The 55,761-nt window shown below is 61.6% G+C and carries 53 protein-coding genes (1 of these 53 only partly in view); 30 read left to right on the top strand and 23 right to left on the bottom strand.

Annotated features, from left to right (window positions below):
* Both amn and ACFZPT_RS17990 read left to right on the top strand, forming a co-directional pair.
* On the top strand, positions 1–1,346 hold the 3' portion of the coding sequence (gene amn / locus ACFZPT_RS17995) for an AMP nucleosidase (RefSeq protein WP_162276694.1). The gene continues 127 nt to the left of window position 1, outside the view; the window shows 1,346 of its 1,473 coding nt (coding positions 128–1,473); its start codon lies off the left edge, out of view; its stop codon occupies positions 1,344–1,346.
* A gap of 71 nt (positions 1,347–1,417) precedes the next feature.
* Positions 1,418–2,053: a pseudouridine synthase gene (locus ACFZPT_RS17990; protein ID WP_034100884.1), complete on the top strand. Its 636-nt coding sequence runs from the start codon at positions 1,418–1,420 to the stop codon at positions 2,051–2,053.
* Here the strand turns inward: ACFZPT_RS17990 and ACFZPT_RS17985 are convergent.
* Together ACFZPT_RS17985 and ACFZPT_RS17980 are read right to left on the bottom strand one after the other, a co-directional pair.
* The gene (locus tag ACFZPT_RS17985; protein WP_025999909.1) at positions 2,048–2,257 is read right to left on the bottom strand and encodes a DUF2788 domain-containing protein; all 210 of its coding nucleotides are present in this window, start codon (positions 2,255–2,257) and stop codon (positions 2,048–2,050) included. The genes ACFZPT_RS17990 and ACFZPT_RS17985 overlap by 6 nt on opposite strands.
* 175 nt (positions 2,258–2,432) lie before the next feature.
* Positions 2,433–2,912 (bottom strand): Lrp/AsnC family transcriptional regulator, encoded by a 480-nt coding sequence (locus tag ACFZPT_RS17980; RefSeq protein ID WP_003194418.1) that lies wholly within the window; start codon positions 2,910–2,912, stop codon positions 2,433–2,435.
* Positions 2,913–3,328: 416 nt separating this feature from the next.
* On the opposite strand from ACFZPT_RS17980, the gene ACFZPT_RS17975 reads away from it, so the two are divergent.
* A complete protein-coding gene (locus tag ACFZPT_RS17975) occupies positions 3,329–4,357 on the top strand; it encodes a DUF6515 family protein (RefSeq protein ID WP_034115189.1) in 1,029 nt (342 codons plus the stop codon).
* Here the strand turns inward: ACFZPT_RS17975 and ACFZPT_RS17970 are convergent.
* A complete protein-coding gene (locus ACFZPT_RS17970; RefSeq protein ID WP_034100881.1) occupies positions 4,354–5,247 on the bottom strand; it encodes a cation diffusion facilitator family transporter in 894 nt (297 codons plus the stop codon). The genes ACFZPT_RS17975 and ACFZPT_RS17970 overlap by 4 nt on opposite strands.
* Positions 5,248–5,256: 9 nt before the next feature.
* Positions 5,257–5,676: a hypothetical protein gene (locus ACFZPT_RS17965; RefSeq protein WP_034115188.1), complete on the bottom strand. Its 420-nt coding sequence runs from the start codon at positions 5,674–5,676 to the stop codon at positions 5,257–5,259.
* A gap of 110 nt (positions 5,677–5,786) precedes the next feature.
* Here ACFZPT_RS17965 and hrpB point away from each other — a divergent pair, with 110 nt between their 5' ends.
* Positions 5,787–8,297: an ATP-dependent helicase HrpB gene (gene hrpB / locus ACFZPT_RS17960; protein ID WP_034115187.1), complete on the top strand. Its 2,511-nt coding sequence runs from the start codon at positions 5,787–5,789 to the stop codon at positions 8,295–8,297.
* Between the two features lie 102 nt (positions 8,298–8,399).
* Here hrpB and ACFZPT_RS17955 read toward each other — a convergent pair whose 3' ends face one another.
* Entirely contained in the window at positions 8,400–9,488 is a 1,089-nt protein-coding gene (locus ACFZPT_RS17955) for an endonuclease/exonuclease/phosphatase family protein (RefSeq protein ID WP_379555494.1), read from the bottom strand.
* A gap of 40 nt (positions 9,489–9,528) precedes the next feature.
* Positions 9,529–10,188 carry a YciC family protein gene (locus tag ACFZPT_RS17950; RefSeq protein WP_034100950.1) on the bottom strand — a complete coding sequence of 220 codons (660 nt, stop codon included), beginning with the start codon at positions 10,186–10,188 and terminating at the stop codon, positions 9,529–9,531.
* 180 nt (positions 10,189–10,368) lie between these two features.
* Between ACFZPT_RS17950 and ACFZPT_RS17945 the strand changes: the two genes are divergently transcribed.
* The 3 genes from ACFZPT_RS17945 (at position 10,369) to ACFZPT_RS17935 (ending at position 12,345) form a co-directional block, all read left to right on the top strand.
* Complete coding sequence (locus ACFZPT_RS17945; protein ID WP_034115185.1) at positions 10,369–11,103, top strand: DUF2076 domain-containing protein; 735 nt, start codon at positions 10,369–10,371, stop codon at positions 11,101–11,103.
* Between the two features lie 128 nt (positions 11,104–11,231).
* Entirely contained in the window at positions 11,232–11,708 is a 477-nt protein-coding gene (locus tag ACFZPT_RS17940) for an NYN domain-containing protein (RefSeq protein WP_034100876.1), read from the top strand.
* Positions 11,709–11,733: 25 nt separating this feature from the next.
* Positions 11,734–12,345: a PolC-type DNA polymerase III gene (locus tag ACFZPT_RS17935; RefSeq protein ID WP_034100875.1), complete on the top strand. Its 612-nt coding sequence runs from the start codon at positions 11,734–11,736 to the stop codon at positions 12,343–12,345.
* Positions 12,346–12,533: 188 nt separating this feature from the next.
* Here ACFZPT_RS17935 and ACFZPT_RS17930 read toward each other — a convergent pair whose 3' ends face one another.
* A complete protein-coding gene (locus ACFZPT_RS17930; protein ID WP_034100874.1) occupies positions 12,534–12,995 on the bottom strand; it encodes an Lrp/AsnC family transcriptional regulator in 462 nt (153 codons plus the stop codon).
* 159 nt (positions 12,996–13,154) lie between these two features.
* Here ACFZPT_RS17930 and yedA point away from each other — a divergent pair, with 159 nt between their 5' ends.
* On the top strand, positions 13,155–14,051 hold the full coding sequence (yedA, locus tag ACFZPT_RS17925; protein WP_034100873.1) for a drug/metabolite exporter YedA: 897 nt from the start codon (positions 13,155–13,157) through the stop codon (positions 14,049–14,051).
* A gap of 47 nt (positions 14,052–14,098) precedes the next feature.
* Complete coding sequence (locus tag ACFZPT_RS17920) at positions 14,099–15,433, top strand: DEAD/DEAH box helicase (RefSeq protein WP_034100872.1); 1,335 nt, start codon at positions 14,099–14,101, stop codon at positions 15,431–15,433.
* Positions 15,434–15,555: 122 nt separating this feature from the next.
* On the opposite strand, the gene ACFZPT_RS17915 is transcribed toward ACFZPT_RS17920, so the two are convergent.
* Together ACFZPT_RS17915 and ACFZPT_RS17910 are read right to left on the bottom strand one after the other, a co-directional pair.
* Positions 15,556–16,782, bottom strand: a complete 1,227-nt coding sequence (locus tag ACFZPT_RS17915; protein WP_034100871.1) for a TIGR03862 family flavoprotein — start codon at positions 16,780–16,782, stop codon at positions 15,556–15,558.
* Between the two features lie 173 nt (positions 16,783–16,955).
* Entirely contained in the window at positions 16,956–17,876 is a 921-nt protein-coding gene (locus ACFZPT_RS17910) for a histone deacetylase (RefSeq protein WP_034115184.1), read from the bottom strand.
* A gap of 76 nt (positions 17,877–17,952) precedes the next feature.
* Here ACFZPT_RS17910 and ACFZPT_RS17905 point away from each other — a divergent pair, with 76 nt between their 5' ends.
* From ACFZPT_RS17905 to ACFZPT_RS17895, 3 genes are read left to right on the top strand one after another with little or no spacing between them, the layout of a single operon-like run.
* Entirely contained in the window at positions 17,953–18,522 is a 570-nt protein-coding gene (locus ACFZPT_RS17905; RefSeq protein ID WP_034100869.1) for a GNAT family N-acetyltransferase, read from the top strand.
* A 38-nt stretch (positions 18,523–18,560) separates the two neighbouring features.
* Positions 18,561–19,430, top strand: coding sequence for an acyl-CoA thioesterase II (tesB, locus tag ACFZPT_RS17900; protein ID WP_034100868.1), 870 nt, complete (start codon positions 18,561–18,563; stop codon positions 19,428–19,430).
* On the top strand, positions 19,427–20,026 hold the full coding sequence (locus ACFZPT_RS17895) for an HAD family hydrolase (protein WP_034115183.1): 600 nt from the start codon (positions 19,427–19,429) through the stop codon (positions 20,024–20,026). Before tesB ends, ACFZPT_RS17895 begins: the two co-directional genes overlap by 4 nt.
* A gap of 1,240 nt (positions 20,027–21,266) precedes the next feature.
* On the opposite strand, the gene ACFZPT_RS17890 is transcribed toward ACFZPT_RS17895, so the two are convergent.
* From ACFZPT_RS17890 to ACFZPT_RS17880, 3 genes are read right to left on the bottom strand one after another with little or no spacing between them, the layout of a single operon-like run.
* The gene (locus tag ACFZPT_RS17890; protein ID WP_034115182.1) at positions 21,267–22,247 is read right to left on the bottom strand and encodes a hypothetical protein; all 981 of its coding nucleotides are present in this window, start codon (positions 22,245–22,247) and stop codon (positions 21,267–21,269) included.
* Positions 22,248–23,132 (bottom strand): neutral zinc metallopeptidase, encoded by an 885-nt coding sequence (locus ACFZPT_RS17885; protein WP_034100865.1) that lies wholly within the window; start codon positions 23,130–23,132, stop codon positions 22,248–22,250.
* A 53-nt stretch (positions 23,133–23,185) separates the two neighbouring features.
* A complete protein-coding gene (locus tag ACFZPT_RS17880; RefSeq protein WP_034100864.1) occupies positions 23,186–23,602 on the bottom strand; it encodes a membrane lipoprotein lipid attachment site-containing protein in 417 nt (138 codons plus the stop codon).
* Between the two features lie 198 nt (positions 23,603–23,800).
* Between ACFZPT_RS17880 and ACFZPT_RS17875 the strand changes: the two genes are divergently transcribed.
* Positions 23,801–24,679 (top strand): DMT family transporter, encoded by an 879-nt coding sequence (locus ACFZPT_RS17875; RefSeq protein WP_034100863.1) that lies wholly within the window; start codon positions 23,801–23,803, stop codon positions 24,677–24,679.
* A gap of 1 nt (position 24,680) precedes the next feature.
* On the opposite strand, the gene ACFZPT_RS17870 is transcribed toward ACFZPT_RS17875, so the two are convergent.
* Positions 24,681–26,015: an MFS transporter gene (locus ACFZPT_RS17870; protein WP_034100862.1), complete on the bottom strand. Its 1,335-nt coding sequence runs from the start codon at positions 26,013–26,015 to the stop codon at positions 24,681–24,683.
* Between the two features lie 224 nt (positions 26,016–26,239).
* Here ACFZPT_RS17870 and quiC point away from each other — a divergent pair, with 224 nt between their 5' ends.
* Complete coding sequence (quiC, locus tag ACFZPT_RS17865) at positions 26,240–28,141, top strand: 3-dehydroshikimate dehydratase QuiC (RefSeq protein WP_034115181.1); 1,902 nt, start codon at positions 26,240–26,242, stop codon at positions 28,139–28,141.
* Positions 28,142–28,219: 78 nt separating this feature from the next.
* The gene (locus ACFZPT_RS17860) at positions 28,220–28,885 is read left to right on the top strand and encodes a TetR/AcrR family transcriptional regulator (protein ID WP_034100949.1); all 666 of its coding nucleotides are present in this window, start codon (positions 28,220–28,222) and stop codon (positions 28,883–28,885) included.
* A 133-nt stretch (positions 28,886–29,018) separates the two neighbouring features.
* Here ACFZPT_RS17860 and ACFZPT_RS17855 read toward each other — a convergent pair whose 3' ends face one another.
* From ACFZPT_RS17855 to ACFZPT_RS17840, 4 genes are all read right to left on the bottom strand, one after another.
* Positions 29,019–29,867: a shikimate dehydrogenase gene (locus tag ACFZPT_RS17855; RefSeq protein WP_034100860.1), complete on the bottom strand. Its 849-nt coding sequence runs from the start codon at positions 29,865–29,867 to the stop codon at positions 29,019–29,021.
* The gene (gene aroQ / locus ACFZPT_RS17850) at positions 29,867–30,313 is read right to left on the bottom strand and encodes a type II 3-dehydroquinate dehydratase (protein WP_034100859.1); all 447 of its coding nucleotides are present in this window, start codon (positions 30,311–30,313) and stop codon (positions 29,867–29,869) included. Before aroQ ends, ACFZPT_RS17855 begins: the two co-directional genes overlap by 1 nt.
* A gap of 184 nt (positions 30,314–30,497) precedes the next feature.
* Positions 30,498–31,577 (bottom strand): tRNA (uridine(54)-C5)-methyltransferase TrmA, encoded by a 1,080-nt coding sequence (gene trmA, locus ACFZPT_RS17845; RefSeq protein ID WP_034100858.1) that lies wholly within the window; start codon positions 31,575–31,577, stop codon positions 30,498–30,500.
* Positions 31,574–32,869 (bottom strand): NCS2 family permease, encoded by a 1,296-nt coding sequence (locus ACFZPT_RS17840; protein WP_034100857.1) that lies wholly within the window; start codon positions 32,867–32,869, stop codon positions 31,574–31,576. The genes trmA and ACFZPT_RS17840 overlap by 4 nt, the downstream gene beginning before the upstream one ends.
* 188 nt (positions 32,870–33,057) lie before the next feature.
* On the opposite strand from ACFZPT_RS17840, the gene ACFZPT_RS17835 reads away from it, so the two are divergent.
* The 4 genes from ACFZPT_RS17835 to ACFZPT_RS17820 all read left to right on the top strand — a co-directional run bounded on the left by ACFZPT_RS17835 (position 33,058) and on the right by ACFZPT_RS17820 (position 37,291).
* Entirely contained in the window at positions 33,058–33,504 is a 447-nt protein-coding gene (locus tag ACFZPT_RS17835; RefSeq protein WP_034115200.1) for a DUF4879 domain-containing protein, read from the top strand.
* Between the two features lie 96 nt (positions 33,505–33,600).
* Positions 33,601–34,125 carry a (2Fe-2S)-binding protein gene (locus tag ACFZPT_RS17830; RefSeq protein ID WP_034115179.1) on the top strand — a complete coding sequence of 175 codons (525 nt, stop codon included), beginning with the start codon at positions 33,601–33,603 and terminating at the stop codon, positions 34,123–34,125.
* On the top strand, positions 34,122–35,111 hold the full coding sequence (locus ACFZPT_RS17825; RefSeq protein WP_034115178.1) for a xanthine dehydrogenase family protein subunit M: 990 nt from the start codon (positions 34,122–34,124) through the stop codon (positions 35,109–35,111). The genes ACFZPT_RS17830 and ACFZPT_RS17825 overlap by 4 nt, the downstream gene beginning before the upstream one ends.
* On the top strand, positions 35,108–37,291 hold the full coding sequence (locus ACFZPT_RS17820; protein WP_034115177.1) for a xanthine dehydrogenase family protein molybdopterin-binding subunit: 2,184 nt from the start codon (positions 35,108–35,110) through the stop codon (positions 37,289–37,291). Before ACFZPT_RS17825 ends, ACFZPT_RS17820 begins: the two co-directional genes overlap by 4 nt.
* Before the next feature lie 430 nt (positions 37,292–37,721).
* On the opposite strand, the gene ACFZPT_RS17815 is transcribed toward ACFZPT_RS17820, so the two are convergent.
* A complete protein-coding gene (locus ACFZPT_RS17815) occupies positions 37,722–38,966 on the bottom strand; it encodes an MFS transporter (protein ID WP_034100853.1) in 1,245 nt (414 codons plus the stop codon).
* A gap of 319 nt (positions 38,967–39,285) precedes the next feature.
* On the opposite strand from ACFZPT_RS17815, the gene ACFZPT_RS17810 reads away from it, so the two are divergent.
* The 3 genes from ACFZPT_RS17810 to ACFZPT_RS17800 are packed head-to-tail and all read left to right on the top strand — an operon-like array spanning position 39,286 to position 41,914.
* Complete coding sequence (locus ACFZPT_RS17810) at positions 39,286–40,725, top strand: cytochrome ubiquinol oxidase subunit I (RefSeq protein WP_034115175.1); 1,440 nt, start codon at positions 39,286–39,288, stop codon at positions 40,723–40,725.
* Position 40,726: 1 nt separating this feature from the next.
* Complete coding sequence (gene cydB, locus ACFZPT_RS17805; protein WP_034100851.1) at positions 40,727–41,734, top strand: cytochrome d ubiquinol oxidase subunit II; 1,008 nt, start codon at positions 40,727–40,729, stop codon at positions 41,732–41,734.
* A 12-nt stretch (positions 41,735–41,746) separates the two neighbouring features.
* On the top strand, positions 41,747–41,914 hold the full coding sequence (locus ACFZPT_RS17800; RefSeq protein ID WP_080758794.1) for a DUF2474 domain-containing protein: 168 nt from the start codon (positions 41,747–41,749) through the stop codon (positions 41,912–41,914).
* Positions 41,915–41,986: 72 nt separating this feature from the next.
* On the opposite strand, the gene ACFZPT_RS17795 is transcribed toward ACFZPT_RS17800, so the two are convergent.
* Both ACFZPT_RS17795 and ACFZPT_RS17790 read right to left on the bottom strand, forming a co-directional pair.
* Positions 41,987–43,111: a methyltransferase gene (locus tag ACFZPT_RS17795; protein ID WP_034100849.1), complete on the bottom strand. Its 1,125-nt coding sequence runs from the start codon at positions 43,109–43,111 to the stop codon at positions 41,987–41,989.
* 124 nt (positions 43,112–43,235) lie between these two features.
* A complete protein-coding gene (locus tag ACFZPT_RS17790) occupies positions 43,236–43,946 on the bottom strand; it encodes a LuxR family transcriptional regulator (RefSeq protein WP_034100847.1) in 711 nt (236 codons plus the stop codon).
* A 458-nt stretch (positions 43,947–44,404) separates the two neighbouring features.
* Between ACFZPT_RS17790 and ACFZPT_RS17785 the strand changes: the two genes are divergently transcribed.
* Positions 44,405–45,181: a ferredoxin--NADP reductase gene (locus ACFZPT_RS17785; protein WP_034100845.1), complete on the top strand. Its 777-nt coding sequence runs from the start codon at positions 44,405–44,407 to the stop codon at positions 45,179–45,181.
* 46 nt (positions 45,182–45,227) lie between these two features.
* Here the strand turns inward: ACFZPT_RS17785 and mscL are convergent, their stop codons facing one another.
* Positions 45,228–45,644 (bottom strand): large-conductance mechanosensitive channel protein MscL, encoded by a 417-nt coding sequence (gene mscL, locus ACFZPT_RS17780; protein WP_034100843.1) that lies wholly within the window; start codon positions 45,642–45,644, stop codon positions 45,228–45,230.
* A gap of 287 nt (positions 45,645–45,931) precedes the next feature.
* Between mscL and katB the strand changes: the two genes are divergently transcribed.
* From katB to ACFZPT_RS17760, 4 genes are read left to right on the top strand one after another with little or no spacing between them, the layout of a single operon-like run.
* Complete coding sequence (gene katB, locus ACFZPT_RS17775) at positions 45,932–47,473, top strand: catalase KatB (RefSeq protein WP_034115174.1); 1,542 nt, start codon at positions 45,932–45,934, stop codon at positions 47,471–47,473.
* Positions 47,474–47,530: 57 nt separating this feature from the next.
* Entirely contained in the window at positions 47,531–48,070 is a 540-nt protein-coding gene (locus ACFZPT_RS17770) for an ankyrin repeat domain-containing protein (protein WP_034115173.1), read from the top strand.
* Between the two features lie 35 nt (positions 48,071–48,105).
* Positions 48,106–49,473: a DNA repair protein RadA gene (radA, locus tag ACFZPT_RS17765; protein WP_017528869.1), complete on the top strand. Its 1,368-nt coding sequence runs from the start codon at positions 48,106–48,108 to the stop codon at positions 49,471–49,473.
* Positions 49,474–49,489: 16 nt separating this feature from the next.
* Complete coding sequence (locus ACFZPT_RS17760; protein ID WP_034115172.1) at positions 49,490–50,218, top strand: hypothetical protein; 729 nt, start codon at positions 49,490–49,492, stop codon at positions 50,216–50,218.
* Between the two features lie 2 nt (positions 50,219–50,220).
* Here the strand turns inward: ACFZPT_RS17760 and ACFZPT_RS17755 are convergent, their stop codons facing one another.
* Positions 50,221–50,589 carry a PilZ domain-containing protein gene (locus ACFZPT_RS17755; protein ID WP_034100835.1) on the bottom strand — a complete coding sequence of 123 codons (369 nt, stop codon included), beginning with the start codon at positions 50,587–50,589 and terminating at the stop codon, positions 50,221–50,223.
* Positions 50,590–50,763: 174 nt separating this feature from the next.
* On the opposite strand from ACFZPT_RS17755, the gene ACFZPT_RS17750 reads away from it, so the two are divergent.
* The 3 genes from ACFZPT_RS17750 to yjiA all read left to right on the top strand — a co-directional run bounded on the left by ACFZPT_RS17750 (position 50,764) and on the right by yjiA (position 54,154).
* Positions 50,764–52,830: a carbon starvation CstA family protein gene (locus ACFZPT_RS17750; RefSeq protein ID WP_034100834.1), complete on the top strand. Its 2,067-nt coding sequence runs from the start codon at positions 50,764–50,766 to the stop codon at positions 52,828–52,830.
* A gap of 15 nt (positions 52,831–52,845) precedes the next feature.
* Complete coding sequence (locus tag ACFZPT_RS17745; protein WP_003194308.1) at positions 52,846–53,043, top strand: YbdD/YjiX family protein; 198 nt, start codon at positions 52,846–52,848, stop codon at positions 53,041–53,043.
* Positions 53,044–53,194: 151 nt separating this feature from the next.
* On the top strand, positions 53,195–54,154 hold the full coding sequence (gene yjiA, locus ACFZPT_RS17740) for a GTPase (RefSeq protein WP_034115171.1): 960 nt from the start codon (positions 53,195–53,197) through the stop codon (positions 54,152–54,154).
* 113 nt (positions 54,155–54,267) lie between these two features.
* Here yjiA and glyA read toward each other — a convergent pair whose 3' ends face one another.
* A complete protein-coding gene (gene glyA / locus ACFZPT_RS17735; protein ID WP_034115170.1) occupies positions 54,268–55,521 on the bottom strand; it encodes a serine hydroxymethyltransferase in 1,254 nt (417 codons plus the stop codon).
* Between the last annotated feature and the right edge of the window lie 240 nt (positions 55,522–55,761).

Genomic DNA, 55,761 nt, shown 5'->3' with positions numbered 1-55,761 from the left:
GCGTCGAACCCGACGCCGAGCAACGCGCGCTGTTCCGCTACCCCGAGCTGCGCCTGACCTACCACTGCCACGGCGAAGTCCCACAGACCACCCGCGCCTATGCCAAGGTGCAACTGCCGGGCACCTACAGCGTGACCGTCACCCATCCTGCGGCGTTCCGTAAGTACCTGCTGGAGCAACTGGTGCCGTTGATGCACGACTTCACCGTGACGGTGGAAGTGGGCGTCAGCCAACAGAATATTCCTTACCCGTATGTGGTCGAGCAGGGCGATGAACTCGCCGGCTCCGGCGTGACTGCTGCCACCCTGGCCCGCGTATTCCCGAGCACCGACCTGTCGGCCGCCACCGACGGCATCGCCGATGGTCTGTATGACTGGGAAAACACCAACCCACTGCCCCTGGCGCTGTTCGATGCGGCCCGCGTGGACTTTTCCCTGCGCCGCCTGGTGCATTACACCGGCAGCGACTGGCGCCACGTACAACCCTGGATTCTGCTGACCAACTATCACCGCTATGTCGACCAGTTCATCCTGCATGGCCTGGAACAATTGCGCAGCGACCCACGTTTTATCCGCATGGTGCTGCCGGGCAACGTGGTGATCGACAAGAGCATGGATCACGGCGAAGCCTCGGCCATTGCCGCCGGCGTGGTCTGGCACCGCTACCAGATGCCGGCCTATCACTTGCAGGCCAGCGATGGTCACGGTGTGACCCTGGTCAATATCGGCGTGGGCCCGTCCAACGCCAAGAACATCACCGATCACCTGGCCGTACTGCGTCCGCATTGCTGGCTGATGATTGGCCACTGCGGCGGCCTGCGCCAATCCCAGACCATCGGTGACTACGTCCTGGCTCACGCTTATATGCGTCGCGATGGCATCCTCGACCGTGTGGTGCCGCCGAATATCCCGATCCCGGCCCTGGCCGAAGTGCAACTGGCGCTCCAGCAAGCGGCGGCCCACGTTACCGGTGAAAAAGGCGAACAGCTGAAAAAACGCCTGCGCACCGGCACCGTGCTGACTTACGACGATCGCAACTGGGAGCTGCGCTGGGCCCAGGAGCGACCGCTGATCAACCTGTCCCGCGCCGTGGCCGTGGACATGGAAAGCGGCACCATCGCCGCCCAGGGCTATCGCTTGCGGGTGCCGTACGGCACGTTGCTGTGTGTATCGGATAAACCGCTGCACAGTGAAATCAAATTGCCTGGTTCGGCCAACGCGTTCTATGAGCGCGCAGTGAGCCAGCACTTGAAGATTGGCATCGAAGCGGTGGACCTGCTGCGCAACGAACTCAACTCGCTGCACTCGCGCAAACTGCGCAGCTTCGACGAGCCGCCGTTCCGCTAAGCGGTTGGGATGGTCATTTAACGGTCAGGCCACTAGCATTGTCGGTCCTGACCGTTAGATGTTGTTCTGCCATGTCTCGTCCCACCCGTCCCGATTCGCGCCGCCCTGGCGTGAAACCTCCGTATTCCGCTGCGCGTCGCGTTGCCAAGGCGCCGCCGGCCGAGCCGAAGTTGATCCTGTTCAATAAACCATTCGACGTGCTGACCCAGTTCAGCGACGAAGGCGGGCGCGCGACGCTCAAGGACTTCATCGACATTCCCGGCATCTACCCGGCGGGCCGTCTGGACCGTGACAGCGAAGGCTTGCTGCTGCTGACCAACGATGGCCAGTTGCAGGCGCGCATTGCCGACCCTAAGCACAAGTTGGCGAAAACCTACTGGGTGCAGGTGGAGGGCGAACCCACGGAAGAATTGCTGCAACGCCTGCGCGATGGGGTAGAACTCAACGACGGCAAAACCTTGCCCGCCGAGGCTCGGCGCTTGGATGAGCCCGCGTTATGGCCACGCAACCCACCGGTACGCTTTCGCAAAAACATCCCGACGTACTGGCTTGAACTGGTGATTCGAGAAGGGCGTAACCGCCAAGTGCGGCGCATGACCGCCGCCGTGGGCTTGCCGACCCTGCGGCTGGTGCGGGTGCGCATTGGCGATTGGACAATCGACGGCCTGGACCAAGGCCAATGGAAGGAAGTCCCGGCGCGTTTATAAAGCGCCGGATTCGATCAGGCCAATCACCACGCTTTTGATGATAAACGCCGCCACGCCCAGGCCCAGCACGAAGAACAGGATGAACGAGCCGAAGCGTCCGGCCTTGGATTTCTTCGCCAGGTCCCAGACGATAAAGCCCATGAAAATAATCAGAATCGTGACCAGGCCGGTCATCATCCATTCTTCAAACAGGGCGGGGTCGATGTTGTTCATGGGCTCTTCCAACGGGGCAGGCGGCGAGTATAGGGCAGTGTCACAAGCGCAACATTGACCTGGATCGAAGTGCAATCAAAATGTGGGCGGGGGTCAGCTATGGATAAGCTGACTGAAGTATTGCTATCGGGTGCAAGCCCCCTCCCACATTTGATCTTCATTGACCTTAGGTGCGTAGGTGGGTCAGTGGCAGCTCTGTGCTGTTGAGCACTTGGTTGAGTACAAAGCTTGAACGTACGCTGGTTACGCCTTCAATACGGGTTAAGTGCCCTAGCAGCAATTTCTGATAGTGATCCATGTCCGGCACCACCACCTTCAACTGATAGTCCGCATCCATGCCGGTGACCAGGCTGCATTCCAGTACCTGGGGCAGGGTGCGGATGGCGGCTTCGAAGTTTTCGAAACGTTCGGGGGTGTGGCGGTCCATGCCGATCAGCACGTACGCGGTCAGGCTCAGGCCGAGCATCTTGCGGTCGAGCAGGGCGACCTGGCGCGCGATGTAGCCATCGTCTTCCAACTGCTTGACCCGGCGTGAGCACGGCGACGGCGACAGGCCGATGCGTTCGGCCAACTCCTGGTTGGAGATCCGCGCATCGCGCTGCAATTCAGCCAAAATACTCAGGTCATATCGGTCAAGCTTGCTCATTGGGTTGGCCTTTGTCGTAACTATTGCGGCGAATTATCTATGAAGGGTTAAAAATTGCGCAAGCACTGTTTATTGACGCAATCTTCGCAATCATCTGTCGGGCGCTGGCGCGTATCGTTAGCAACAGAATCACCGCCTGGACAACAGTCCACTGCAGCTCGCCCAATCAGGCCCGCTGCGGCCGCCACCCCAGCAGGGTTGAGCCGGCCTCCAGGCTGCACACTGTCCACAAGACGGCGTGAGGTGAGCCAACGTCAAAAGCGTTGAGCCAGGACGAAATTCTCAAGGGGTAGCCGACGGGTCGCCCCTTTTCTTTTGCCTTAAGAAAATTGTTCTCGTGACTGATAACCTGTCTCAGAACCGGGCGAGGCTTTCCCAGTCTCATGTTCAAGCCCTGAATCGCAGTGAGGAAAAGCATGAAGCGCATCTGGCGTTTGGCAGGTGTTGGTTTGCTGGTGGTCGGTGTCGGCACGCAGGTATTGGCCGACGAGCGCGATAACGTACCTCGCGAAGGCCAAGGGCCGCAGGGCGGTGGGCAGCATGAGCGAGGCCCTGAGGGCGGGCGGCGGCCGGAGAACAGTCCACCGCGTCCCGAGAACCCTCAACCACGCCCGCAGAACGAGCATTATGAACGCGGCGGCCCGAAAGGCGGCGGTCAATGGCAGGCGCGGCCACAAGGCAACGAGCAGGCGCGGCCGGCGCCGCAGCCGTCGAATAACCTGCCGATCCAGGGGCGCCCCGATACCGTGCGCCAGACCCAGGAGCCGCGCCAGGGTTACTACCGTGACATACCTCGACGCAGCGACGACAACCGCCATTGGGAGGCCGGCGGCCCCGGTTCGCGCCCCGGCTACAACGGGCATCCGGATGACCATCGCTGGCCTGGCCGCCCCGATGGTCACGGTAATGGCTGGGGCCCCGGCCCGCAGTACCGTCCGGGTTATGTGGTGGACCGCTTTCCCGACCGCAACTACCGCGTGCCCTATCGCGGCCAGGACTACTTCTTCTCCGGCGGTTACTGGTATCGCCCCCAAGGCCCGCGCTATGTGGTGGTTGCGCCGCCGTATGGCATCCGCGTGCATTACCTGCCGGACTATGCGCGGGAAGTGTGGGTCGGCGGTTCGCTGCTGTTCCTCGCCGCCGGCGCTTATTACGCCTACGAAGAAAGCACCCAGCAATACGTGGTGGTGCAGCCGCCGGCAGCGGTTCCCGCGCCGCAGCCTGCGCCCCAGGGCAATGGTTATGACGTGGTGGCCTATCCCGCCAATGGCCAATCACCGGCCCAGGTGCAACAGGACGGTTATGACTGTTATCGCTGGGCGGTGCAGCAAAGCGGCTTCGACCCCCAGGCCGTCACCTACGCACCCGACCCGGCGGTGGTGCAGACCTACCGCCAGGCCCAAGGCAACTGCCTGAGCAGTCGCGGCTATCAGGTGCAGTACTAATCCTTGGCGCCTGTGACCACTTCCTGCGGGTCGGCGTGTACCAACACTTCGGCGCGCGGGTAGGCGGCGTGAATGGCGTCGGCGGCCTGGTCGCTGATGCCGTGAGCTACTGACAGGCTCAGATCCCCCGGCAGTTCCAGGTGCAACTGCACAAACCAATGGTTGCCCGATACCCGCGTGCGCAGGTCATGGGCGCCCAGCACGCCTGGCACGCCACGGGCCAGTTCCAGCATGTGCTGGCTGACCTCCGGCGGCAATTCCTCGTCCATCAGCACCGCAAAGCTTTCCCGGGCGATATGGATCGCGCTCCACAAAATGTAAGCCGCAATCCCCAGGCCGAACCAAGCATCCACCTGATGCCAGCCCATGGCCGCCAGCACCAACGCCAGCAGGATGCTGCCGTTGAGCAGCAAGTCCGAGCGGTAGTGCAATGAGTCGGCGCGCACCGCGTTGGAGCCGGTTTCACGGACCACCCGGTGTTGCAGCGTCAGTAACCCCACGGTCAGCAGCAGAGAGAACACGATCACACCGATGCTCAGCCACGGCGCCCCTACCGGTTCCGGATGCTGCAAGCGTTCATAAGCCTGCAATGCAATCAGCACCGCACTGCCACTGATAAACAGCGCCTGGGCCATGCCCGACAGCGATTCCGCCTTGCCATGCCCATAGCGGTGATCGTCGTCGGCCGGCCGCAGCGCGTAATGGACTGCGAGTAGGTTCAGCAGCGACGTCACGCCGTCCAGCAACGAGTCGGTCAAGCCCGCGAGCATGCTCACCGAGCCGCTGAACCACCAGGCGATAGCCTTGGTAACAATCAATACGCAGGCGACCGCCACTGACGCACGGGTCGCCAGGCGCAACAGGCGGGCGTGTTCGGGACTGCTGATCATGGGCAGTCCTTACGCGGCGGGTTGCAGGCCGAGGGCGGCAAGTTGCTGCACGCTGCCCTTGAACTGGATCAGGCGCGGGTCGTCCAGCGGCAGGCTGTGGCCGGTTTCTTTCTGGATGATGCTTTGCAGCTTGGCGTTGTCGACCTGGCCGTCGGCGCCGATGGCTTCGTGGAGTTTTTCCGGGGCGACCTGGGCAGTCTTGCCCGGTTCGAAATAGATCGCGCCCGTGGCGAAGTCGACGCCAAACGCGATCAGGCCGGGGATCACATAAAACAGCAGGCCCACGGCGTCGAGCACGGCAATGGCCGGGTCGATCTTGCCGTCGATCTGACCACGGCGGTCGGGGTAGAAGATCGAACCGCAGGCGGTCAATTGGCTGAGCAGGGTGACGGCTAAAACACCGCCGATGACACGGGAAGCGATACGCATGGACAAGCTCCTCAACAGGGTTGATACGCGACTATATAACACCGGCCTTGAGACCAGCGTCGGCATCCGGCAGTTCGCCGTTATACTCGCCGCTCTGCTTTGGAGCCAGTATGAATTCGTTGCCCATCGATGATGTTTTACCCGCCCTGCGTGACGCTTTGGCCAATCGCCATGAAGCCGTGCTCGAAGCACCGCCCGGCGCCGGTAAAACCACCCGCGTGCCCTTGGCCTTATTAAATGAAACGTGGCTGGCCGGGCAGACCATCCTGATGCTCGAACCGCGGCGCCTGGCCGCCCGCGCCGCCGCCGAACGCCTGGCCAGCGAACTGGGGGAAAAGGTTGGCGACACCGTCGGCTATCGCATCCGCCTCGACAGCAAGGTCGGCCCCAACACGCGTATCGAAGTGGTCACCGAAGGTATTCTCACGCGGCGCTTGCAGGACGACCCGGCGCTGGAGGGCGTGGGCCTGCTGATCTTCGATGAATTTCACGAGCGCAGTCTCGACGCCGACCTGGCCCTGGCCCTGAGCCTGAACGGTCGTGAGCTGTTTCGCGATGAGCAGCCGCTGAAAATTCTGTTGATGTCCGCCACCCTCGAAGGCGAGCGCCTGGCCGGTTTGCTGGGCGACGCACCGATCCTGCGCAGCGAAGGGCGCATGTTCCCGGTGCAGATGCGCTGGGGGCGGCCGTACCAGCCCGGTGAATTTATCGAACCGCGCGTGGTGCAAACCATCCTTGAAGCCCTGCATGACGAAACCGGCAGCGTGTTGGTGTTCTTGCCGGGCCAGGCGGAGATTCGTCGGGTCAACCAGCAACTCGCCGACGCCCTGGGTGATCGCCCCGACGTGTTGCTGTGCCCGCTGCACGGCGAGCTGGACCTCAACGCCCAGCGCGCCGCTATCGACCCTGCGCCGCCCGGCAAACGCAAGGTGGTCCTGGCCACCAACATCGCCGAGACCAGCCTGACCATCAATGGCGTGCGTGTAGTGATTGACGCCGGGTTGGCACGAGTGCCGCGTTTCGACCCCGGCAGCGGCATGACCCGCCTCGACACCCAACGCATCTCCCGCGCCAGTGCGACCCAGCGCGCCGGCCGGGCCGGGCGCCTGGAGCCGGGGGTGTGTTATCGGTTGTGGTCCGAAGACCAGCATGAAGGCCTGGCCGCGTATGGCAGCGCAGAAATTCTCGCCGCCGACCTCGCCAGTCTGGCCCTGCAGTTGGCGCGCTGGGGCGTGACGCCGAACCAACTGGTGTGGCTGGATGCGCCGCCGAGCGCGGCCTATGCCCAGGCCCAGGACTTGCTGGTGCGTCTGGGGGCATTGAATGACGACACGCTTACCGCCCACGGCCAGAAAATGGCCGAATTGCCGGCCCATCCGCGCATCGCCCATTTGCTGCTGCGCGGGCAGGACCTGGGGCTGGCGGCGACCGCGTGTGACGTCGCTGCGCTGTTGGGCGAGCGCGATATCGTGCGCGGTGGCGGTGCGGACCTGCATAGCCGTCTGGCGTTGTTGTCCGGCAAGGAGCGCGCGCGCGGCAGCCAAGGTGGCGTGCAGCGGGCCAAGCAACTGGCGCGGCAATACCGCGGGTATCTGCGCGGCAAGCCGACCCAAGCGGTGGCCGATCCCGATCACCCGCGCTGGCTCGGCGCCTTGCTGGCGCTGGCTTACCCGGATCGCGTGGCCCAGCAACGCCGCCCAGGCGGAGCCGAATACCGCTTGGCCAACGGTCGCGCGGCGCTATTCGCGGAGGCTGATAGCCTGATGAAACAGCCGTGGTTGGTAATCGCCGACCTGGGTAGCCGTCAGGGCCAGCGCGAAGAACGCATCTACCTGGCGGCGGATTTCGATCCGACGTTGTTCGACACGGTGCTCGCCGAACAAGTCCGCAACGTCGATCAACTGGATTGGGACGAACGCGAAGGCGTACTGCGCGCCGAGCGTCAGCGCAAAGTCGGCGAACTGGTGCTCAGCCGCGAACCGCTGGCCGGCCTCGACGAAGCTGCACGCAGCCAGGCTTTGGTCAACCTGGTGCGGCGCAAAGGTCTGGAGCTATTACCCTGGACCCCGGAACTGCGCCAATGGCAATCCCGCGTGATGCTGCTGCGCCAGTTGGACGCCGGCAAAATCAGCGAATGGCCCGACCTCAGTGACAGCGCGTTGCTGGCCGGCCTGGAGCATTGGCTGATGCCATACCTGGGTAAAGTCTCGCGCCTGAGCCACTTCGCTAACCTGGATATTTCCAGCTACCTGCATAACCTGCTGCCCTGGCCGCTGCCCCAGCGCCTCGATGAACTGGCGCCGCAGCACATCAAAGTCCCCTCGGGCTCATCGGTGCGCTTGGACTACAGCGAGCAGCCGCCGGTTCTGGCGGTGCGTTTGCAGGAATTATTCGGCCTGGCCGACACCCCGCGCATCGCCGGCGGGCGCCAAGTGGTGAAGCTGCACCTGTTGTCCCCGGCAAGACGCCCGGTGCAAGTGACTCAGGACCTGGCGAACTTCTGGCGCAGTACCTATGCCGAGGTGAAGAAGGATCTGAAGGGGCGTTATCCCAAGCATTACTGGCCGGATGATCCGCTGATAGCCGAGCCGACCGCGCGGATCAAACCCCGAAAGTCGTAACCCTAAGCCTCCAAATGTTGGAGGGGGCTTGCCCCCGGTAGCGGTGGACCAGTTAGAGAGCTGACTGACATACCGCCATCGGGGGCAAGCCCCCTCCCACAGTTATTGCGCGGCGGGCAGCAGGAAGCGGGCAATCACCGGCAAATGGTTGGAAATGCGCAACGTATCCTCCTGCCGCACCTTGGCCTCCACCCGCTTGATACGAGGGCTGTAGAACAGGTAATCGACGGTGCGATCCGGGCCATCGATGCTTGGGTCATTGGGGAAGTAGGTCAGCCACTTCTCGCGGTCAATGCCGCTGGACTGGCTGTTGCTGGGGATCATCGGGTATTTATCCCACAGCAGATGCAGTTCGCTGTCCGGCGAATATTGCCCGCGTTTGCTGGCGTCCAGGCGCAGGAATTGCCCCAGCGGCAGCAGGTTGAAATCGCCGCCGATCAACCACGGCGTGCCACGCCCCTCGAATTTATCCAGCAGCTTGACCGTGGCCTGCACCTGTTCCTGTGCGACGCTGCGTCCCGGCATGTCGGCGCTAAGGCGCGTGTTCAGTACCGCCAGTTGGCCGCCGTCGCTTAGGGGTAAATACGTCAGCAGCAGAGCCGGCTTGGGCTGGAACTGGCGGCTGATCAAGCCGGCATCGGGCGCCGGCAGTTGCAGGCGCTCGGCGTGTTCGATCTGGTAGCGGCTGAGGGTGGCGAGCTTGCGGCCGACGCTGCCGAAGATATGCCGGTCGGGCACGAAATCGGCCTTCCAGTCGAACGTCTGGGCGCTGCACGGGTAGAGGTCCACCAAGCGCTCTTGCAGCAACGCGAGTTGATCCTGGTAATGGGAGGGCTTGGCGTTTTCGTAGAGTTCCTGCAACAGCAGGATGTCGGGTTGTTCGTCGCGGATCACCCGCGCCACTTCGTCGAGGCTGGCGGCCATGTCTTCTACGGTGGGGCGCTCGTCCGGGCCGCTGCCGTCGGTGGTGTCATACCAGAACACGTAGTTCTTGCCGGCCAGGTATTGCACGTTCCACGTCATCACTTTGAGCGCCTGCCCGGGCAACAGGGTCGGCGCACGTGGCGCCACGCAGCTGACGGGCAGGGTCTGCTTGGGCTCGGGGCGCCAGGTCAGGTTGTAGATCAACGCGGTCAACAGGCCCGCGATCAACAACAGGCCCAGCAAGGTGATGCGCAATAAACGGGTCATCGGCTCGGCTTATGGCGTGTCAGGAGTGGCGGGGAGCATATCACCGTGCGTCGGCGTCGCCACCGATCAGCATGAATAAACGGAACAGCACCACACTGGTGAACAATTGCAGGAAGCTGTGGGCGCTGTCGATCAATACCCCCAGCAATGGCGCGGGTTCGGGATACGCCGCGACGCTTACGCCCTTGAGCAGCCACAGCGGCGTCATCACACACAGCAGGCACACCAGGATGCGCCAGAAGTGGCCGCGCGTCAGACGAAAACTTTCCTTCATCGCCTCCAGTGCCGGCATGTCGCGCAGCACCAACAGGTATTCGGCGAACGCCAGCACCACCATCAGCCACAGCCCCGGCAGAAAATACAGTGACAGCCCCAGCAGAATCAGCAGCGTACTCATCGCCGTCAGCAGCGCGAAACGCGGCCACAGGGTCAGCGCCATCGCCCACACATCGCGGGTACGCGGCGCCTCGCCACGGGTGCGGGCATCGAGGAACAGGATCAGGGCGCCGGTGTACAACGGGTACACCAGCAGCCCCACCACCACGCTGTAACCGGGGAAGGCATCCGCCCCCAGCGTATGGTCGAGCACTTGTTGCAGCACCGCTTCAAGAATCACCAAGGGCAGGCACAACTGAACGATGGCGCCCAGATTGCGCTGGGTAAAACGGAAGGAGTCGCGCAGTACGTCTAACGGATTCATCAGGTTCATCGCAGGCCTGTAAACAAGGGCGACACTTTAACCGATCAGCATCGCAGGGGCGCAAACGTAAACCTTGAGTAAAGACCATTGAAACAATTGGTAACAGCCCCATAACTAGCACGCACCTGGCCTGATCAAGGTCAGGACCATGATTTCTACCGGCAATCTAACGAGGTCGCCATGAACAGCGAAGAGCAAACCCTGATCGATGGACTGTTTTCACGGTTGCAGCAAGCCGAAACGGACTCAGCCCCCCGCGACGCCCAGGCCGAAGCGCGGATCAAGGAGCACATGACTCGCCAACCGGCCGCCGGGTACTACATGACCCAGTCGATTCTGGTGCAGGAACACGCACTCCAGAGCCTCGACGCGCAGAACAAGCAACAGGCGCAGCAGATCCAGCAGTTGCAGGAAGAGTTGCAGCGTGCCAAATCCGCGCAACCTGCGGCCTCCAGCGGTGGCGGTTTCCTGTCGAGCATCTTTGGCGGCGGCTCCCGCGACGCACAACCGACCCAGAGCGCTCCGGCCTCCACGGGCGGCGGTTGGCGCGAACCGGCGCGGCCTTCCTTTAGCCAGCCCGCGCCACAACAGAACTATCAGCAACCACCCCAAGCGCCTGCCGCGCCCATGGGCAGCGGCTTCCTTGGCGGCGCCATGAAAACCGCCGCCGGCGTGGCCGGTGGTGTGTTACTGGCCGAGGGCATCAGCAGCCTGTTCCATCACAACTCGCAACCGCAGGTGGTGGAGGAAATCATCGAACAACCGGCGCCGGCCAGCGATCAAGGCGGTTGGGGCAGCGATGACCAGAAATACGCCGGCAATGACAGCTGGGGCAGCAACAATGCCGACAGCTTTGCCGACAGCGATTATTCCGACGATTCTTCCTCCTTCGGCGACGACGATTCCTTCGTCTGAACATAGCCAGACCGGGGCGGCATAGCGCCCCGGTCTGATTTTTCCCGGAAACTTCCCGCTGGCTGGCATACTGGCGCCTTTGCGGACCCCCGTATGCCGGGTCCAAATGGCTGTCATGGGGAAGTGCGGTGAAGAAAATTGCAGTGTTCGCCGATGTACAAAACCTCTATTACACCGTGCGCCAGGCTTATGGCTGCCACTTCAATTACGCCGCCCTGTGGGCTGATATCAGCTCGCGCGGGCAGATCGTCGAGGCGTACGCCTATGCCATCGACCGGGGCGACAGCAAGCAGCAGCAGTTCCAGCAGATCCTGCGCAACCTGGGGTTCACGGTAAAGCTCAAGCCGTATATCCAGCGCAGCGACGGCTCGGCCAAGGGCGACTGGGACGTGGGCATCACCCTCGACATCATGGACGCCGCCGACCACGTCGACGAAGTGGTGCTGGCCTCCGGCGACGGCGATTTCGACATGCTGCTCGAACGCATCATCCACAAACATGGCGTTGAAGCCGTGGCTTATGGCGTACCGGGGCTCACGGCCAATTCATTGATACGCGCCGCCAGCCGCTACGTGCCGATCGAAGGCGCGTTGCTGCTCAAATAGTTGTTTTGACGGAGTAGGAACAGGTTTGGAACGTATAGCGGTCATCGACTTTGAAACCACCGGCATCACCCCGAGCAGCCATTGCCGGGCCACGGAAATCGCCGTGGTCATCCTTGAGCGTGGGCAGATCGTCGACCGCTACCAGAGCCTGATGAATGCTGGCGTGCGCGTGCCGGGCTTTATCGAACAACTGACCGGCATCAGCAACGCCATGTTGCGCAGCGCGCCACCGGCCGAGCGGGTGATGAACGAAGTCAACGAGTTCGTCGGCACCACGCCGCTGCTGGCGCACAACGCCGCGTTCGACCAGAAGTTCTGGGACTTCGAACTGGGCCTGATCCGCCGCACCCGCCTGCAGAAATTCGCCTGCTCCCTGCTACTGGCCCGCCGCCTGATGCCCTCGGCCCCCAACCATAAGCTCGGCACCTTGAATGCTTTCGCTCAACTGCCTCATACCGGCAAGGCTCACCGGGCATTGGCGGACGCGGAAATGGCCGCCAACCTGACGGCGCATTTGGCCAAGGAGTTGCGCGGGACTCACGGCTTGCGCGAACTGTCCCACGACCTGCTATGCACCTTGCAGAAAGTGCCGGCGGCGAAGATCAATGAGCACCTGAAGAAACATCGCGGGTTCTGACAGAACAACTCCGCTGGAAATGTGGGAGAGGGCTTGCCCCGATTGTGGTGTGTCAGTCACGGATTAGCTGACCGGTCTACCGCTATCGGGGGCAAGCCCCCTCCCACATTGGATCTGTGTTTACCTTCGGATTGCGCAGTCAACGCGGTCAAAACTGTGGGAGGGGGCTTGCCCCCGATGGCGATCTATCAGCCAAGCGTTTTCCCGTTGCCCTCCAACTGCCCCAACGGCACTCGCCGTTCTATCGCGCTCGATAGGATGATCGAGGTCTTGCTGAAGCCAAACTTTGCAATCCGGTTGATCAAGTTTTCCAGCTCCTGCATCGACCCCACCGCCGCCTGCATGATCACGCAGGGGTCGCCGGTGACGCGGTGGCACTCGGTCAGTTCGGGGATTTCGGCGAGGGCGTCGTAGACCTTTTGATTACCGTGGTGGGTCAGGCGCAGTTCAATCACGCATTGAATCGGTAAGCCCACTTTGGACAGGTCCACCTTGGCCTGATAGCCGGTGATTACCCCGCTGGCCTCCAGCTTGGCCACGCGTTCGGCCACGGCGGGGGCGGAGAGGTTAACGATGCGCGCCAGTTGTGCGTAGGACGCGCGGCCGTCTTCAAGCAGGGCGTTGAGGAGCATGCGGTCGTATTTGTCCATAGAAAGGCTCCAATCACCGGTTGCTTTCGAAAACAAAGCTTATAGCCCCCATAACCCTGTTTTGAAAAGTGTATGGGCCGTTTAAACAGGTTTTGTAACTTATTTTTATCCGCCTGCCTTTCTAGAATAAGCCTCCCGTTTCCGTCATAGAGCCGCCCCATGCCTGGCCCACGTCGCTTTCCCTTACCGTTGATCGCTGCCTTCTTTGCCTTATATGTGATCTGGGGTTCCACCTACCTGGTGATCCGCATCGGCGTCGAATATTGGCCGCCGCTGTTGCTAGCGGGGATTCGGTTTTGCACGGCGGGGGCGTTGATGTATGGCTACCTCAGATGGCGTGGGGTGCCGGCGCCGACTTGGAAGCAATGGAAAGCCGCCGGGATGATCGGCATTTTGCTGCTCACCTTCGGCAATGGCGGCGTCAGCGTGGCCGAGCACACCGGCGTGTCGTCCGGGGTGGCGGCGCTGGCGGTGGCGACGGTGCCGCTGTTCACCCTGCTGTGCGGGTACTTCTGGGGCGCGCGCAATACGCGGCTGGAATGGGCCGGGGTGATCCTGGGGATCGTCGGCATCGCCATGCTCAACATGGGCAGCACCCTGCAATCGAGTCCGATAGGGGCCGCGTTGTTGCTGTTTGCGGCGGCTTCGTGGGCGTTCGGTTCGGTGTGGAGCCGGCAGTTGCCATTGCCCCAGGGCGCCATGGCCAGTGCCGCGGAAATGCTGGTGGCCGGTGTAGCGCTGCTGCTCGGCAGTGCGCTGTCCGGCGAACACCTGCAAGCCCTGCCGCCGCTGGAAGGCTGGCTGGCCCTGGCCTACCTGACCGTGTTCGGCTCGATCATCGCGTTCAACGCCTACATGTACCTGCTCAAGCACGTACGCCCGGCGGCGGCGACCAGTTACGCCTACGTCAACCCGGCGGTGGCGGTGTTGCTGGGGATTGTGTTCGTCGGTGAGAGCATCGGCCTGGAAGAAGCCTTGGCGATGCTGGTGATTATCAGCGCGGTGCTGTTGATCAGCCTGCCCCAGTGGCGCAAGCCCAAGCCGGAAATAAGGTAAACTGCCGCGCATTGCGACCTTGCGTTGATTTTTCCTACGGTAACTACATGACTTTCGCCACCCTTGGCCTGATCGAACCCTTGCTGCGCGCCCTTGAGACGCTCGGCTACCAGACCCCGACGCCGGTGCAGGCGCAAGCCATTCCGGCGGTGCTGGCCGGTCGCGACCTGATGGCCGCCGCCCAGACCGGCACCGGCAAGACCGCCGGCTTCGCCGTGCCGTTGCTGCAATTGCTGACCATGGAAGGGCCGAAAGTCGCCGCTAACTCGGCGCGCGCCCTGATCCTGTGCCCGACCCGCGAGCTGGCCGAGCAGGTTCACGCCAGCGTCGCCGAATATGCGCAACACCTGCCGCTGACCACCTATGCGGTGTACGGCGGCGTGAGCATCAACCCGCAAATGATGAAGCTGCGCAAGGGCGTCGACATCCTGGTCGCCACACCGGGCCGCCTGATCGACCTGTTCCGCCAGAACGCGCTGAAACTCAACCAGTTGCAAACCCTGGTGCTGGATGAGGCCGACCGCATGCTCGACCTGGGCTTCTCCGAAGAACTGGCGAACATCTACCGCATGCTGCCGAAGAAGCGCCAGACCCTGCTGTTCTCGGCGACCTTCTCCGATGATATCCGCCTGCTGGCCGGGCAAATGCTTAACGACCCGCTGAGCATCGAAGTCAGCCCGCGCAACGTGGCGGCCAACACCGTCAAGCAGTGGGTGGTGCCGGTGGACAAGAAGCGCAAGCCGGAGCTGTTTGTGCACCTGATGCGCAAAGGCCGCTGGAAGCAGGTGCTGGTGTTTGCCAAGACCCGCAACGGCGTGGACGCACTGGTGGACAAGTTGCAGGGCCTGGGCGTGAACGCCGATGGCATCCATGGCGACAAACCCCAGGCTACGCGCCAACGCGCGCTGGACCGCTTCAAGTCCAGCGATGTGCAGATTCTGGTGGCCACCGATGTGGCGGCCCGTGGCCTGGACATCGAAGACCTGCCGCTGGTGGTCAACTTCGACTTGCCGATCGTGGCCGAGGACTACATCCACCGCATCGGCCGCACCGGCCGCGCAGGCAACACCGGCGAGGCGATTTCCCTGGTGTGCGCCGATGAAGTGAACATGCTGTCGGCCATCGAGATGCTGACCCGTCAGACCCTCACGCGCAAAACCGAGCCGGAGTTCGAGCCGGAGCACCGCGTGCCCGAAACCGACGCCAGCGGTCAGGTGGTGAAGAAGCCGAAAAAACCGAAGAAGCCCAAGGCGTCCGGTGGTGGCGGCAAGCGCAATTTGGGCAAGTGGGTGGACAGTGGTGATGTCGCACCGTCGGAGCCTTCGATCAAGCCGGTGCGTAAGGTGCCGGTATTCAATACCGGGCCGCGTAAGAAGAAGTGATTTTTTGGTGTGGCTGATGGCCTTATCGGGGGCAAGCCCCCTCCCACATTTTTGATTTGTGAATACAGTCAAATTGTGGGAGGGGGCTTGCCCCCGATGGGGTTTCAAACCCACCACACATCTCAACGATTAAGCCATTCCAACACGCCCCGCCCAGCTGCCCGACCACTGGCAAAGCACCCCGTCAGCAAATACCCGCCCGTCGGCGCCTCCCAATCCAGCATCTCACCGGCACAAAACACCCCCGGCAATTGCTTAAGCATCAAGCGTTCGTCCAGTGCTTCGAACGGCACGCCGCCGGCTGTGCTGATCGCTTCATCCATGGGCCGGGTTTTCACCAGCGTCAGTGGCAACGCCTTGATATCCACCGCCAATTGCGCGGGATCCTGGAAATGCTCGGCTGGCGTCAACTCGCGCAGCAGCGCGGCTTTCACGCCATCCAGCCCCAGCTGACTGTGCAAATGCTTGCTTATCGAGCGTGAACCGCGCGGCTTGGCCAGGGCGGCCTGGACCTTATCCAGCGCCTTGCTCGGCAGCAAATCGATATGCACGGTGGCCGCGCCGTCGCGGTTGATCGCTTCCCGAATCGGCGCCGACAGTGCGTAGATCAGGCTGCCTTCGATGCCGGTGGCGGTGATTACGCATTCGCCCAGCCGCGGTTTGTCGTCCCCCAAGCCGATGGCGACGTTTTTCAACGGCGCGCCGGCGAATTTGCTGACCATCAAATCGCTCCAGGCCGACACTTCAAAGCCACAGTTGCTCGGTTGCAGAGGCACGTAGGGTACGCCCCGATCTTCCAGCAGCTTGAGCCATGCGCCGTCGGAGCCCAGGCGCGACCAACTGCCGCCGCCCAGGGCCAGCAACACCGCGTCGCTGCGCAGGGTTTTATCGCCGTCCGGGCTGTGGATAAGTAAATCGCCCTCGGCAGTCCAGCCGGTCCAGCGATGCCGGGTGTGGATAACCACGCCTTGTTCGCGCAGACGCTTGAGCCAGGCGCGCAGCAGCGGGGCGGCTTTCATGTCGGTGGGAAACACGCGGCCGGAGGTGCCGACAAACGTCTGGATGCCCAGGCCGTGTATCCAGTTGCACAAGTCGTCGGCGCCAAACCCTCGCAGTAACGGCGCCATCTGCGGCGCGCGCTCGGCGTAGCGGGCGATAAATGCCGGGTACGCTTCGGAATGGGTGATGTTCATGCCGCCCACGCCGGCCAGCAGGAATTTGCGCCCCACCGATGGCATGCCGTCGTACAGATCGACCCGCACGCCCGCCAGGCTCAGGACTTCGGCGGCCATCAAGCCGGCAGGGCCGCCGCCGATAATGGTGACGTGATGAGCAGAAAGGTCGGACATGGGCAGAGGCTACGGTCGCGGAAATAAGCCGAGCATTCTACCCGAGCGCCGCAGCGTTGCCTGATCAAAAAATGTACAGCTTCCTACACGCTATACAGCTACTGGCTCGTAGACGCTTACGCTCAAGTTATCCACAGGCCGTTCCACAGGCATTGTGGGTAACGGCCCACGGTTCAATGACAGCCTGATGACGTCCATACCCGCTGCGCACTGTGGTGCAGGATGCCGTGCCGGTGGGCCAGAGCGGCGCGGTCTTTGCTGTAGCCGCCGCCGATCACGCCCATCACCGGAATGTCACGGCCCAGGCAGTGACGCATCACGCGTTCATCGCGGTCGGCCAGGCCCTGGTCTGTCAGCTTGAGGTAACCGAGGGCGTCGTCCTTATGCACATCCACGCCGGCGTCGTACAGCACCAGGTCGGGCTGATACAACGGCAGCAGGTAGTTGAGGGCGTCATCGACCACCTTGAGGTAGTCGGCATCGCCCATGCCCATGGGCAACGGGATGTCCCAGTCGCTATGGGCCTTGCGTGCCGGGAAGTTTTTTTCGCAGTGCAGCGACACGGTGATCGCTTCCGGTGTGTCGTGCAGGATGCGTGCAGTGCCGTCGCCCTGGTGCACGTCGCAGTCGAATATCAGCACGCGGTTGACCCGGCCGCTTTCCAGCAGGTAACGGCTGATCACCGCCAGGTCATTGAAAATGCAAAAGCCAGCCGGGTAATCGTAATGGGCATGGTGGGTGCCGCCCGCCAAGTGGCAGGCCAGGCCGTGTTCCAGGGCTTTTTCGGCGGTCAGAATCGAGCCGCCGACCGCGCGCACCGTGCGCCGGGCCAGGGCTTCGCTCCAGGGCAGGCCGAGGCGCCGTTGGTCTTCGCGGGACAACTCGCCGCTCATGTAGCGTTCGATATACCCAGGTTCATGGGCCAGGGCCAGAATCTGCGGCGGGCACAATGACGGGCGCAGCAGTTGGTGGTCTTCGGTCAGGCCGCTGGCCACCAGGTGGTCGCGCAGCAGGCGGAATTTATCCATCGGGAACCGGTGGTCTGCCGGGAACTCGGGGCTGTAGTCATCGTGGTAAATCAGTGGCAATGGCATGGAATTTTCTGACGGGAACCTGCGACGGATCTTAACAGCGCTGTACACTCACGCACATGGCAAGGGAGGGGGCCCCATGGAGCCGATACTGGAATTGGAAAGCGCGCGGCTGGTGCTGCGCCAGTGGCGCGACAAAGACCTCAAGGCGTTTGCGAGTATGTGCGACGACCCTCAGGTGATGCGCTATTTTCCGGCCCGGCTGAGCCATCTGGAAAGCGCCGCGTTGATCGGGCGCATCCGTGGGCATTTCGCCGAATACGGCTTCGGTTTCTGGGCCTTGCAGCGCAAGGACACTGGCGAGTTTATTGGCCTCACCGGGTTGCAGAACGTCAGCTTTGAAACCGGCTTCACCCCGGCGGTGGAGATTGGCTGGCGTTTGGCGCGCGAGCACTGGGGCCTGGGCTACGCCAGTGAAGCGGCCTGGACTGCGCTGCGGTGTGGCTTCGATCGATTGCAATTGGATGAAATCGTCGCCTTCACCACTGAGGCCAATCTGCCTTCACAAAAAGTCATGCAGGCCATCGGTATGCATTACGATCCGCAAGCCGATTTCGAGCACCCCAAAGTCGCGGCCGACGACCCGCTGCGTCATCATGTTTTGTACCGCATCACCCGCGCCCAATGGTTGGACACGCTGCACGGATAAGCAGCCCGGAATGCCCTATCGTTTTTAGGAGTTGCTCAATGAGCCAAGTATTGGAAGATCTGGTGGACCTGCTGACGCTGGAGCCGATTGAGGAAAACCTCTTTCGCGGCCGCAGCCAGGACCTGGGTTTTCGCCAGTTGTTCGGTGGCCAGGTGCTCGGCCAGTCGTTGTCGGCGGCCAGCCAGACCGTCGAAGAAGCGCGGCATGTGCACTCCCTGCACGGTTACTTCCTGCGCCCCGGCGATGCGGGGTTGCCGGTGGTGTACTCGGTGGACCGCGTGCGCGACGGCGGCAGCTTCAGTACGCGCCGGGTTACGGCAATCCAGAAGGGGCAGCCGATTTTTACATGCAGCGCCTCGTTCCAGTACGACGAAGCAGGCTTCGAGCACCAGAGCACCATGCCCGTAGTGGTGGGCCCGGAAAACCTGCCATCGGAGCTGGAGCTGACGCGCCAGCGTGCGCACCTGATCCCCGAGCCCATGCGCGACAAACTGCTGTGCGCCAAGCCGATCGAAGTGCGCCCCGTCACTGAAAAAGATCCCTACAACCCGCAGCCGTCCGACCCGGTCAAGTACGTGTGGTTTCGTGCCGACGGCGCCCTGGCCGATGCGCCGGCGCTGCATAAATACCTGCTGGCCTACGCGTCGGACTTCGGCCTGTTGACCACCTCGTTGCTGCCCCACGGCAAGACCGTGTGGCAGAAAGACATGCAGGTCGCCAGCCTCGACCACGCGCTGTGGTTCCACGCCGATCTGCGCGCCGACGATTGGCTGCTCTACGCCATGGATAGCCCGTGGGCCGGCAACTCCCGAGGCTTCTCCCGTGGTAGCGTGTTCAACCGCGCCGGGCAGTTGGTGGCGTCGGTAACCCAGGAAGGGCTGATCCGCCATCGCAAGGATTGGGCATGAGCCTGACGGACGTTAAGCACTGGGTCTTCGATATGGACGGCACCCTCACGGTGGCTGTGCATGATTTCGCCGCCATCCGCGTGGCCCTGGAGATTCCACCCGAGGACGACATCCTCACCCACCTGGCGGCATTGCCCGCCGAGGTGGCGGCGACCAAACATGCCTGGTTACTGGAGCATGAGCGTGAACTGGCGCTGGGCTCGGTGGCAGCGGACGGTGCGGTGGAACTGGTGCGCGAGTTGGCTGCGCGCGGTTATCGCCTGGGCATCCTGACCCGCAACGCACGGGAACTGGCCCACGTTACGTTGCAGGCCATCGGCCTGGCCGACTGCTTCGCCGCCGACGATGTGCTGGGCCGCGAAGACGCACCGCCCAAACCGGAACCGGGGGGCCTGCTGAAGCTGGCAGCGGCATGGCAGGTAGCGCCGGAAGAGATGGTGATGGTTGGGGATTACCGCTTCGACCTCGATTGCGGCCGTGCGGCGGGAACGCGGACCGTGCTGGTAAACCTGCCGGAGAACCCGTGGCCCGAGTTGACGGACTGGCATGCCGCAGACTGCGCGGCACTGCACCGGATGATCCAGCCCAGGCAATGACTATCAAAGGTGGGAGGGGCGATGTGCCGATTCGACCTGCCCCGATGACGGTAAGTCAGCAACAGCTGGGTTGACTGACCCACTGCTAACGGGGCATGGCTCCCTACCCACCTTCAGTGAACCATCACCTCAGTAGCTGCGGCTCTTGTGGTGAGCGGGCTTGCCCCGCGCTGGGCTGCGAAGCGGCCCCAAACTCAGGCACCTCGGAGTGTCAGTTGAAACCGCATCGCCTGGAATGGGGCTGCTTCGCAGCCCAGCGCGGGGCAAGCCCGCTCACCACAGCAAGGCCAGGTCACCACAACGGTGAGTCAGCAACAGCTGGGCTGACTGACCCAGCGCTATCGAGGCATGGCTCCCTACCCACCTTCAGTGAACCATCACCTCAGAAGATGAGGCTCTTGTGGTGAGCGGGCTTGTCCCGCGCTGGGCTGCGAAGCGGCCCCAAACTCAGGCACCTCGGAGTGTCAGTTGAAACCACATCGCCTGGATTGTGGCTGCTTCGCAACCCAGCGCGGGGCAAGCCCGCTCACCACAGCAAGCCCAGGTCACCACAACGGTGAGTCAGCAATAGCTGGGCTGACTGACCCACTGCTAACGGGCATGGCTCCCTACCCACCTTCAGTGAACCGTCACCTCAGTAGATGAGGCTCTTGTGGTGAGCGGGCTTGCCCCGCCGCGCTGGGCTGCGAAGCGGCTCCAAACTCAGGCACCTCGGAGTGTCAGTTGAAACCACATCGCCTGGAATGGGGCTGCTTCGCAGCCCAGCGCGGGGCAAGCCCGCTCACCACAACAAGGCCAGGTCACCACAACGGTGAGTCAGTAACAGCTGGGTTGACTGACCCAGCGCTATCGGGGCATGTGTCTATACCTATCTTCAGTGAAACACACCTCAGTAGCTGCGGCTCTTGTGGTTAGCGGGCTTGCCCCGCGCTGGGCTGCGAAGCGGCCCCAAAGTCAGGCACCTCGGAGTGTCAGTTGAAACCACATCGCCTGGAATGGGGCTGCTTCGCAACCCAGCGCGGGGCAAGCCCGCTCACCACAACAAGCCCGGTCACCAAAGCAAGGCCAGGTCACCACAATAAGCTCAGGTCACCACATTAAGCCCAGCTCACCACAACAAGCCCAGCTCACTACAAACAGCCGAGTTCACCACAGAGTTATTTCAGCCTTTGAGGGTTGTGTGGGTACCTATGGCTATCGGGTGCTAGTTCCTTCCCACAGGTTGGGCCGGTTTGTTCAGTTAAAGCTGGGGAAACAGTACTTTCTGGCCTTCGGGTGATCTGAGCATGCCATCGCCGTTATGCCCCACCCCTGGCACTTCCACCAGTTCTTGGCGCAGCTGCGGATGGCGTTGCTGGAGGTAGTCAAAATAGTTGTGCCCGCGAATCAGCCGATAGGCGCCCTGGGCCTCGGCCTCGCAGCCTTTATCCAGCGCGGGGTGGTTGGGGTTGGTGTCTTGTTGGCCGAGCAGATACGTGATGGTGCGTGACACGTAGGTTTGCTCAAGTTGCGCGGCGTTTTGGCCGTTGGCGTAGGTCGGCAGTTTTTGCAGGCCGTATTTCCAGTCGTCGAAACCGGGGCAGGTCGCCGCGTCGAACGGCACGGGCCGTTGCGGGCTGAAGTAGGCGTAGGACGATGGATTGGCCACCACATAACGCAGGCGGATGCCTTCGTGATGCAAGGCCGGATGGTCATGACCGAGAAGGGCAAAGCGCTGCACCACTTGGCCGCCGCCGGAATGACCGGCGACCACGATGTCCTGGAGTGCCGGAAACAACCGGCGATCCCCCAGATGCTCGATCAGTTGGTCCAGCGCGCCGTAGGAACTGACGCGATCTGCGCCCGTGGACGGTTCGCCGGCCATCCACTCATTGCCTTTCCAGCGCAGCACCCTGTTGTCCAAGTGATTGCGCTGCGCATCGGCCTCGTTGAGAAACTGCGGGGCGATTACCAGCGTCGTATCGGCCTGGCCCGCCTGTTCGGCGGCGGCTTCGGCACTGTGCAGGTAGGTCTGCGCATTGCGCAGGCGACCGTGCACGACGATCAGCACGCGGGTGACATGGGGCAGCGGCTGGCCCCAGTCCTGGCTTACACCCAGGCTTAAGGCGCCGGCCTCCAGCTGGAAACGCTCAGGGCTGACTACCTTGACCCCATGCTCGACGGCCCCGGCGGTAGAGCAGGCCAGGCACATACCCAGCAGCAATCCTGATCGTTTATGCATTTACAGGCTCTTGGCGTTAAAGGTGTCGCACTGGCTGATCTGGCCTTGGGCGAAGCCGGCCTTGAACCAGCGCACCCGCTGCGCGGAGGTGCCATGGGTGAACGAATCCGGCACCACGCGACCCTGGCCTTGCTGCTGCAAACGGTCATCGCCGATGGCGTTGGCTGCGTTCAGGGCTTCTTCGATGTCCCCCGGTTCCAGCCAGTTCAGGCGTTTTTGTGCGCGGTTGGCCCACACGCCGGCAAAGCAGTCGGCTTGCAGTTCCTGACGCACCAACAGCCCTCCGTCGCCCTGCATTTGCAGGCCTTGCTGGCGCGCGGCCTGGATCTTCGCCGAGATGCCGAGCAAGGTCTGCACGTGGTGCCCGACTTCGTGGGCGATCACGTAAGCCTGAGCGAAGTCGCCAGCGGCCTGGAAGCGTTGGGACATTTCTCGGAAGAAGTCCAGGTCCAGGTACACCTGCTGGTCAGCCGGGCAATAAAACGGACCGCTCGCCGAAGTGGCGCCACCGCAGGCGGAATTGACCCGGCCACGGAACAGAATCAGCTTGGGGTTCTGGTAGGTTTTGCCATTCTCCTTGAACACCTGGCCCCAGGTGTCCTCGGTGTCGCCCAGCACTGCGCGGACGAAATCGGCCTGCTCATCGTTGGCCGGTGGCGCCTGGCGCGTCTGGGTGCTGACCGACGGCGCCTGCTCCATCTGACCGGTCAACTGGCCGAGGATTTGCATCGGGTCCTGGCCGGTCAACCAGCCGATACCGACAATCAGCACAATGGCCGTGAGGCTCAGGCCCTTGCCGCCGCCGAAGCGCATCCCGCCGCCACCGCCACTGTCATTGCGGGCATCCACCACGTTGTCGCTGCGTCGGCCTTTTTTCCATAGCATGGGGCAATCCTCTTGATGAACGGTCCTACAAAATATTGAGATGAGTATGGCCGTTAATCGCGGCAATACCCTTCGCCGGTCACCACAACCAGGCAGTCTTTCTTGTCCGCCAGCCATTTGAGGCCGGTCGCCGCGCCATCACCGGCGCGCAGCAGTTGCGGGCCGTCCGGACGGTTGAAGGCGATCCCGTCTTCGGCCGCTTCACCCTTGAAGGTGCCGCTGTCATCGGCGTCGAGGCCGTATTGCATGGTGAGGATGTAATGACCGCGGCCGATGCTGTCGTCCTTGGCGATGGTCAGGTGCAGGCCTTCGACGCCGACCCATTTGCCCACCCACTGATCGGTTGGTGGGGTTGGCGGAACCAGGGTCGCTTGCACCGACGCGGGCGCGGGTTTCGGCGCTTGCTTGGCCTCCTGGTTACAGGCGGCGAGCAAGGCGAGGGTGGAGAGAACAAAGAGAGTTTTTTTCATAGCGGCAAAGCCTTGATTAAAAAATGTGCAACGGGAAGGCGACGTGCAGGCTTGGACTCGATTCCCATGATTTAGTGCGCTGTTCGCCCGGTGTTTGGTTATGCTCTCGGGGCAGGCTGCGGCCCGCCTGCTAGATTACCGGGTTGAGCGCGGCCTCGTTCAGTGCTCAGCGTTAAGCCCGCCACGCAAGAGAATTCCATGACTGTCAGTACCCCGCTGTCCGGCGTCAACCATCCTTTCAAAGGCATCCTGCTGATTGTGGTGGCGACTTTTCTGTTTTCCAGCCACGACGCGCTGTCCAAATACCTCGCCGGGTTCTACCCGATTGTTATGGTGGTGTGGGCACGCTATGTGGTGCACACGGTGCTGATGGCCGGGATCTTCCTGCCGCAATCGGGGTTGCGCGTGCTGCGCAGCAAACGGCCGGGGATGCAGGTGGTACGCGCGTTGTGTCTGTTGGGTACCAGCCTGTTCTTTACCACTGCGCTGCATTACATCCCACTGGCCGAAGCCACTGCGGTGAACTTCCTCGCACCGATTCTGGTGACGGCGCTCTCCGTGCCGCTGCTGGGTGAGCATGTGACACGCGGCCAATGGCTGGCGGTGATCTGCGGGTTTATCGGCGTGGTGGTGATCATCCACCCCGGTGGCGAACTGTTCACGCCGGCGGTGCTGCTGCCGTTGTGTTCGGCGATGTTCTTCTGCTTTTACCAGTTGCTGACGCGCATCCTCAGCCAATACGACACCCCCACCACCAGCAACTTTTTCGCCGGGCTGTGCAATACCTTGGTGATGAGTGCGCTGGTGCCGTTCTTCTGGCAGGTGCCGACCCTGTGGCACGGCGTGATGATGCTGGCCTTGGGCACCTGTGGCATGACTGCGCACTTGATGCTGACCCAGGCGTTCCGCTTTGCGGCGCCGGCCTTGCTGGCGCCGTTCGGCTATTGCCAGATCGTCTTCGCGGGTTTACTGGGCTGGCTGGTGTTTGCCCATACCCCCGATATGACCACGGTGGTCGGCATCGGGGTGATCTGCATGAGCGGGTTGGCCGCTGCCTGGCAGCAGCGGCGGCGGTGAGTCAAACGTCGACTTTGGGAATCTTGCGCGGCGCCATGAAGTACATCCAGGTCAGCGCGATGAAGTACATCGCCGGGATCAGGGTGAACAACACGGTGTAGTTGTTGTTAGTCACGGTCAGGATATGGCCGACGATCTGGGTCATGAACATGCCGCCGATGGCCGCGCACATGCCGCCAAAGCCGAACACCGTGCTCATCATGTGCTTGGGCGTGTAGTCCATCACCAGGCTCCAGATATTCGCGGTCCAGGCCTGATGCGCGCCGATGGCCAGGGAGATGGCAAACACCGCCACCCACAGCTGGCTGGAGCCGGCCGCCATGATCACGCCGACGATGCAGCAGGCAAACAGCAGCATCGACAGCAACCGTGCCTTGATCGAGTTCATCCCCCGGCCGATCAAGAACGAGGAAAGAATCCCCCCACCCACACTGCCGAAGTCGGCTGTCAGATAAATGATGATCAGCGGGATGCCCATCTGCGTCACGTTGATGCCCAGGTTGTATTGCTGGTTCAAAAACGGTGGCAGCCAGTACAGGTAGAACCAGAACACCGGCGCGGTCAGCGAATAGGCCAGGGCAAAGGCCCAGGTGCCACGCATGCGCAGGATACGGCTGAAGGGCACGCGCGGTTGTTCCGGTTCGGGTTCTTGTTGCACGTAGTCCAATTCGGATTGTTTAACCGTCGGATGATCTTCGGGGTTGTAGTACTTCAGGCCCCAGCACACCAGCCAGATGCCGCCCAGTGCCGACATGCACAGGAACGCCGCCTGCCAGCCCCATACATGCAAGATCAGCGGCAGCAACATCGGCGTCATCATCGCGCCGACGTTGGTGCCGGCGTTGAAGATGCCGGTCGCCACGGCCCGCTCGCCAGCGGGGAACCACAGGCGGGTGGTCTTGACGCAGGCCGGGTAGTTGGCGGCTTCGGTCAGGCCGAGGATAAAGCGGCAGACCATAAAGCCTACGGCGGAGGTGGCCAGGCCGTGGGCGCCGGTGGCCAGGCTCCACAGCAATACCGCGAAGAAGAACACGCGCTTGACGCCAACTCGGTCGATCAAGCGACCCTGCAGCACAAACCCGATGGCGTAGCCGACTTGGAACCAGAAGTTGATGTTGGCGTAGTCCATCGCCGTCCAGCTCATTTCCTTTGCTAGGATCGGCTGCATCACGCCCAGGGCGGCGCGGTCGATGTAGTTCAGCGTGGTGGCGAAGAACACCAGGGCCAGCATGCCCCAGCGGGTTTTACCCACGGCCAGGGCGCCGCGGATCTTGCTGCCGATGCCGGCATGCGGCATGCCTGGGCGCTCGGCCAGGACGGAGTTTTGCAGAGGCATGAGGTCGTACCCGTTTTTTGAAATTTTTATGGTGTGATCTGGGTCTTTTGTGAACGTTTGTTGCCTGATCGATGGTGCGCAGCGGTTAAAAAAATCGTCAATTCGCCAGAAGGGCATAGTGTTCGATAATCGCCCGAAAAACTAACCGGTTCGTACATTTTAATTGCTGCCGTTAGGCTGGGGGCGAATAATTTGCCATAAACAACCATTGCCGGGAGTTTTCCATGCAACGTTCCATCGCCACCGTTTCCTTGAGCGGCACCCTGCCGGAAAAGCTCGAAGCCATTGCCGCCGCCGGGTTCGATGGGGTGGAAATCTTCGAGAATGACCTGTTGTATTACGACGGCAGCCCGCGGGAAGTGCGGCAGATGTGCGCCGACCTGGGCATCGCTATCACCTTGTTCCAGCCGTTTCGCGACTTTGAAGGCTGCCGCCGCGACCGCCTGGCGCGCAATCTGGAGCGGGCAGAGCGCAAGTTCGATCTGATGCAGGAGCTGGGCACCGACCTGGTGCTGGTGTGCAGCAATGCCTCGGCCGATTGCGTGGGCGACGAATCCATTCTGCTGGATGACTTGAGCCTGCTGGCCGAACACGCCGGCAGACGAGGCTTGCGCATCGGCTATGAAGCCCTGGCCTGGGGCAAACATGTGAACACCTGGCAGCAGGTATGGAACCTGGTGCGTCAGGTGGATCATCCGAGCCTGGGGGTGTTGCTCGACAGTTTCCACACGTTGTCACTCAAGGGCGACCCGAGCGCCATCGCGCAGATCCCTGGCGACAAGATCTTCTTCGTGCAAATGGCCGATGCGCCGATCCTGGCCATGGATGTGCTGGAGTGGAGCCGCCATTTCCGTTGCTTCCCGGGGCAGGGCGAGTTCGACCTGGCCGGGTTTCTGGCGCCGATTATCAAAAGTGGGTACACCGGGCCGCTGTCCCTGGAAATCTTCAACGATGGTTTCCGTGCCGCGCCGACCCGTGCCAATGCCGCCGACGGGCTGCGCTCGTTGTTGTACCTGGAGGAGAAAACCCGTCAGCGCCTGGCCGAGGAACAGCCGGCCGCACCGCTGGATATCCTGTTCGAAACGCCGCCCGCCAGCGAGTACGACGGCATCGAGTTCCTCGAATTTGCCGTGGATGAAAGCCTCGGCGCCAAGCTCTCCCACTGGTTGGAGCGTCTGGGCTTCGTCAAGGCTGGGCAGCATCGTTCCAAGGCCGTCAGCCTGCTGCGCCAGGGCGATATCAACCTGATCCTCAATTGCGAGCCGTATTCCTTCGCCCACAATTTTTTCGAAGCCCATGGGCCGTCGCTGTGCGCCACGGCGCTGCGGGTAAAGGACAGCGCCAAGGCACTGGAACGCGCGGTGGCTTATAAAGGCCAGCCTTATCGCGGCCTGGTCGGGCCGAACGAGCTGGAGCTGGCGGCGGTGCGTGCGCCGGACGGCAGTCTGATTTACCTGGTGGACCCCAGCGAAGGCGGGCTCTACGACACCGACTTCAACCTGCAACCGACCACGGCTTGCGGCGGCGGCCTGCTGCGCATCGACCATATGGCCATCGCCCTGCCGGCCGACAGCCTCGACAGTTGGGTGCTGTTCTACAAGAGCCTGCTGGATTTTGAAGCCGACGATGAAGTGGTGCTACCCGACCCCTACGGCCTGGTGAAAAGCCGCGCATTGCGTAGCCGCTGCAGTTCGATTCGCTTGCCGCTGAATATCTCCGAAAACCGCAACACTGCCATCTCCCACGCGCTATCGAGCTATCGGGGCTCGGGGGTGCATCATATTGCCTTCGACTGTGCGGATATTTTCGCCGAGGTGCGCAGAGCTAAAGAGGCCGGCGTGCCATTGCTGGATATCCCGCTCAATTATTACGACGACCTGGCGGCGCGCTTTGATTTCGATGACGAGTTCCTCAGCGAGCTGGCGTACTACAACGTGTTGTACGACCGCGACGCCCAGGGCGGTGAGTTGTTTCACGTCTACACCGAGCCCTTCGAAGGACGGTTTTTCTTCGAGATCATCCAGCGCAAAAACGGCTATGCCGGTTACGGCGCGGCCAATGTGGCGGTACGCCTGGCGGCGATGGCCAAGTCGCGCAGTGGCGCGGTGCGCCAGGCGCGGCTGTGAACCCTGGCCGGGTGCTTCCTTCGGGGAGCGCCCCGGCCCATAATCGCGGCCTGCCTAACAACAATGGCCGTGAGCACCATGACGTCGAGTCCCGAACTCCCCGCAGTGTCAGACGCACCGCGCAAGAGTCGTAAGAACAATCCAGAAAAGACCCGCGAAAACATACTGCAAGAAGCCATTGTCGAGTTTGTTCAGCAGGGTTTGGCCGGCGCGCGCGTAGACGCCATCGCCGAACGCATCCACACCTCCAAGCGCATGATCTATTACTACTTCGGCAGCAAGGAGCAGCTGTACGTCGAGGTACTGGAAAAGCTCTACGGCGATATCCGCAATACCGAAACCCGCATGAACCTCACGGCGCTGGAGCCCCGTGAAGCGATCCGTCGGCTGGTGGAATTCACCTTTGATCATCACGATCAGAACGTGGATTTTGTGCGCATCGTCAGCATCGAAAATATCCACAACGCTGAATATGTGAAGCGTTCGGACTCGATCAAGGCCATGAACAGCAACATCCTCGAAGCCCTGGGCGCCACCTTGCGCCGAGGCGCCGAAATGGGCCTGTTCCGCGAAGGCCTGGAGCCGTTGGATGTGCACCTGCTGATCAACTCGTTCAGTTTTTACCGGGTGTCCAACCGCCATACGTTCAGTGAGATCTTTCAGATCGAACTGTCGGATGAGGCGGTTAAACAGCGCCACCGCGATATGCTCTGCGACTCGGTGATGCGCTACCTGCAAGCCTGAGGCCTCAGGTTGGAATGCATACCAAGTGAGAGGGGGCTTGCCCCCGATAGCGATGCGTCAGTGACAGTTGGGCTGACTGAACCACTGCTATCGGGGGCAAGCCCCCTCCCACATGGTGATCTGGTCTTGTCAGTCAGGTATTCATGCTTTTGAAGTGCGTCAGCATGCGTTGCGCATCCGGCACTTTACCGCTGAACAATTCAAATGCTTTCACCGCCTGGAACACCGCCATATTGCCGCCGTCCAGCGTGCGGCAACCCAGGGCGCGGGCATCCCGTAGCAGTTGGGTTTCCAGCGGGAAGTAGACGATTTCCGCTACCCACAGATGAGCGCGCAACAGCGCCGCCGGCACCGGTGTACCGGGAAGCTTGGCCATGCCCATCGGCGTGGTGTTGACCAGGCCATCGGCTTCGGCCATGGCGTTTTCCAGGCCGCCGCCGACTTGAGCGCGGCCGCTGCCGAAACGCTGTGCGAGGTTATCCACAAGGTCGCGGGCGCGGATCGCGTCCACATCGAAAACACTCAACTGCTCCACCCCTTCAGCCAGCAGTGCATGCGCCACTGCCGCGCCTGCACCGCCGGCACCCATCTGCACCACACGCTGGCGCGGCACGTCATTGAGGTTGCGCCGGAAACCTTCGGCAAACCCCAGGCAATCGGTGTTGTGGCCAATGCGTTTGCCGTCCTTGAACACCACGGTATTCACCGCGCCGATGCCTCGGGCTTCGTCGGACAATTCATCCAGCAGCGGCAGAATCGCCTGCTTGCACGGGTAGGTAATGTTCAGCCCGGTAAAGTGCATCAGCTCGGCGGCGCGTAGGAGGTCGGGCAGGGCCTTGATATCCAGGCCCAAGGGATCAAGGTCGATCAGTTGGTACAGGTAGCGTAGGCCCTGGGCATCGCCTTCCTGTTCGTGCAAAGCGGGTGTGCGGGAGGCCTGGATGCCAGCGCCAATCAGCCCGGCAAGAATGCGCGGTTTCATCAGGCACGTCCTTTGAGCAGATGGCTGAAATGTTCCAGGGCCAGGTGGTAGCCGTGGCTGCCAAAACCGGCCAATACCGCTTTGGCGATGGGCGACACAAACGAATGATGCCGAAACGCCTCACGCGTATGCACATTGGATAAATGCACTTCGATCACCGGCACCTCGCTGGCTACCAGCGCATCGCGGATTGCCACCGACGTGTGGGTCCAGGCGGCAGGGTTGATCACGATACCGGCGCAGCGCGCACGGGCGCCGTGGATCCAGTCGAGCAGCTCGCCTTCGTGGTTGGTTTGGCGGAATTCGATTTTAAGCCCCAGTTGCTCGGCGCTGCGGCCGCATAGAGCCGCCACGTCGGCTAGGGTTTCATGCCCGTAGGTGGCGGGTTCGCGGGTGCCGAGCAGGTTGAGATTGGGGCCATTGAGCACCAGCACGATGGGCGGCATGAGGGGGTATCTCCACAGTTCTTGTTGGTTGTGGAGATAAAATGTACCGGATGGTTAATTTGGTCAATTGCCAGCGCGGCATGTGTTCGATTATCGAACCGTTAATCAAGGAAGGGCAGGTATAGCACGCTGCGCGGCCGCTTAGCCAATGGCTCGGGCGGCCGCGCATGGAGCAATGGAACGTTCAGCGTCGGGTCAGCAACACACCCGATTCCATATGGTGCGTCCACGGAAACTGATCAAACATCGCACACCGGGTAATGCGGTGGGTGTCATGCAGTTGGGCGATGTTGGCCGCCAGGGTCTCCGGGTTGCAAGAGATGTACAGGATGTTGTCGAAACGCCGGGTCAATTCGCAGGTGTCCGGGTCCATGCCGGCACGCGGCGGGTCCACAAACACGCTGCCGAACTCGTAGCTTTTCAGATCGATACCGTGCAGACGGCGGAACGGGCGCACTTCGTTGAGGGCTTCGGTGAGTTCTTCGGCGGACAGGCGCACCAAGGTGACGTTATCCACCGCGTTTTCATCGAGATTGCTCAGTGCCGCGTTTACCGAAGTCTTGCTGATCTCGGTGGCCAGCACTTTGCGCACGCGGGTGGCCAGGGGCAGGGTGAAATTACCGTTGCCGCAATACAGCTCCAGCAGATCGTCCGGGCGATCGCCCAAAGCCTCGTAGGCCCAGTTGAGCATCTTCTGGTTCACCGTGCCGTTGGGCTGGGTGAACGCGCCTTCGGGTTGACGATAGCTGAAGGTGCGGCCGCCGACTTCGAGTTTCTCCACCACGTAATCGTGGCCGATCACATCGCGTTTGCCCTTGGAGCGGCCGATGATGCTCACGTTCAGGTCAGCGGCGAGCTGGTTGGCCGCCGCGTGCCAGTGCTCGTCCAGCGGGCGGTGATAGCACAGGGTGATCATTGCATCGCCGGCCAGGGTGGTGAGGAACTCCACCTGGAACAGCTTGTGGCTCAGAGCGGCGCTGGCTTGCCAGGCGGCCTTGAGTTGGGGCATCAGCTGGTTGATGCGAGCGCTGGCGATAGGGAAGTCTTCGATCAGGATCGGCGTGCGCTTATCGTCCTGGGAAAACATCGCGTAGTGGCGCTCACCGCCCTCGCGCCACAGGCGGAATTCCGCGCGCAGGCGGAAGTGCTGCAGCGGCGAGTCGAACACCTGCGGCTCGGGCGCATCGAACGGGGCGAGCAGGTCACGCAGGCGCGTGACCTTGTCTTGCAGTTGAGCGGTGTAGCGTGCGGCGTCAAAAGTCATGCGTTGAACCAGCCCAGCTTGATCACGAACAGAATCGACAGAATCACCAGCGCCGGGTTCAGCTCACGGTAGCGGCCCGAAAGCAGCTTGATGGCGGTCCAGGCGATGAAACCGAAGGCGATGCCGTTGGCGATGGAGTAAGTAAAGGGCATCGCCAGGGCGGTGATCACCACCGGCGCTGCCACAGTGATGTCGTCCCAGTCGATTTCAGCCAGGCCGGAGGTCATCAGTACGGCGACGAACAGCAGCGCCGGCGCGGTGGCGAAAGCCGGAACACTGGCGGCCAACGGCGAGAAGAACAGTGCGAGCAGGAACAGGATCGCCACTACGATGGCAGTCAAACCGGTACGGCCACCGGCGCTCACGCCTGCGGCGGATTCGATGTAGCTGGTGGTGGTCGAGGTGCCCAGCAGCGAACCGGCCATGGCTGCGGTGCTGTCGGCGATCAGTGCACGGCCCATTTTTGGCATGTGGCCGTCCTTGCCCATCAGGCCGGCGCGCTTGGCTACGCCGATCAGGGTGCCGGAGTTGTCGAACAGGTCGACGAACAGGAAGGCGAAGATCACGCTGACCAGGCCGATATCCAGCGCGCCTTTGATGTCCAACTGCAGGAAGGTCGGGGCCAGGGACGGTGGCATCGAGGTCACGCCGCCGAATGGGGTGAAGCCCATCACAATCGACACGATGGTCACCGCCAGGATGCCGATCAGCACCGCACCGCGCACGGCCAGGGCTTCCAGCGCGACGATCAGCGCAAAGCCCAGGGTGGCGAGGATCGGCGCCGGTTGTTTCAAGTCGCCCAGGCCAACCATGGTGGCCGGGTTGCTGACTACGATACCGGCGTTGTGCAGGGCGATCAGCGCCAGGAACAGGCCGATGCCGGCAGCAATCGCCGAACGCAACGGCAAAGGGATGCTGTTGATGATCCACTCACGGATGCGAAAGATCGACAGCAGAAAGAACAGCACCGCCGAAATGAACACTGCCCCCAGCGCCACTTGCCAGGTATGGCCCATGTGCAGCACCACGGTGTAGGTAAAGAAGGCATTGAGGCCCATGCCTGGTGCCAGCGCGATCGGGTAGTTGGCGATCAGGCCCATCACGGTCGAACCGATGGCGGCCGCCAGGCAGGTCGCGACGAACACCGCGCCTTTGTCCATGCCGGTTTCGCCGAGGATGCTCGGGTTCACGAACAGGATGTAGGCCATGGCCAGGAATGTCGTGATGCCCGCGAGAATCTCGGTGCGCACGTTGGTGTTGTGTGCTTTGAGTTGAAACAGCTTTTCCAGCATGCCGGCTCCCTGTGACGCTATTTTGCGTCGTGATTTGTTGACCTCTAAGTCAAAGCACAAACTGCGCCAAGCGCCTGTGGTTTCAGAGAGGATCGGAAAAAGCGGCGCATCATACCAGCAGCCGAGGCTGTGTGGCGCATGGGCTTGAGGCATACTGCGCCGACGTTCAATTCACGGTCATCGACAGCATGAAAAAAACCAACGCGTGGAGTCTAGCTCCGATCACCGCTATCAGCCTGTGGCTCGGCGCGGCACCGGTGTGGGGCGCGACTGCACCGGCCTTGAGCGAGGTGCGCGTGTTTCAGGTCGAGTCGGCGCGCTGCAAGGAAAGCATCCCCGAACGCATCACCTCCACGCAGATGTGCACGCACCGTGGGCCCACCCAGGTGTCGGTGATGGAAGTGGGGCTGGGCAACAACCCGGTGGGGCTGTTCAATGGCGCCGTACTGAACGGCCAGCGCACCCCGGTGTGCCAGGTTGGCAGCATCAGCCAGGCGTGCAACGGCGCGGGGACACTGATGGGCTACATCTATGTATTCGAAATGGATGTGCAGGCCCCAGGCTGGTTCGAATACAGCAATTCCTCGATCAACCCCCCGCGAAACACCTTGAAGACCCAGCTCAATATCCGCTGATCAATCATCTTGAACGCTCAAAACCCCGGGAAGTCGTACCCCTGAGACGGCGATTTTCCTGAACGCCGCGGATGCAGACCAACCCGTGAGGTGTTTATGAGCGCAACCCCCCAAGGCGCGGCGGCCCAGCCGTTTGCCCGCCACTCGATACGCCTGACCCTCAATGGGCAGGCCCGCCAACTGGACGTGTTGCCCTGGACCACGCTGCTGGACCTGCTGCGCGAACAACTGGATCTGGTCGGCAGCAAGAAAGGCTGCGACCACGGCCAATGCGGTGCCTGCACCGTATTGCGCGACGGCAAGCGCGTGAACGCGTGCCTGACCCTGGCGGTGATGTGCGACGGTGCCGAGTTGACCACCGTCGAAGGGCTGGCCAGTGGCGACCAGTTACACCCCATGCAACAAGCCTTCATCAAGCACGATGCCTTCCAGTGCGGTTATTGCACCCCTGGCCAGATCTGCTCCGCCGTCGGCCTGGCCAACGAAGGCCGTGCCCACGACAGCGCGCAAATCCAGGAACTGATGAGCGGTAACCTGTGCCGCTGCGGCGCCTACAGCAATATTCGCGATGCGATTGAAGAGGCCCTGCCGGCCTGCCGTACGGCGGGAGGCGAGCAATGAACCCGTTCCAGTACAGCAAACCGTCCGACGTGCACGAGGCCGTGCACTTGAGCAGTGCCGCGTCGCGTTTTATTGCCGGCGGTACCAACCTGCTGGACCTGATGAAAGAAAACATCAGCCGCCCCGAGCACCTGATCGACATCACCGGCCTGCCGCTGCATGGCGTCGAGCCCACCGCCGAGGGTGGCGTGCGCATTGGCGCGCTGGTCAGCAACGCTGATCTGGCCTGGCACCCCTTGATCGAACAGCGTTATCCGTTGCTGTCCCAGGCCATCCTCGCCGGTGCCTCGCCGCAACTGCGCAATATGGCCAGCACCGGCGGCAACCTGTTGCAGCGCACCCGTTGCTATTACTTCTACGACGCCAGCGTGCCTTGCAATAAACGCGAACCCGGCAGCGGTTGCCCGGCGCGCACCGGGTTGAATCGCATCCACGCGATTCTCGGCGCCAGCGCGCAGTGCGTGGCGACTCATCCGTCCGACATGTGCGTGGCCCTGGCGGCGCTGGAGGCGCGGGTGCATGTGCAAGGGCGCGGCGGTGCGCGGGTCATCGAGTTCGCCGACTTCCACCGTTTGCCCGGCGATGCGCCGCAACGGGACAACCAGCTGGCCGACGATGAACTGATCACTGCTATTGAATTGCCTGCCGACCATCTGGCGCGACACAGCCATTATCTGAAGATCCGTGACCGGGCGTCCTACGCGTTCGCGTTGGTGTCGGTGGCTGCCGCTCTGGAGTTGGACGGCGATGTGATCGTCGACGCGCGCCTGGCCCTGGGCGGCGTGGCCCATAAACCCTGGCGCGACCGCGCGGTGGAAGCGGGATTGATCGGGCAGGCCGTCAGCCGCGAGACCTTCAGCCTCGCCGCCGATGCGATGTTGCAGGACGCCGAGCCGCTGGAACACAACGCTTTCAAGGTCAAGCTGGCACGGCGCGCAATCATCCGCGCCTTGAGCGATGCCGCTGTCGCAGGAGAACGCCCATGAGTGCCGTCGGAAAACCCCTGGACCGTGTCGACGGTCTGCTTAAAGTCACCGGCCAGGCGCGCTATGCCGGCGAATTTGCGCAGCAGGACCTGCTGCATGGCAGCGTGGTGTCCAGCACCATCGCTAAGGGCCGGGTGGTTCGTATCGATGCGTCCAAGGCTCTGGCTCTGCCGGGTGTGGTCATGGTGCTCGATCACAGCAACCGGCCGCGGCTGGCCAGCTATGACGACGCGTTTGCCGATGCCGATGCCGCCGATGGTTCGCCGTTTCGCCCGCTGTACAACGACCGCGTGCTGTACAGCGGCCAGCCCCTGGCCTTGGTGATTGCCGACAACCTGGAGCTGGCGCGACATGCCGGTTCCCTGGTGCGCATCGAATACGAGCGCGATGAATTCGAGACCGACCTCGTCGCCCAGCAGGCCGAGGCCCATCCCTCGCCACAGACACCGCCCGCGCCGCGCGGGAATTTCCAGGCCGAGTGGACTGCTGCCGCCGTCAGCCTGGACGTGCACTACAGCACCCCCATCGAACATCACAACCCCATGGAACCCCACGCCAGCACCGTGCTGTACCAGGCGGACGGCACCCTGCATATCCATGACAAAACCCAGGGTCCGCAGAACTGCCAGGCCTATGTGCAGAAAGTGTTCGGCCTGGATAAAAGCCAGGTGCGGGTGTTCGCCGCGTTTGTCGGCGGCGCTTTTGGTTCCGGCCTGCGCCCGCAGTACCAGTTACCCCTGGCGGTGATGGCGTCGCTGGCGCTCAAACGCTCGGTTCGCGTGACCCTGACCCGTCAACAGATGTTCACCTTCGGCTACCGCCCACGCACCCTGCAGCGCTTGCAAATGGGCGCCGCCACCAACGGCCGCCTGCTGGCGCTGGGGCACACGGCGATTGGCCAGACCTCGCGTTTCGAGGACTTCAGTGAACACGTGGTGGAGTGGAGCGGCATGCTCTATCACTGCGACAACGTGCAGTTGACCTATAAGTTGGTGCCGCTGGATGTGTTCACGCCGTTGGACATGCGCGCGCCCGGTGCCGCCCTCGGGGTGATCGGCCTGGAATGCGCCATGGACGAACTGGCCTGCGCCCTGGCGATCGACCCGGTGCAACTGCGCCTGATCAACTACGCCGACCGTAACCAGAACGAAGACAAACCCTGGTCGAGCAAAGCCCTGCGCGAGTGTTACACCGAAGGCGCCGAGCGCTTCGGCTGGAGCCAGCGCAACCCGGAACCGCGCAGCATGCGCGACGGCCGCCAATTAGTGGGCTGGGGCATGGCCGGCGGGGTGTGGGAGGCCATGCAAATGAAGGCCAGCGCCAAGGCGCGAATCGATGCCGAGGGCAAGCTCGTGGTGAGCAGCGCCACCACCGATATCGGCACCGGCACCTACACGGTGATGACCCAGATCGCCGCCCAGGCCAGCGGGGTAGCCGTGGACGACGTGCGTTTCGTGCTCGGCGACTCGTCGCTGCCCACCGCGCCGTTGCAGGGCGGCTCGTTCACTGTTTCCTCGGTGGGCACCGCTGTGCAACAAGCCTGCGAAGCCTTGGCCGCCAAACTGTTGAGCGTGGCGCGGCAGACCTATCCGGTGTTCAAGGACGCTGAGACGGTGCGCTTTGAGGATGGGCAACTGCACGCGCGTGACGTGAGCGTGTCGTTGGCGCAGCTGGTCAAGGACAGCGGTGAGGACGCCCTGGAGGTGCAGGTCGACAGCGAGCCGGACAAAAAACGCGAAGGCTATGCTACCGCCACCCATTCGGCGGTATTCGTTGAAGTGCGCGTGGATGAAGACCTCGGCACTATCAAGGTCAGCCGCGTGGTCAGCGCAATTGCGGCCGGGCGCGTGGTCAACCCGAAGATGGCCCGCAGCCAGATCCTCGGCGGCGTGGTGTGGGGCATCGGCATGGCCCTGCACGAAGAGACCCAGATCGACCATCAACTTGGCCGCTACATGAACCACAGCCTGGCCGAGTACCACATCCCGGTGAATGCCGATATCGGCGACATTGACGTGGTATTCGTCGAAGAACACGACGAGATCGTCAATGCGCTGGGGTCCAAAGGCGTCGGGGAAATCGGCATCGTCGGCGTCGCGGCGGCAGTGGCCAATGCGGTGTACCACGCCACCGGCAAGCGGGTGCGGGACTTCCCGATCACCCTGGATAAGGTGCTTTGAAATGTGGGGGCTTGCCCCCGATGGCGGTGTTTCAGTCGATTTATGCTTCGACTGTTACACCGCTATCGAGGGCAAGCCCTCTCCCACATTGGACCTTATTGCCATAGTGGCTATGCGGTGGCTGTGAGGCCGGTGTGGGAGGGGGCTTATTGCCATAGTGGTTATGCGGTGGGCGTGAGACCGGTGTGGGAGGGGGCTTGCCCCCGATAGCAGTATTTCAGTCAATTTATGCTTCGACTGTTACACCGCCATCGAGGGCAAGCCCTCTCCCACATTGGACCTTATTGCCATAGTGGCTATGCGGTGGCTGTTAGGCCGGTTTTGGAGGGGGCTTGCCCCCGATGGCGGTGTTTCAGTCAATAGATGCCTCGACAGTTACACCGCTAACGAGGGCAAGTGCTCTCCCACATTGACCTTGTTGCCATAAAGGTCAGGCGGTGGGCGGGGAAACCGGTTCTGGCACATGCATGCGATCCCGCTTGGCCAGGGTGGGGAACAGTTTGATCCACACCCCGGTCACCACCAGGGTGCCGATCCCGCCCATGACCACGGCGGGCACGGTGCCGAACCAGTGGGCGGTGATGCCGGATTCGAATTCGCCCAGTTGATTCGACGCGCCGATAAACAGGCCGTTGACGGCGCTGACGCGCCCGCGCATTTCGTCCGGCGTCTCCAATTGCACGAACGAGGCACGGATCACCATGCTGATCATGTCCGCCGCGCCCAGCACCACCAGCACCGCCAGGGAAAACCAGAATGACGTCGATAGGCCGAAAGCGATGGTCGCCACACCGAATACCCCGACGGCGGTGAACATCACGCGGCCGACATGTCGGTCCACCGAGAAACGCGCCAGCCACAACGACATCAGCAATGCCCCCACCGCCGGCGCCGAGCGCAACAGGCCCAGGCCCCAGGCGCCGGTCAGCAGGATGTCTTTGGCGAACACCGGCAGCAACGCGGTGGCGCCGCCCAGCAGCACGGCGAACAGGTCCAGGGAGATGGCGCCGAGGATGTCCGGGCGGCTGCGGATAAAACGGATGCCGGCCAGCAGTGAATCCAGAGTGGCCTTGCCTTTGTTCAGCGGGGTCTGGCGGGCAGGCAGGTTGAGGGTCAGCGCGCAGGCGATCAGGTACAGCACCACGGTGGGGCCATACACCCACACGCTGCCAAACGCATAGAGCAGACCGCCCAGCGCCGGGGCGACGATGGTGGCCAGTTGCTGAGCCGACTGCGACGACGCCACGGCGCGCGGGAACAGCGTGCTGGGCACGATGCTCGGCAGCAGCGCTTGCGTGGTGGGCAATTCAAAGGAGCGCGCGGCACCGAGCAGGAAGGCGAGGATAAAGATCATCTCGCGGGTCACGGTGCCGGTCAGGCCACCAATGGCCAGGGACAGCGCGATCAACGCCTGTACGGTCTGGCAGATGGCCGCGACTTTACGTCGCTCATAGCGGTCGGCCACATGGCCGGTGTGCAGCATAAACAGCACGCGCGGCACGAACTCCACCAAGCCGACCAAGCCCAGGTCCAGCACGTTGCCGGTCAGTTGATAGAGGTTCCAGCCAATGGCCACGGTGAGCATCTGGAAGCCGCTGGCGGTAAAAATCCGCGCCAGCCAGAACGCGATAAAAGGGCGGTGGTGACGCAACAGCAACGCGGGTTCAGTAGGCATCGGGCATTCAGATCAAGGCCGGAGGGAACCGCGAGATTAGCATCAAGCTGTAACAAATAGTTGCGAGAACCGGGGTGAGGCAGCCTGTCACGCGTCAATCGACCACACAACTGGACGCAGAAAATGGGACTACTCTTTGAGCTGTAATTGATCCAGATCAAATTTCTTCCAGGATTTGCTCTGGCGGGCCGTAAGGCCAGACTCCCTACGTGGTTGGTTAAAAAAAGAAACGAATTGAAATTCGCCACACTCCATATCCGTGGGGGCAGTGGGTGCAGGCTCCCGCCAGCAGCCGGTATTACCTGACAGAGGAAGACTTATGTTCGGTTTGGAGGCGCTAGATCTCGCCCGAATTCAGTTCGCGTTCACCATCTCATTCCACATCCTGTTCCCGGCGATCACCATCGGCCTGGCCAGTTACCTTGCAGTGCTGGAAGGGTTGTGGCTCAAGACCCATAACGACACCTACCGTGACCTCTACCATTTCTGGTCGAAGATCTTTGCCGTCAACTTCGGCATGGGGGTGGTCTCGGGCTTGGTTATGGCTTACCAGTTCGGCACCAACTGGAGCCGCTTCTCGGACTTCGCCGGCGCCGTTACCGGGCCGCTGCTGACGTACGAAGTGCTTACGGCCTTCTTCCTGGAAGCCGGTTTCCTCGGCGTGATGCTGTTCGGCTGGAACAAGGTGGGGCGCAAGCTGCATTTCTTCTCCACGGTCATGGTGGCGGTGGGTACGCTGATCTCCACGTTCTGGATCCTGGCTTCCAACAGCTGGATGCAGACGCCTCAGGGCTTTGAAATCATCGACGGCCGTGTGATTCCCACCGACTGGCTGGCGGTAATTTTCAACCCATCGTTCCCGTATCGCCTGATGCACATGGCCACGGCGGCCTTCGTGGCGACGGCGTTCTTCGTCGGCTCCTCGGCGGCCTGGCACTTGCTGCGCGGCAAGGACAACCCGGCGATCCGCAAGATGCTCTCCATGGCCATGTGGATGGCATTGATCGTGGCGCCTATCCAAGCGGTAATCGGTGACTTCCATGGTCTCAACACGCTGGAGCACCAGCCGGCGAAAATCGCCGCGATCGAAGGCCACTGGGAAAACAAAGGCAATGAGCCTACGCCGCTGATCCTGTTCGGCTGGCCCGATATGCAGGCGGAAAAAACCAAGTACGCCGTAGAGATTCCGTACCTGGGCAGCCTGATCCTGACTCACTCGCTGGATAAACAGGTGCCGGCGCTCAAGGAGTTCCCACCTGAGGACCGGCCGAATTCGACCATTGTGTTCTGGTCGTTCCGGGTCATGGTCGGGCTGGGTTTCCTGATGATTTTTACCGGTCTGTTCAGCCTGTGGCTGCGCCGGGGCGACAAGATGTACACCTCCAGACCGTTCCTGTATCTGGCGCTGTGGATGGGCCCCTCGGGGTTGATCGCTATCCTAGCCGGCTGGTTCACCACCGAAATCGGGCGTCAGCCGTGGGTGGTCTACGGGCTGATGCGCACGGCGGATGCGTCGTCTGGGCATAGCCTGGCGCAGATGACCATCACCCTGGTGTTGTTCGTGGTGGTGTACTTCGCGCTGTTCGGTGCGGGCTTGGGCTATATGATGCGCCTGGTGCGCAAAGGCCCTGTGACCCACGAAGGTACTGAACCGACCCACGGCGGCCCTGGCCAGAAACGCACACCGGCGCGTCCGTTGTCGGCGGCCGACGATGGCACCGACGACCACCACGACCACATCCAGCATAAGGGGAATTGAGATGGGTATTGATCTTCCGCTGATCTGGGCCGTGATCATCATCTTCGGCATCATGATGTACGTGGTGATGGACGGCTTCGACCTGGGTATCGGCATCCTCTTTCCGTTTATTCCGGGCAAGGTCGACCGCGACGTGATGATGAACACCGTCGCGCCGGTCTGGGACGGCAACGAAACCTGGCTGGTGCTGGGCGGCGCGGCGTTGTTCGGCGCGTTTCCGCTGGCGTATTCGGTGGTGCTGTCGGCGCTGTACCTGCCGCTGATCCTGATGCTGGTGGGGCTGATCTTCCGCGGCGTGGCCTTTGAGTTCCGCTTCAAGGCCAAAGACGCCAAGCGCCACCTGTGGGACAAGGCCTTCATCGGCGGTTCGCTGGCGGCGACGTTCTTTCAGGGCGTGGCGCTGGGGGCATTTATCGACGGCATTCCGGTGGTCAATCGCCAGTTCGCCGGCGGTTCGCTGGACTGGCTCACGCCGTTCACCGTGTTCTGCGGCGTGGCGCTGATCGTCGCTTATGCGTTGCTCGGCTGCACTTGGCTGATCATGAAGACCGAAGGCAAGTTGCAGGAACAGATGCACAACCTGGCGCGGCCGCTGGCGTTCGTGGTGCTGGCGGTGATCGGCATCGTCAGCCTGTGGACCCCGCTATCGCACCCGGAAATCGCCTCGCGCTGGTTCACCCTGCCAAATCTGTTCTGGTTCCTGCCGGTGCCGCTGCTGGTGCTGGTGACCATGTACGGGCTGATCCGCGCGGTGGCTCGCAATGCGCACTACACGCCGTTCTTGCTGACGTTGGTGCTGATTTTCCTCGGCTATAGCGGTTTGGGGATCAGCCTGTGGCCGAACATCGTGCCGCCGTCCGTATCGATCTGGGATGCCGCCGCGCCGCCGCAGAGCCAAGGCTTCATGCTGGTGGGCACCTTGTTCATCATCCCGTTCATCCTGGGCTACACCTTCTGGAGCTACTACGTGTTCCGCGGCAAGGTCACCCACGAAGACGGTTATCACTAGGAGGGGCGTGACATGTCCGGCAAACCTTCGTTGCACGAGATCGAACAGGCGGAAAAGCAGCCGCTGTGGCGGCGCCTGGGGTGGTTAGCAATGATCTGGACCGGCAGTGTGCTGGTGCTGTTTGTTGTCGCTAGCCTGATGCGCATGTTTATGAATGCGGCCGGCCTGACCACTCACTGACATCCCATCCCGTTGCCTTGCGGCACGGTTTTTTGACCCTGCTCCTACATCTTGTAGGGGCGGGGTCTTTTTTTATTTGCGCGCTTTGAGAATCACGAACTTGGGCGTGGCCGCCACTTGCTCGACGCCGCGGAACAACCGCGCCAGTTTGCTGTGATAACCCAAGTGACGGTTACCGACGATATACAGCGCACCGCCCACCACCAAAGCCTCGCGGGCCTGCTGGAACATGCGCCAGGCGAGGAAATCGCCCACCACCTGCTGCTGGTGGAACGGCGGATTGCACAGCACCACGTCCAGGGACTGCGGCTCTTGGCCGGCCAGGCCATCGGCGGCGCGCACGCTCACGTCACGTTCACCCAGCGCGGCCTGCCAGTTTTCACGGGCCGATTGCACGGCCATGTAGGACTCGTCCACCAGGGTGTAGTGGGCGTCGGGGTTGTGCAGTGCGCTGGCAATCGCCAATACGCCGTTGCCGCAGCCGAGGTCGGCAACGCGGGCGCCGCCCAGGCCGGTGGGCAAGTGCGGCAGGAAGGCGCGGGTGCCGATGTCCAGGCCTTCACGGCAGAACACGTTGGCGTGGTTCAGCAGCTCGATGGCGGGTGTATCCAGGCGGTAGCGGGTCGGGTAGGGCGAGACGGCGGCGGGGCGCTCGGCAACGGTGGCGATCAACAGGCGAGCTTTCTTCGCCGCCAGTGAGGCGTGCATCGGCCCGATGTAACGCTCCAGCAGGTCACCGGCTGCGCGTGGCAGGTGTTTGACCATCGCCCCGGCAATCACTTCGGCGCCCGGGGCCAGTTGGCCTTGTAAGCGGATCAACTGTTCCTCAAGCAGCGCCAGGGTTTTCGGCACGCGGATCAGCACGCGGTCGAACGGCCCGGTTGGGGTTTCGCTGGCGGGAATGAACGGCACTGCATCGAACGCCTTGGCGTTGCGCACCAGGTTTTTTTCCAGGCCCTGGGCCGCCAGAAACGAGTCGCCGCTGGAAATCACCTGCACCTGGCCTTGCAGACTGGCCGCCAAAGCGCCAAAGCTGTCATTGAGCACCAACACGCGGGTGTCGACGCTCGGCCGCTGGGCGGCCAAGTGGTTGAGCAGGTATTCGTCGGCGGCGTCGAAGGCTTGCAGCGGGTCGTTGTGCTGCTCGGGTTGGCGGATCAGATCGAGCTGAGCGAAGGGGCTGTCGAGCAGGGGCATGGGGGGAGAAAACTCTGGGTAATCGAACCATTGGGGTGAACGACGACGCGCCGGCGCGCGCCGCGTCATCACCCGGAACTGGTCGTAAATGTTACGGTTTTTTCATGCGGATTACATGCGATGTTTAAAGAAACCCAGCCTTTGCGGCCACCATCACGGCCGCGATTTTATTGTTGACCCCCAGTTTTCGCATCGAGCTGCAATTGTGAAAGCCGACTGTACGTTCGGACAAACACAGGATCTGTGCAATCTCGGCAGCGGTCTTGCCCAGTGCAGACCAGCGCAATACTTCGATCTCGCGGGGCGTCAGCTTGCTGCATGGTTTCGCGGCTGGCCCATCGGCGTACTTATTCGCCACCACGGTATGCATTGCATGACACAGCCAGAGCGCATTGCCGGCTTTTTCATACAGCTCCTCCGGTGTGATCTCACCTCTGCCACGACTTAGAGTTAGCATGCTGAAGACGCCCTGAGGCCCATGCAGTGGTTGAGTCCAGCCCAGATGAACGCCATAGGAGGTGGCCAGTTCCCACAAGTGAGGTGCGCTGTTAAATGCACTTTCTTTCCAGACAAAGGGCAGGACAGAGCGTTGGCAATGAGACATGACAGGATCAGTGCTGGAGAAATGCGCTTCTCGGTATAACGTGTTCCATTCGTTTGGATAGCTGTTCTTCTCGAAGATGACATTTTGACTGTTTTGATGTTGTGCACTCATCTTGAATGAGCAGAATTGGAAGCCGAGTGAATATGTTTCATTGATAACCATCTCGAAGACACTGGTGATCTCGTCCTCTTCTTCCAGTTTGGGGACCCGTGTATTGCGCCAGTTGACCATCGATAACTCTCCATGGGTGTATATGTGACTTGGGTACGTCCTGAATCCCAACGCTGCACGGAAAAGAGTGTAGGACATGGGCTACTTAGTTGTGTGAAAAAATCAGTATGTTAGGTAGCTATTTAAGGGGTTGGACTTATACAAGAATCGGAATTCTGTGTAATTAATTTCGCCTTGCTTATGGCCTTCCCATTGGATTCAAGGGGGCTGCGCATAATATCAATTTGATATCTTTTGATTGGATGATAGGGAATGGTTTTAGTTTGGTAGTGGATTAATAGCCAAATAATTAGTGCGCGTTCATACAGGCTTGCGGCGCTAATAACCTTAATTAGTTAGTGGTCTTTACAGCGTTAGAACATCACTTGCTCGCATATTGGGTCAGGAGATTTCAATCATCGGTGTTAGCCGGCGCCGCTTTGAGGGACACTAGCGCCTTCTGCAGAACGGAGTTCCCCATGACGGCCAGTGCTGAAAAATACACCTGTCAGACCTTGCTCGATGTGCAATCGCTGACCCCCAGCCTGTTCACCCTGCGTACCACCCGTGACCCCGGCTTTCGTTTTACCGCCGGCCAGTTTGTGCGCCTGGGCGTCACCAAAGCCGATGGCAGCACGGTCTGGCGTGCGTATTCGGTGGTGTCGGCGCCCTTCGATGAATATTTGGATTTTTTCTCGATTGTCGTCCCCGGCGGGGAGTTCACCAGTGAACTGAGCCGCCTGCGCGTCGGCGATACGTTGATGGTGGAGCGCCAGGCCACGGGTTACTTGACGTTGAACCGCTTCGTCGATGGTCGTGACCTATGGCTGCTGGGCACGGGCACCGGGGTGGCGCCGTTTCTGTCGATCCTGCAGGACTTCGAAGCCTGGGAGAAATTCGAGCGCATCATCCTGGTGTACAGCGCCCGCGAAGCCAAGGAACTGGCCTATCAGGCGTTGATTAAGGAGCTGGGCGAGCGCGAGTACCTGGCCGAGTACGCGCATAAGCTTACCTACTTGCCCATCGTCACCCGCGAGCAGCACCCTGGCGCGCTGAATGGGCGTATCACCACGCTGATCGAAAACGGCGAACTGGAGCGCGCGGCCGGCGTAGAGTTGAGCCCCGAACACTCACGCGTGCTGATTTGCGGTAACCCGCAAATGGTCGATGACACCCGTCAGTTGCTGAAAAAACGCGACATGAATCTGTCGCTATCCCGGCGCCCTGGCCAGGTGGCGGTGGAAAACTACTGGTAAACAAAAGGCGCCTGCTGGAGGCGCCTTTTTTCCAAACCGCTGCGGTTTAAAGCGGTTTGTCGTGCTGTGCCTTGAGCAGATCGCGGATCTCGCCCAACAACACTTCTTCCTTGGTCGGCGTCGGCGGCAGGGTCGGCGCCTTGGCCTCTTCGCGCTTGAGACGGTTGATCACCTTCACGCCCATGAAGATCGCAAACGCCACAATCAGGAAGTCGACCACGCTCTGGATGAACTTGCCGTAGGCCAGCACCACAGCCGGTGCGTCGCCTTGGGCTGCCTTGAGGGTGATCGCCAGATCACCGAAGTCCACCCCGCCGATCAACAGACCGAGAGGCGGCATCACCACGTCGCCTACAAACGAGGAAACAATTTTGCCGAAGGCGGCGCCGATGATGATACCGACGGCCATGTCGACCACATTACCTTTGACCGCGAAGGCCTTGAACTCACTGATCACGCCCATAGGTTATTCCTTGTTACAGATGAGAAGGGTGGGGCTCAGTGTAAGTCAGTCGTTGCGGGCTTGCGCGAAACAACTCTTAACACTGTTGGTTTTTATCGACACATTAAAACGCAAATAGTTTGCAAAGTGCCATCAATCGCGCGCGAAATACCCAGAATTTCAGTGGCTTACCAGATTATTTTGTTAATCGGGCTGGTACGGCTTTTCTATTTATCTTCTGACTCTTGGGTCACTAGCCTCTGGCAAGCACAACTGAATGTGCATCAAAAAAACCAGAGGAAACCTTGATGAAAAACTCACTCAGCCGCGGCCCGGTTTTGACGCGGCACGCGTTGATCCTGGCCACCGCCAGCCTGCTTTCCCTGTCTGTACACGCCGCCACCCTCACGCGTGACAACGGTGCCGCCGTTGGCGACAACCAGAACTCCCAGACCGCCGGCGCCACCGGCCCGGTGCTGTTACAAGACGTGCAACTGATTCAGAAACTGCAACGCTTCGACCGCGAACGCATCCCCGAGCGCGTGGTGCACGCGCGCGGCACCGGTGCCCACGGCACCTTCACCGTCACCGATGGCCTCAGCGACCTGACCAAGGCCAAAGTATTTGCTCCCGGCGAAACAACCCCGGTGTTCGTGCGCTTCTCCGCCGTGGTGCATGGCAACCATTCCCCGGAAACCCTGCGTGATCCGCGCGGCTTCGCCACCAAGTTCTACACGGCCGACGGCAACTGGGACCTGGTCGGGAATAACTTCCCGACGTTCTTTATCCGCGACGCCATCAAGTTCCCAGATATGGTGCACGCATTCAAACCCGACCCGCGCACTAACCTGGACGACGACTCCCGCCGTTTCGACTTCTTCTCCCATGTTCCCGAAGCAACCCGCACCCTCACCGAGTTGTACTCGGACTACGGCACGCCTGCCAGTTACCGGGAGATGGACGGTAATGGCGTACATGCCTACAAGTTGATTAACGCCAAAGGGGAAGTGCACTACGTCAAGTTCCATTGGAAGAGCCTGCAAGGCATCAAGAACTTGGATCCGAAACAAGTGGTTGATGTGCAAGGGCGTGATTACAGCCACATGACTAACGACTTGGTCACCCATATCAACAAGGGCGACTTCCCTAAGTGGGACTTGTATGTGCAGGTGCTCAAACCGGAAGACTTGGCCAAGTTCGACTTCGATCCACTGGACGCTACTAAGATCTGGCCGAATGTGCCCGAGCGCAAAGTGGGGCAGATGGTACTGAACCGCAATCCGGCTAACGTATTCCAGGAGACCGAACAAGTCGCCATGGCGCCGGCCAATCTGGTGCCGGGCATCGAGCCGTCTGAAGACCGCCTGCTGCAAGGTCGTGTGTTCTCCTACGCCGATACCCAGATGTACCGCCTGGGCGCCAATGCCCTGCAACTGCCGATCAACGCCCCACGCGTGACCGTCAACAACGGCAACCAGGACGGCGCGATGAACAGCGGTAAAACCAGCAGCGGCGTGAACTATCAGCCAAGCCGCCTGGAGCCGCGGGAAGAGCCACAAGCCGCGCGCTACAGCCAGTTGCCGCTGACCGGCAGCACCCAGCAAGCGAAGATCCAGCGTGAGCAGAACTTCAAGCAGGCCGGTGATCTGTACCGTTCGTACAGTCAGAAAGAGCGTCAGAACCTAATCGAAAACTTCGGTGGTTCCCTGGCTACAACGGACGACGTGAGCAAGCACATCATCCTGTCCTTCCTTTACAAGGCTGATCCGGAATACGGCACCGGTGTAGCCAAGGTCGCCAAGGGTGACCTGGCCCGCGTGAAGGCGCTGGCCGACAAGCTGACCGACTGATCCGTTGGTTCCGATCGGCGCCGGCCAACGGCGTCGATCCCTGGCAGGAGAAACCCCATGCGTCTAACTATTGGTTTGCTGATCGCCCTGCTGGCGTTCACCACCCAGGCTGAATCCCCCGATCCCGCCGCGCTCAAAGCGCAGTTGCAGGACTATTACTTCGACGCCGCCCGCCGTGGCGACCTCGATATGCTCAATACCTTCATCGAGTCCGGCTACAGCCTCAATACCCAGGACGACAAGGGCTACACCGCCCTGATCCTGGCCGCCTACCACGGCCAGGCTCTGTTCGTGGATCGTTTGCTCGCCGCCGGTGCCGATGCCTGTGTGCAGGACAAACGCGGCAATACCGCGCTGATGGGCGCAATCTTCAAGGGTGAGCTGAAAATCGCCCAGCGCTTGCTGGCCACCGACTGCAACCCCGACCAGCGCAACGGCGCCGGGCAGACCGCCGCCATGTACGCAGGGCTGTTCAAGCGCGTCGAACTGCTGGATGAACTGAAGGCCAAGGGCGCCGACCTCAACGCCGAAGACCCGGTGGGCAATAGCGCCTCGCGATTGGCCAGTGGTGAAATCCGGACCCCAGTGTCGCGCTGAGCTATCATCGCGGTTTTTCGGTTGGAGGTTCTCGAATGGCAAAGGCCAAGCGCATGTACGGCTGCACGGAGTGCGGCGCGACCTTTCCCAAGTGGGCCGGCCAGTGCGGCGAGTGCGGGGCGTGGAACACCCTGACGGAAACCATGATAGAGAGCGGCGGGGCGGCGGCGCCTACCGGTCGCGCCGGCTGGACCGGGCAACAGGCGCAGATCAAAACCCTGGCTGAAGTCAGCGTCGAAGAAATCCCGCGTTTTTCCACGGCATCCGGCGAACTTGACCGGGTGCTGGGCGGCGGCTTGGTGGATGGCTCAGTGGTGCTGATCGGCGGCGACCCAGGCATCGGCAAGTCGACCATCCTGTTGCAGACCTTGTGCAGCATTGCCAGTCGCATGCCGGCGCTGTACGTCACCGGTGAAGAATCCCAGCAACAAGTGGCCATGCGCGCCCGTCGTCTGGGCCTGCCCCAGGATCAGTTGCGGGTGATGACCGAGACCTGCATCGAAAGCATCATCGCCACGGCGCGGATCGAAAAGCCGAAAGTCATGGTGATCGACTCGATCCAGACGATTTTCACCGAGCAATTGCAGTCGGCGCCGGGCGGCGTGTCCCAGGTGCGTGAGAGCGCGGCGCTGCTGGTGCGTTATGCCAAGCAGAGCGGCACGGCGATTTTCCTGGTCGGCCACGTGACTAAAGAAGGCGCCTTGGCCGGGCCTCGGGTGCTGGAGCATATGGTCGACACGGTCTTGTATTTCGAGGGCGAGTCCGACGGCCGTCTGCGCTTGTTGCGGGCAGTGAAAAACCGCTTCGGCGCGGTCAACGAGCTGGGCGTATTCGCCATGACCGACCGTGGGTTGAAAGAAGTCTCCAACCCTTCGGCGATTTTCCTGACTCGCGCCCAAGAAGAAGTCCCCGGCAGCGTGGTGATGGCAACGTGGGAAGGCACCCGGCCAATGTTGGTGGAAGTGCAGGCGCTGGTGGATGACAGCCACTTGGCCAACCCGCGCCGTGTCACCCTTGGTTTGGATCAGAACCGTCTGGCGATGCTGCTCGCGGTGCTGCACCGCCATGGCGGCATTCCGACCCACGATCAGGACGTGTTCCTCAACGTGGTCGGCGGGGTCAAAGTGTTGGAGACCGCGTCGGACCTGGCGTTGATGGCGGCGGTGATGTCCAGCCTGCGCAATCGGCCGTTGCCCCACGACCTGTTGGTATTTGGTGAGGTCGGCCTGTCCGGCGAAGTGCGCCCGGTGCCGAGCGGTCAGGAACGTCTCAAGGAAGCCGCCAAGCACGGCTTCAAGCGCGCGATCGTGCCCAAGGGCAACGCGCCGAAGGAAGCGCCGGCGGGGTTGCAGATCATTGCGGTGACGCGACTGGAGCAGGCGCTGGATGCACTTTTCGAATAAATCAGGACGGGCCGCTATGCAACGATCCAAGCACTGGGGCATTGCCGCCCTATTTGTCACCCTGACCGCCGCCTCCGCCATGACCTGGGCGGCGGCGCCGCCGGCGGGCTATCGCCTGGCGCAAACCCTGGCAACCGAGCAGGGCAGCCAGTTGCAGATCCTGGAAGACCAGCGCATCAGCGCGCAGATGCACAAGGACAGCTGGGGCAGCGGGCTGGATGAGGACTCGTTCGACGAGCCCGGCGATCTGGTCGACAACCCGTTGCTTGAGGCTCAAGTGCGCCTGGTGTCGGCTGCCGATCAGGTGATCGCGCAACAGGACCTCGGCTACCCACTGGCCGAGGTCAGCGAAGCCCCGCTCAAGGGGTTGCCCGAACCTGTGTATTTTTTGAGCATCGACATGACTGCGCCAATGGGCACTTACAGCGGCCCAGCCACCCAAATGCTGCTACCGGCCAAGCAGCAACTCACACCGCTGAGCTTCACCGGCGCGGACGGCAAATCCCAGCCGCTGACCCTGGCGCACACCGGAAAGGCTGATTGGCAGGTGGCGACGCCGGCCAGTGGCGGGCCGGATGAACTGTTGCAGGTATCGTCTTTTATGGACGGCGACGGTGAGGACGATTTCACCACGCGCTACCAGACGTATCGCTATGTCGACGGGCAATGGCAAGTCGCGTCGAGTCAGAAAAAGGGTTACTGGGACATGGAAAGCGAGTTTCCCGCTCGCGAGGCGTTTCCCTGAGCTTATACCTCCAATAACGCGCCCAACTCTCGCTCAAGTTCCGCTTGATCGCCGAGGTTCAACTCGATCAGCCGCCGCAAGTGGCTGATCGAATCCAAGTCGATCTCTTTGCACACAAAGCCCAGTTGGCCGTGATCGTCGTGGGTCAGCTTGACCTGCATTTTGATATGCGCCTTTGGGTCCAGACGGATATCGACGTCGAACGGCAGGGCTTTATTGCCCTTCCAGGACTCCGGCCGTTTGACCGCCAGGCCCTTTAGCGACAAGTCCACCAACTTTACCGGCCATTCCTCGCCGTTTTGTCGAAGTTCGGTCTTCGCATCCAGGGCGATGCGGCGGAAACAGCGGCGGTCGGACGGGTGATTGGTCATGGTGAAACCCTCTGGAGATGGATGGAGTGTAGCCCTGCGCCATCATTGGGCGGTTTTTTCTGCTTTTTTCCGCGTTGCAAGGCTCTAGACCAATGGAGGGGGGTGGCCTTTGAGGCCAACAGCGCTAAACTCCGGGTGGTTGTCCTTTCTGTCCACCCTGGCTGGAATATAAAAATGAAAAATAATAATAGCCTGCTACGCCACTTACCCTGGCTGGTGCTGGCAATCGTAGGAGCGTGCGCCCTGGGCGTAGTGGCCTTGCGCCGCGGCGAGGCGATCAACGCCTTGTGGATTGTGGTGGCCGCAGTGGCCATTTACCTGGTTGCTTACCGTTACTACAGCCTGTTCATCGCTAATAATGTGATGCAGCTTGACCCACGGCGGGCCACCCCCGCAGTGCTCAATAACGACGGTCTGGACTATGTGCCGACCAACAAACACATCCTGTTCGGTCACCACTTTGCGGCAATTGCCGGCGCAGGCCCGCTGGTCGGCCCGGTACTGGCAGCGCAAATGGGTTACCTGCCCGGCACGCTGTGGCTGATTGCCGGTGTGGTGCTGGCCGGTGCGGTGCAGGACTTTATGGTGCTGTTCCTGTCCACCCGTCGCAATGGCCGTTCCCTGGGGGACATGGTGCGCGAAGAGATGGGGCGCATTCCGGGGACCATCGCGCTGTTTGGCTGCTTCCTGATCATGATCATCATCCTCGCGGTGCTGGCACTGATCGTGGTCAAGGCCCTGGCCGAGAGCCCATGGGGCATCTTCACCGTGATGGCGACCATCCCGATCGCGATGTTCATGGGCATCTACATGCGCTATATCCGCCCAGGCCGTATCGGTGAAATCTCCATCATCGGCGTGCTGTTGCTGCTCGGTTCGATCTGGCTGGGCGGGCAGATTGCCGCCGATCCGGTGTGGGCCAAGGCGTTCAGCTTTACCGGCGTGCAGATCACCTGGATGCTGATCGGCTACGGCTTCGTAGCGGCGGTACTGCCGGTGTGGCTGATCCTGGCCCCACGGGACTACCTGTCCACCTTCCTCAAGATCGGCACCATCATTGCCCTGGCAATCGGCATCCTGGTCACCATGCCCGAGCTGAAAATGCCGGCGCTGACCCAGTTTATCGATGGCACCGGCCCGGTGTGGAAAGGCGGGCTGTTCCCGTTCCTGTTCATCACCATCGCTTGCGGTGCGGTCTCGGGTTTCCACGCGCTGATCTCCTCGGGCACCACGCCCAAGCTGCTGGATAATGAGACCAACGCCCGCTACATCGGTTACGGCGGCATGTTGATGGAGTCGTTCGTGGCCATTATGGCGATGGTGGCGGCCTCGGTGATCGAGCCGGGTGTGTACTTCGCCATGAACAGCCCGGCCGCCGTAGTTGGCGGGGATGTAATGGCCGTGGCGCAGACCGTCAGCAGTTGGGGTTTTGCTATCACCCCGGAAGCGCTGCAAGCGGTGGCCCATGACATCGGCGAAACCACCATCCTGGCCCGTGCCGGCGGTGCGCCGACCCTGGCGGTGGGGATCGCGCAGATCCTGCACAGTGTGCTGCCGGGTGAAAACACCATGGCGTTCTGGTACCACTTTGCGATTCTGTTCGAAGCCTTGTTCATCCTCACCGCTGTCGACGCCGGTACCCGTGCCGGTCGCTTCATGCTGCAGGATCTGCTGGGTTCGTTCGTGCCGGCGCTCAAGCGTACCGAGTCGTGGACTGCCAACCTGATCGCGACCGCCGGTTGCGTAGCGATGTGGGGTTACCTGCTGTATCAAGGGGTGATCGACCCACTGGGCGGCATCAACACCTTGTGGCCCCTGTTCGGTATCTCCAACCAGATGCTGGCGGGTATCGCGCTGATGCTGGCCACCGTGGTGCTGATCAAAATGAAACGCCAGCGCTACATCTGGGTGACCATGCTGCCGGCGGTCTGGCTGCTGATCTGCACCACCACCGCAGGCTTCATCAAGCTGTTCGACGCCAACCCGGCAATCGGCTTCCTGTCCCTGGCCAAGAAGTACAGCGATGCCCTGGCCGGTGGCCAGATCCTCGCGCCGGCCAAGAGCATCGACCAGATGCAGCATGTGATCTGGAATGCCTACACCAACGCGACGCTGACGGCGCTGTTTCTGTTCGTGGTGTTCAGCATCCTGTTCTATGCGCTCAAGGTCGGCGTCGCCGCCTGGGGCAACAAAGAACGCACGGATAAAGAAGCCCCGTTCCAGGCCATACCGGACGCATGATCGAGGATTGCAGCCATGTTCAATGACATCAGTCGCCTGGGTAAATACCTCGGTCAGGCCGCACGCCTGATGGTCGGCATGCCCGACTACGACACCTACGTCGAGCATATGCAAACCAAGCACCCGGACAAACCAGTGATGGACTACAAGGCGTTCTTCCGCGAACGCCAGGAAGCCCGTTACGGTGGCAAGGGTGGGCCCAAGTGCTGTTGACCGGGTAATCCGGCTGACAGTGTTCCTTGTGGGAGGGGGCTTGCTCCCGACAGCAGTGTGTCAGGCACTTATCTGCCACTGACACGCCGCTATCGGGGGCAAGCCCCCTCCCACATTGTTTTGTGTTTCTTCAGCTATAAGGAGAATTGTTGTGTCCTCTCCCATTCCCGTTACCGTTCTCAGCGGCTTCCTTGGCGCCGGTAAAACCACCTTGCTGCGCCACCTGCTCAAAGCCGAACACGGCCTGAAAATCGCCGTGATCGAAAACGAATTCAGCGACGCCGGTATCGACACCCAGCTGTTGGGTGAGGAGCCGGTGCAAGTCATGACGCTGTCCAACGGCTGCGTGTGCTGCACCATCCACACGGACCTGACCAAAGCCCTGTACCTGCTGCTTGAACGCCTGGACAGTGGCGAAATCGCCTTCGACCGCCTGGTGATCGAATGCACCGGCCTGGCCGACCCCGCTCCCGTGGCCCAGACTTTTTTCATCGATGAGGAATTGCGCGAGCGCTACATCCTCGACGGCATCATCACTCTGGTGGACGCAGCCCACGCCGAGCACCACCTGACCCAGACCATCGCCCAGGCGCAGATTGGCTTTGCCGACCGCCTGCTGGTGAGCAAGCGTGATTTGGTGGATGACGCCACATTCGACGCCCTCAGCGAACGCCTGACCCGCATCAACCGTCGCGCGCCGATTCGTGTGGTCGACCATGGGCAGATCGATCTGGGCGAATTGCTCGACGTGCGCGGTTTCAATCTCAACGCCGGCATGAGCCTGCGCCCGGTGAGCGCCGCGCCTTCCGTGGACCGTATCTCCAGCCTGGTGCTGCGCACCGACCAACCGCTGGATATCGACCGCCTCAGCGAGTTTATGAACGAACTGCTGGAAGACCACGGCAAACAATTGCTGCGCTACAAAGGCGTGCTGAGCATTGCCGGGGAAGATCGGCGCATGGTGTTTCAGGGCGTGCTGAAACTCTACGGCTTCGACTGGGACACCGAGTGGGCCGAGGGTGAGGCGCGGGAAAGTGTGATTGTGTTTATTGCCGATGAGTTGCCGGAAGACAAAATCCGCGAAGGCTTTGCCAAGGTCTACCAACCCTGAAAACAATGTGGGAGGGGGGCTTGCCCCACCCACAGTTGATCTCATTTCAAGTTGCAGACCAGGCATAAAAAAGCCCGGCTCTAGAGCCGGGCTTCTTGTTCAAGCTACTGCGATCAAGCGCCGTATACCGGCAGCTTCTTGCAGATCGCCTTGACTTTTTCGCGCACTGCGTCGATCACGGCTTCGTTGTTCAGGTCAGCCAGGATGTCGCAGATCCAGCCGGCCAGTTCCTTGCACTCGGCTTCCTTGAAGCCACGAGTGGTCACCGCCGGGGTGCCGAAGCGCAGGCCGGAAGTGACGAACGGCGAACGTGGGTCGTTCGGTACCGAGTTTTTGTTCACGGTGATGAAGGCTTTGCCCAGGGCAGCGTCGGCATCTTTACCGGAGATGTCCTGCTTGATCAGCGACAGCAGGAACAGGTGGTTCTCAGTACCGCCGGAGACCACGTCGAAGCCGCGCTCGATGAACACGCCGGCCATGGCCTTGGCGTTCTTCACCACTTGTTGCTGGTAGGTCTTGAACTCAGGCTGCAGTGCTTCCTTGAAGCAGATCGCTTTAGCGGCGATGACATGCTCCAGCGGGCCACCCTGGGCGCCTGGGAAAACGGCGGAGTTCAGCTTTTTCTCGATCTCGGCATTGGCGCGCGCCAGGATCAAGCCACCACGCGGACCGCGCAGCGTCTTGTGGGTGGTGGTGGTCACCACGTCAGCGTAAGGCACCGGGTTCGGGTAGACGCCAGCGGCGACCAGACCGGCCACGTGGGCCATGTCCACGAACAGGTACGCGCCCACTTTGTCGGCGATGGCGCGGAAGCGTGGGAAATCCAGGATCTGCGAGTAGGCAGAGAAACCGGCCACGATCATTTTTGGTTTGTGCTCGACTGCCAGGCGCTCGACTTCGTCGTAGTCGATCAGGCCATTGGCATCGATACCGTATTGAACGGCGTTGTACAGCTTGCCGGAGGAGGACACGCTTGCACCGTGGGTCAGGTGACCGCCGTGGGCCAGGCTCATGCCCAGGATGGTGTCGCCGCCTTGCAGCAGGGCCAGGTACACGGCGCTGTTGGCTTGGGAGCCGGCATGTGGCTGGACGTTGGCGTAATCGGCGCCGAACAGCTCCTTGGCGCGGTCGATGGCCAGTTGCTCAACCACGTCGACGTACTCGCAACCACCGTAGTAGCGCTTGCCTGGGTAGCCTTCGGCGTACTTGTTGGTCAGAACCGAACCTTGAGCCTCCATGACCGCGGGGCTGGTGTAGTTTTCCGAAGCGATCAGCTCAATGTGCTCTTCCTGGCGCACGGCTTCTTGCTCCATGGCGGCGAAGAGATCGGCGTCGAACTTGGCAATAGTCAAATCACGGCTGAACATGGCGGTCCTCAAGGATCGGGGGCAGAAAAGGAGGGCATTCTAACCCAATGGGTTTTAGATGGCATATGAAAGGACGTCATGTCGCGGACAAGCGGGATTCACTTCGGGATGGGTGGTGGCTGTGCCGGCCTCATCGGGGGCAAGCCCCCTCCCACCTTCGACTTTGAAGTGCGCCCCAAAAGTTGGACACCTATCCAACTCTTGGGGCTTTTTCATGAGCAAGTACACGACGCAGTTCAA

The organism is Pseudomonas sp. MD330_10, from assembly GCF_042610415.1.
Lineage (GTDB): Bacteria > Pseudomonadota > Gammaproteobacteria > Pseudomonadales > Pseudomonadaceae > Aquipseudomonas > Aquipseudomonas rhodesiae.
Note: the sequence above shows the minus strand (reverse complement) of the source record. Positions and strands in the feature narration are given on the sequence as shown.

Bases quoted from the DNA above. Each gene is read 5' to 3' on its own strand.
- ACFZPT_RS17990 (WP_034100884.1), top strand. From the start codon at position 1,418: ATGTCTCGTCCCACCCGTCCCGATTCGCGCCGCCCTGGCGTGAAACCT.
- ACFZPT_RS17980 (WP_003194418.1), bottom strand. From the start codon at position 2,912: ATGAGCAAGCTTGACCGATATGACCTGAGTATTTTGGCTGAATTGCAG.
- ACFZPT_RS17975 (WP_034115189.1), top strand. From the start codon at position 3,329: ATGAAGCGCATCTGGCGTTTGGCAGGTGTTGGTTTGCTGGTGGTCGGT.
- ACFZPT_RS17970 (WP_034100881.1), bottom strand. From the start codon at position 5,247: ATGATCAGCAGTCCCGAACACGCCCGCCTGTTGCGCCTGGCGACCCGT.
- ACFZPT_RS17965 (WP_034115188.1), bottom strand. From the start codon at position 5,676: ATGCGTATCGCTTCCCGTGTCATCGGCGGTGTTTTAGCCGTCACCCTG.
- hrpB (WP_034115187.1), top strand. From the start codon at position 5,787: ATGAATTCGTTGCCCATCGATGATGTTTTACCCGCCCTGCGTGACGCT.
- ACFZPT_RS17955 (WP_379555494.1), bottom strand. From the start codon at position 9,488: ATGACCCGTTTATTGCGCATCACCTTGCTGGGCCTGTTGTTGATCGCG.
- ACFZPT_RS17950 (WP_034100950.1), bottom strand. From the start codon at position 10,188: ATGAATCCGTTAGACGTACTGCGCGACTCCTTCCGTTTTACCCAGCGC.
- ACFZPT_RS17945 (WP_034115185.1), top strand. From the start codon at position 10,369: ATGAACAGCGAAGAGCAAACCCTGATCGATGGACTGTTTTCACGGTTG.
- ACFZPT_RS17930 (WP_034100874.1), bottom strand. From the start codon at position 12,995: ATGGACAAATACGACCGCATGCTCCTCAACGCCCTGCTTGAAGACGGC.
- yedA (WP_034100873.1), top strand. From the start codon at position 13,155: ATGCCTGGCCCACGTCGCTTTCCCTTACCGTTGATCGCTGCCTTCTTT.
- ACFZPT_RS17920 (WP_034100872.1), top strand. From the start codon at position 14,099: ATGACTTTCGCCACCCTTGGCCTGATCGAACCCTTGCTGCGCGCCCTT.
- ACFZPT_RS17915 (WP_034100871.1), bottom strand. From the start codon at position 16,782: ATGTCCGACCTTTCTGCTCATCACGTCACCATTATCGGCGGCGGCCCT.
- ACFZPT_RS17910 (WP_034115184.1), bottom strand. From the start codon at position 17,876: ATGCCATTGCCACTGATTTACCACGATGACTACAGCCCCGAGTTCCCG.
- ACFZPT_RS17905 (WP_034100869.1), top strand. From the start codon at position 17,953: ATGGAGCCGATACTGGAATTGGAAAGCGCGCGGCTGGTGCTGCGCCAG.
- tesB (WP_034100868.1), top strand. From the start codon at position 18,561: ATGAGCCAAGTATTGGAAGATCTGGTGGACCTGCTGACGCTGGAGCCG.
- ACFZPT_RS17895 (WP_034115183.1), top strand. From the start codon at position 19,427: ATGAGCCTGACGGACGTTAAGCACTGGGTCTTCGATATGGACGGCACC.
- ACFZPT_RS17890 (WP_034115182.1), bottom strand. From the start codon at position 22,247: ATGCATAAACGATCAGGATTGCTGCTGGGTATGTGCCTGGCCTGCTCT.
- ACFZPT_RS17885 (WP_034100865.1), bottom strand. From the start codon at position 23,132: ATGCTATGGAAAAAAGGCCGACGCAGCGACAACGTGGTGGATGCCCGC.
- ACFZPT_RS17880 (WP_034100864.1), bottom strand. From the start codon at position 23,602: ATGAAAAAAACTCTCTTTGTTCTCTCCACCCTCGCCTTGCTCGCCGCC.
- ACFZPT_RS17875 (WP_034100863.1), top strand. From the start codon at position 23,801: ATGACTGTCAGTACCCCGCTGTCCGGCGTCAACCATCCTTTCAAAGGC.
- ACFZPT_RS17870 (WP_034100862.1), bottom strand. From the start codon at position 26,015: ATGCCTCTGCAAAACTCCGTCCTGGCCGAGCGCCCAGGCATGCCGCAT.
- quiC (WP_034115181.1), top strand. From the start codon at position 26,240: ATGCAACGTTCCATCGCCACCGTTTCCTTGAGCGGCACCCTGCCGGAA.
- ACFZPT_RS17860 (WP_034100949.1), top strand. From the start codon at position 28,220: ATGACGTCGAGTCCCGAACTCCCCGCAGTGTCAGACGCACCGCGCAAG.
- ACFZPT_RS17855 (WP_034100860.1), bottom strand. From the start codon at position 29,867: ATGAAACCGCGCATTCTTGCCGGGCTGATTGGCGCTGGCATCCAGGCC.
- aroQ (WP_034100859.1), bottom strand. From the start codon at position 30,313: ATGCCGCCCATCGTGCTGGTGCTCAATGGCCCCAATCTCAACCTGCTC.
- trmA (WP_034100858.1), bottom strand. From the start codon at position 31,577: ATGACTTTTGACGCCGCACGCTACACCGCTCAACTGCAAGACAAGGTC.
- ACFZPT_RS17840 (WP_034100857.1), bottom strand. From the start codon at position 32,869: ATGCTGGAAAAGCTGTTTCAACTCAAAGCACACAACACCAACGTGCGC.
- ACFZPT_RS17835 (WP_034115200.1), top strand. From the start codon at position 33,058: ATGAAAAAAACCAACGCGTGGAGTCTAGCTCCGATCACCGCTATCAGC.
- ACFZPT_RS17830 (WP_034115179.1), top strand. From the start codon at position 33,601: ATGAGCGCAACCCCCCAAGGCGCGGCGGCCCAGCCGTTTGCCCGCCAC.
- ACFZPT_RS17825 (WP_034115178.1), top strand. From the start codon at position 34,122: ATGAACCCGTTCCAGTACAGCAAACCGTCCGACGTGCACGAGGCCGTG.
- ACFZPT_RS17820 (WP_034115177.1), top strand. From the start codon at position 35,108: ATGAGTGCCGTCGGAAAACCCCTGGACCGTGTCGACGGTCTGCTTAAA.
- ACFZPT_RS17815 (WP_034100853.1), bottom strand. From the start codon at position 38,966: ATGCCTACTGAACCCGCGTTGCTGTTGCGTCACCACCGCCCTTTTATC.
- ACFZPT_RS17810 (WP_034115175.1), top strand. From the start codon at position 39,286: ATGTTCGGTTTGGAGGCGCTAGATCTCGCCCGAATTCAGTTCGCGTTC.
- cydB (WP_034100851.1), top strand. From the start codon at position 40,727: ATGGGTATTGATCTTCCGCTGATCTGGGCCGTGATCATCATCTTCGGC.
- ACFZPT_RS17800 (WP_080758794.1), top strand. From the start codon at position 41,747: ATGTCCGGCAAACCTTCGTTGCACGAGATCGAACAGGCGGAAAAGCAG.
- ACFZPT_RS17795 (WP_034100849.1), bottom strand. From the start codon at position 43,111: ATGCCCCTGCTCGACAGCCCCTTCGCTCAGCTCGATCTGATCCGCCAA.
- ACFZPT_RS17790 (WP_034100847.1), bottom strand. From the start codon at position 43,946: ATGGTCAACTGGCGCAATACACGGGTCCCCAAACTGGAAGAAGAGGAC.
- ACFZPT_RS17785 (WP_034100845.1), top strand. From the start codon at position 44,405: ATGACGGCCAGTGCTGAAAAATACACCTGTCAGACCTTGCTCGATGTG.
- mscL (WP_034100843.1), bottom strand. From the start codon at position 45,644: ATGGGCGTGATCAGTGAGTTCAAGGCCTTCGCGGTCAAAGGTAATGTG.
- katB (WP_034115174.1), top strand. From the start codon at position 45,932: ATGAAAAACTCACTCAGCCGCGGCCCGGTTTTGACGCGGCACGCGTTG.
- ACFZPT_RS17770 (WP_034115173.1), top strand. From the start codon at position 47,531: ATGCGTCTAACTATTGGTTTGCTGATCGCCCTGCTGGCGTTCACCACC.
- radA (WP_017528869.1), top strand. From the start codon at position 48,106: ATGGCAAAGGCCAAGCGCATGTACGGCTGCACGGAGTGCGGCGCGACC.
- ACFZPT_RS17760 (WP_034115172.1), top strand. From the start codon at position 49,490: ATGCAACGATCCAAGCACTGGGGCATTGCCGCCCTATTTGTCACCCTG.
- ACFZPT_RS17755 (WP_034100835.1), bottom strand. From the start codon at position 50,589: ATGACCAATCACCCGTCCGACCGCCGCTGTTTCCGCCGCATCGCCCTG.
- ACFZPT_RS17750 (WP_034100834.1), top strand. From the start codon at position 50,764: ATGAAAAATAATAATAGCCTGCTACGCCACTTACCCTGGCTGGTGCTG.
- ACFZPT_RS17745 (WP_003194308.1), top strand. From the start codon at position 52,846: ATGTTCAATGACATCAGTCGCCTGGGTAAATACCTCGGTCAGGCCGCA.
- glyA (WP_034115170.1), bottom strand. From the start codon at position 55,521: ATGTTCAGCCGTGATTTGACTATTGCCAAGTTCGACGCCGATCTCTTC.